This window comes from Pseudobacteriovorax antillogorgiicola (assembly GCF_900177345.1).
Taxonomy (GTDB): Bacteria; Bdellovibrionota_B; Oligoflexia; order Oligoflexales; family Oligoflexaceae; genus Pseudobacteriovorax; species Pseudobacteriovorax antillogorgiicola.
The window spans coordinates 1-57,671 of record NZ_FWZT01000032.1; the positions used below are offsets into that span (position 1 = coordinate 1).

The 57,671-nt window shown below is 47.1% G+C and carries 51 protein-coding genes (1 of these 51 running past the window's edge); 19 read left to right on the plus strand and 32 right to left on the minus strand.

Going from position 1 to position 57,671, the window contains the following annotated elements; all coding sequences use genetic code 11:
• Positions 1 to 80 precede the first annotated feature (80 nt).
• The gene (locus B9N89_RS28035; RefSeq protein ID WP_132325235.1) at positions 81 to 875 is read right to left on the minus strand and encodes a hypothetical protein; all 795 of its coding nucleotides are present in this window, start codon (positions 873 to 875) and stop codon (positions 81 to 83) included.
• 10 nt (positions 876 to 885) lie between these two features.
• Positions 886 to 2,169 carry a hypothetical protein gene (locus tag B9N89_RS28040; protein WP_132325238.1) on the minus strand — a complete coding sequence of 428 codons (1,284 nt, stop codon included), beginning with the start codon at positions 2,167 to 2,169 and terminating at the stop codon, positions 886 to 888.
• 214 nt (positions 2,170 to 2,383) lie between these two features.
• Between B9N89_RS28040 and B9N89_RS28045 the strand changes: the two genes are divergently transcribed.
• Positions 2,384 to 2,575, plus strand: a complete 192-nt coding sequence (locus B9N89_RS28045; RefSeq protein ID WP_132325241.1) for a hypothetical protein — start codon at positions 2,384 to 2,386, stop codon at positions 2,573 to 2,575.
• Between the two features lie 31 nt (positions 2,576 to 2,606).
• On the opposite strand, the gene B9N89_RS28050 is transcribed toward B9N89_RS28045, so the two are convergent.
• Positions 2,607 to 3,239: a 6-phosphogluconolactonase gene (locus B9N89_RS28050; RefSeq protein WP_132325244.1), complete on the minus strand. Its 633-nt coding sequence runs from the start codon at positions 3,237 to 3,239 to the stop codon at positions 2,607 to 2,609.
• A 14-nt stretch (positions 3,240 to 3,253) separates the two neighbouring features.
• On the opposite strand from B9N89_RS28050, the gene B9N89_RS28055 reads away from it, so the two are divergent.
• Positions 3,254 to 3,943 carry a PIG-L family deacetylase gene (locus B9N89_RS28055; RefSeq protein ID WP_132325247.1) on the plus strand — a complete coding sequence of 230 codons (690 nt, stop codon included), beginning with the start codon at positions 3,254 to 3,256 and terminating at the stop codon, positions 3,941 to 3,943.
• A gap of 2 nt (positions 3,944 to 3,945) precedes the next feature.
• On the opposite strand, the gene B9N89_RS28060 is transcribed toward B9N89_RS28055, so the two are convergent.
• The 5 genes from B9N89_RS28060 to B9N89_RS28080 form a co-directional block, all read right to left on the minus strand.
• A complete protein-coding gene (locus B9N89_RS28060) occupies positions 3,946 to 4,698 on the minus strand; it encodes a lipase family protein (RefSeq protein ID WP_132325250.1) in 753 nt (250 codons plus the stop codon).
• A complete protein-coding gene (locus B9N89_RS28065) occupies positions 4,685 to 4,999 on the minus strand; it encodes a hypothetical protein (protein ID WP_132325252.1) in 315 nt (104 codons plus the stop codon). Before B9N89_RS28065 ends, B9N89_RS28060 begins: the two co-directional genes overlap by 14 nt.
• Before the next feature lie 127 nt (positions 5,000 to 5,126).
• A complete protein-coding gene (locus tag B9N89_RS28070; RefSeq protein ID WP_132325255.1) occupies positions 5,127 to 6,278 on the minus strand; it encodes an MFS transporter in 1,152 nt (383 codons plus the stop codon).
• A gap of 1 nt (position 6,279) precedes the next feature.
• Complete coding sequence (locus tag B9N89_RS28075) at positions 6,280 to 7,461, minus strand: class I SAM-dependent rRNA methyltransferase (protein WP_132325258.1); 1,182 nt, start codon at positions 7,459 to 7,461, stop codon at positions 6,280 to 6,282.
• 4 nt (positions 7,462 to 7,465) lie between these two features.
• On the minus strand, positions 7,466 to 7,909 hold the full coding sequence (locus B9N89_RS28080; protein ID WP_159455700.1) for a hypothetical protein: 444 nt from the start codon (positions 7,907 to 7,909) through the stop codon (positions 7,466 to 7,468).
• Between the two features lie 204 nt (positions 7,910 to 8,113).
• On the opposite strand from B9N89_RS28080, the gene B9N89_RS28085 reads away from it, so the two are divergent.
• On the plus strand, positions 8,114 to 8,536 hold the full coding sequence (locus tag B9N89_RS28085) for an arsenate reductase ArsC (RefSeq protein WP_132325264.1): 423 nt from the start codon (positions 8,114 to 8,116) through the stop codon (positions 8,534 to 8,536).
• Between the two features lie 18 nt (positions 8,537 to 8,554).
• Complete coding sequence (locus B9N89_RS28090) at positions 8,555 to 9,529, plus strand: NAD-dependent epimerase/dehydratase family protein (protein WP_132325267.1); 975 nt, start codon at positions 8,555 to 8,557, stop codon at positions 9,527 to 9,529.
• A gap of 39 nt (positions 9,530 to 9,568) precedes the next feature.
• Here the strand turns inward: B9N89_RS28090 and B9N89_RS28095 are convergent, their stop codons facing one another.
• Together B9N89_RS28095 and B9N89_RS28100 are read right to left on the minus strand one after the other, a co-directional pair.
• Positions 9,569 to 12,040: an ATP-binding protein gene (locus B9N89_RS28095; RefSeq protein ID WP_132325269.1), complete on the minus strand. Its 2,472-nt coding sequence runs from the start codon at positions 12,038 to 12,040 to the stop codon at positions 9,569 to 9,571.
• Positions 12,041 to 12,296: 256 nt separating this feature from the next.
• A complete protein-coding gene (locus B9N89_RS28100) occupies positions 12,297 to 12,992 on the minus strand; it encodes a hypothetical protein (RefSeq protein WP_132325272.1) in 696 nt (231 codons plus the stop codon).
• A gap of 271 nt (positions 12,993 to 13,263) precedes the next feature.
• On the opposite strand from B9N89_RS28100, the gene B9N89_RS28105 reads away from it, so the two are divergent.
• The 3 genes from B9N89_RS28105 to B9N89_RS28115 all read left to right on the plus strand — a co-directional run bounded on the left by B9N89_RS28105 (position 13,264) and on the right by B9N89_RS28115 (position 16,114).
• On the plus strand, positions 13,264 to 14,565 hold the full coding sequence (locus tag B9N89_RS28105; protein ID WP_132325275.1) for an FAD-binding oxidoreductase: 1,302 nt from the start codon (positions 13,264 to 13,266) through the stop codon (positions 14,563 to 14,565).
• A gap of 123 nt (positions 14,566 to 14,688) precedes the next feature.
• Positions 14,689 to 15,585 carry a MaoC/PaaZ C-terminal domain-containing protein gene (locus B9N89_RS28110; protein WP_132325278.1) on the plus strand — a complete coding sequence of 299 codons (897 nt, stop codon included), beginning with the start codon at positions 14,689 to 14,691 and terminating at the stop codon, positions 15,583 to 15,585.
• Between the two features lie 109 nt (positions 15,586 to 15,694).
• Complete coding sequence (locus tag B9N89_RS28115; protein ID WP_132325280.1) at positions 15,695 to 16,114, plus strand: hypothetical protein; 420 nt, start codon at positions 15,695 to 15,697, stop codon at positions 16,112 to 16,114.
• Here B9N89_RS28115 and B9N89_RS28120 read toward each other — a convergent pair.
• The 9 genes from B9N89_RS28120 to cobA form a co-directional block, all read right to left on the minus strand.
• Positions 16,111 to 17,505: a hypothetical protein gene (locus B9N89_RS28120; protein ID WP_132325283.1), complete on the minus strand. Its 1,395-nt coding sequence runs from the start codon at positions 17,503 to 17,505 to the stop codon at positions 16,111 to 16,113. The two genes, B9N89_RS28115 and B9N89_RS28120, sit on opposite strands and share 4 nt — an antisense overlap.
• A gap of 224 nt (positions 17,506 to 17,729) precedes the next feature.
• Positions 17,730 to 18,674: a cysteine synthase A gene (gene cysK / locus B9N89_RS28125; RefSeq protein WP_132325286.1), complete on the minus strand. Its 945-nt coding sequence runs from the start codon at positions 18,672 to 18,674 to the stop codon at positions 17,730 to 17,732.
• Between the two features lie 17 nt (positions 18,675 to 18,691).
• Positions 18,692 to 19,561 carry a serine O-acetyltransferase EpsC gene (gene epsC, locus B9N89_RS28130; RefSeq protein WP_132325289.1) on the minus strand — a complete coding sequence of 290 codons (870 nt, stop codon included), beginning with the start codon at positions 19,559 to 19,561 and terminating at the stop codon, positions 18,692 to 18,694.
• Entirely contained in the window at positions 19,558 to 19,821 is a 264-nt protein-coding gene (locus B9N89_RS28135) for a DUF2061 domain-containing protein (protein WP_132325290.1), read from the minus strand. Before B9N89_RS28135 ends, epsC begins: the two co-directional genes overlap by 4 nt.
• Positions 19,818 to 21,335, minus strand: a complete 1,518-nt coding sequence (locus tag B9N89_RS28140) for a sulfate adenylyltransferase subunit 1 (RefSeq protein ID WP_132325292.1) — start codon at positions 21,333 to 21,335, stop codon at positions 19,818 to 19,820. The genes B9N89_RS28135 and B9N89_RS28140 overlap by 4 nt, the downstream gene beginning before the upstream one ends.
• On the minus strand, positions 21,335 to 22,231 hold the full coding sequence (gene cysD, locus B9N89_RS28145) for a sulfate adenylyltransferase subunit CysD (protein WP_132325294.1): 897 nt from the start codon (positions 22,229 to 22,231) through the stop codon (positions 21,335 to 21,337). Before cysD ends, B9N89_RS28140 begins: the two co-directional genes overlap by 1 nt.
• A complete protein-coding gene (locus B9N89_RS28150) occupies positions 22,218 to 22,940 on the minus strand; it encodes a phosphoadenylyl-sulfate reductase (protein WP_132325296.1) in 723 nt (240 codons plus the stop codon). The genes cysD and B9N89_RS28150 overlap by 14 nt, the downstream gene beginning before the upstream one ends.
• Entirely contained in the window at positions 22,937 to 24,613 is a 1,677-nt protein-coding gene (locus B9N89_RS28155) for an NADPH-dependent assimilatory sulfite reductase hemoprotein subunit (RefSeq protein ID WP_132325298.1), read from the minus strand. The genes B9N89_RS28150 and B9N89_RS28155 overlap by 4 nt, the downstream gene beginning before the upstream one ends.
• Positions 24,614 to 24,634: 21 nt before the next feature.
• Positions 24,635 to 25,432 (minus strand): uroporphyrinogen-III C-methyltransferase, encoded by a 798-nt coding sequence (gene cobA / locus B9N89_RS28160; protein ID WP_159455701.1) that lies wholly within the window; start codon positions 25,430 to 25,432, stop codon positions 24,635 to 24,637.
• 520 nt (positions 25,433 to 25,952) lie between these two features.
• Between cobA and B9N89_RS28165 the strand changes: the two genes are divergently transcribed.
• The 4 genes from B9N89_RS28165 to B9N89_RS28180 all read left to right on the plus strand — a co-directional run bounded on the left by B9N89_RS28165 (position 25,953) and on the right by B9N89_RS28180 (position 29,979).
• Positions 25,953 to 26,678, plus strand: coding sequence for a type II secretion system protein (locus B9N89_RS28165; protein WP_132325301.1), 726 nt, complete (start codon positions 25,953 to 25,955; stop codon positions 26,676 to 26,678).
• Positions 26,675 to 27,457 carry a hypothetical protein gene (locus B9N89_RS28170; protein WP_132325304.1) on the plus strand — a complete coding sequence of 261 codons (783 nt, stop codon included), beginning with the start codon at positions 26,675 to 26,677 and terminating at the stop codon, positions 27,455 to 27,457. Before B9N89_RS28165 ends, B9N89_RS28170 begins: the two co-directional genes overlap by 4 nt.
• Positions 27,457 to 28,677: a vWA domain-containing protein gene (locus B9N89_RS28175; RefSeq protein ID WP_132325306.1), complete on the plus strand. Its 1,221-nt coding sequence runs from the start codon at positions 27,457 to 27,459 to the stop codon at positions 28,675 to 28,677. The genes B9N89_RS28170 and B9N89_RS28175 overlap by 1 nt, the downstream gene beginning before the upstream one ends.
• Positions 28,678 to 28,749: 72 nt before the next feature.
• A complete protein-coding gene (locus B9N89_RS28180) occupies positions 28,750 to 29,979 on the plus strand; it encodes a tetratricopeptide repeat protein (protein ID WP_132325309.1) in 1,230 nt (409 codons plus the stop codon).
• 2 nt (positions 29,980 to 29,981) lie between these two features.
• Here B9N89_RS28180 and B9N89_RS28185 read toward each other — a convergent pair whose 3' ends face one another.
• Positions 29,982 to 31,463 carry a chemotaxis protein CheX gene (locus tag B9N89_RS28185; RefSeq protein WP_132325312.1) on the minus strand — a complete coding sequence of 494 codons (1,482 nt, stop codon included), beginning with the start codon at positions 31,461 to 31,463 and terminating at the stop codon, positions 29,982 to 29,984.
• 168 nt (positions 31,464 to 31,631) lie between these two features.
• On the opposite strand from B9N89_RS28185, the gene B9N89_RS28190 reads away from it, so the two are divergent.
• Together B9N89_RS28190 and B9N89_RS28195 are read left to right on the plus strand one after the other, a co-directional pair.
• The gene (locus B9N89_RS28190; RefSeq protein ID WP_132325315.1) at positions 31,632 to 32,207 is read left to right on the plus strand and encodes a hypothetical protein; all 576 of its coding nucleotides are present in this window, start codon (positions 31,632 to 31,634) and stop codon (positions 32,205 to 32,207) included.
• A 161-nt stretch (positions 32,208 to 32,368) separates the two neighbouring features.
• Positions 32,369 to 32,959: an OmpA family protein gene (locus B9N89_RS28195; protein ID WP_132325318.1), complete on the plus strand. Its 591-nt coding sequence runs from the start codon at positions 32,369 to 32,371 to the stop codon at positions 32,957 to 32,959.
• Between the two features lie 73 nt (positions 32,960 to 33,032).
• On the opposite strand, the gene B9N89_RS28200 is transcribed toward B9N89_RS28195, so the two are convergent.
• Both B9N89_RS28200 and B9N89_RS28205 read right to left on the minus strand, forming a co-directional pair.
• Positions 33,033 to 34,556 carry a methyl-accepting chemotaxis protein gene (locus B9N89_RS28200; RefSeq protein WP_132325321.1) on the minus strand — a complete coding sequence of 508 codons (1,524 nt, stop codon included), beginning with the start codon at positions 34,554 to 34,556 and terminating at the stop codon, positions 33,033 to 33,035.
• 113 nt (positions 34,557 to 34,669) lie between these two features.
• Positions 34,670 to 35,551: a hypothetical protein gene (locus B9N89_RS28205; protein ID WP_132325324.1), complete on the minus strand. Its 882-nt coding sequence runs from the start codon at positions 35,549 to 35,551 to the stop codon at positions 34,670 to 34,672.
• 135 nt (positions 35,552 to 35,686) lie between these two features.
• Between B9N89_RS28205 and B9N89_RS28210 the strand changes: the two genes are divergently transcribed.
• Genes B9N89_RS28210 through B9N89_RS28220 form a run of 3 tightly spaced genes read left to right on the plus strand, consistent with a single transcriptional unit; the run spans position 35,687 to position 39,574 of the window.
• Positions 35,687 to 37,060: a glutamine synthetase family protein gene (locus B9N89_RS28210; RefSeq protein WP_132325327.1), complete on the plus strand. Its 1,374-nt coding sequence runs from the start codon at positions 35,687 to 35,689 to the stop codon at positions 37,058 to 37,060.
• 14 nt (positions 37,061 to 37,074) lie between these two features.
• Positions 37,075 to 38,199 (plus strand): iron-containing alcohol dehydrogenase, encoded by a 1,125-nt coding sequence (locus tag B9N89_RS28215; RefSeq protein WP_132325330.1) that lies wholly within the window; start codon positions 37,075 to 37,077, stop codon positions 38,197 to 38,199.
• A gap of 10 nt (positions 38,200 to 38,209) precedes the next feature.
• Positions 38,210 to 39,574 (plus strand): aldehyde dehydrogenase family protein, encoded by a 1,365-nt coding sequence (locus tag B9N89_RS28220; protein WP_132325332.1) that lies wholly within the window; start codon positions 38,210 to 38,212, stop codon positions 39,572 to 39,574.
• On the opposite strand, the gene B9N89_RS28225 is transcribed toward B9N89_RS28220, so the two are convergent.
• Positions 39,571 to 40,215, minus strand: a complete 645-nt coding sequence (locus B9N89_RS28225; RefSeq protein WP_132325335.1) for a response regulator — start codon at positions 40,213 to 40,215, stop codon at positions 39,571 to 39,573. The two genes, B9N89_RS28220 and B9N89_RS28225, sit on opposite strands and share 4 nt — an antisense overlap.
• Positions 40,216 to 40,485: 270 nt before the next feature.
• Between B9N89_RS28225 and B9N89_RS28230 the strand changes: the two genes are divergently transcribed.
• Positions 40,486 to 44,340, plus strand: a complete 3,855-nt coding sequence (locus tag B9N89_RS28230) for a DNA topoisomerase 3 (RefSeq protein WP_132325338.1) — start codon at positions 40,486 to 40,488, stop codon at positions 44,338 to 44,340.
• 267 nt (positions 44,341 to 44,607) lie between these two features.
• On the opposite strand, the gene hisIE is transcribed toward B9N89_RS28230, so the two are convergent.
• From hisIE to B9N89_RS28275, 9 genes are all read right to left on the minus strand, one after another.
• Positions 44,608 to 45,219, minus strand: a complete 612-nt coding sequence (gene hisIE / locus B9N89_RS28235) for a bifunctional phosphoribosyl-AMP cyclohydrolase/phosphoribosyl-ATP diphosphatase HisIE (protein WP_132325341.1) — start codon at positions 45,217 to 45,219, stop codon at positions 44,608 to 44,610.
• Positions 45,216 to 45,983 (minus strand): imidazole glycerol phosphate synthase subunit HisF, encoded by a 768-nt coding sequence (gene hisF / locus B9N89_RS28240; RefSeq protein ID WP_132325344.1) that lies wholly within the window; start codon positions 45,981 to 45,983, stop codon positions 45,216 to 45,218. Before hisF ends, hisIE begins: the two co-directional genes overlap by 4 nt.
• The gene (gene hisA, locus B9N89_RS28245; RefSeq protein WP_132325347.1) at positions 45,977 to 46,705 is read right to left on the minus strand and encodes a 1-(5-phosphoribosyl)-5-[(5-phosphoribosylamino)methylideneamino]imidazole-4-carboxamide isomerase; all 729 of its coding nucleotides are present in this window, start codon (positions 46,703 to 46,705) and stop codon (positions 45,977 to 45,979) included. Before hisA ends, hisF begins: the two co-directional genes overlap by 7 nt.
• Positions 46,702 to 47,289, minus strand: coding sequence for an imidazole glycerol phosphate synthase subunit HisH (gene hisH / locus B9N89_RS28250; protein WP_132325350.1), 588 nt, complete (start codon positions 47,287 to 47,289; stop codon positions 46,702 to 46,704). The genes hisA and hisH overlap by 4 nt, the downstream gene beginning before the upstream one ends.
• On the minus strand, positions 47,286 to 48,362 hold the full coding sequence (hisB, locus tag B9N89_RS28255; RefSeq protein ID WP_132325353.1) for a bifunctional histidinol-phosphatase/imidazoleglycerol-phosphate dehydratase HisB: 1,077 nt from the start codon (positions 48,360 to 48,362) through the stop codon (positions 47,286 to 47,288). Before hisB ends, hisH begins: the two co-directional genes overlap by 4 nt.
• Complete coding sequence (hisD, locus tag B9N89_RS28260) at positions 48,359 to 49,675, minus strand: histidinol dehydrogenase (RefSeq protein ID WP_132325355.1); 1,317 nt, start codon at positions 49,673 to 49,675, stop codon at positions 48,359 to 48,361. Before hisD ends, hisB begins: the two co-directional genes overlap by 4 nt.
• A gap of 6 nt (positions 49,676 to 49,681) precedes the next feature.
• A complete protein-coding gene (gene hisG / locus B9N89_RS28265) occupies positions 49,682 to 50,566 on the minus strand; it encodes an ATP phosphoribosyltransferase (RefSeq protein ID WP_132325358.1) in 885 nt (294 codons plus the stop codon).
• On the minus strand, positions 50,563 to 50,886 hold the full coding sequence (locus tag B9N89_RS28270; RefSeq protein ID WP_132325361.1) for a YerC/YecD family TrpR-related protein: 324 nt from the start codon (positions 50,884 to 50,886) through the stop codon (positions 50,563 to 50,565). The genes hisG and B9N89_RS28270 overlap by 4 nt, the downstream gene beginning before the upstream one ends.
• A gap of 236 nt (positions 50,887 to 51,122) precedes the next feature.
• The gene (locus B9N89_RS28275) at positions 51,123 to 52,055 is read right to left on the minus strand and encodes a M14 family zinc carboxypeptidase (RefSeq protein ID WP_159455702.1); all 933 of its coding nucleotides are present in this window, start codon (positions 52,053 to 52,055) and stop codon (positions 51,123 to 51,125) included.
• A gap of 285 nt (positions 52,056 to 52,340) precedes the next feature.
• Between B9N89_RS28275 and B9N89_RS28280 the strand changes: the two genes are divergently transcribed.
• The gene (locus B9N89_RS28280) at positions 52,341 to 55,073 is read left to right on the plus strand and encodes a 7TM diverse intracellular signaling domain-containing protein (protein ID WP_132325366.1); all 2,733 of its coding nucleotides are present in this window, start codon (positions 52,341 to 52,343) and stop codon (positions 55,071 to 55,073) included.
• Positions 55,074 to 55,155: 82 nt separating this feature from the next.
• A protein-coding gene (locus B9N89_RS28285; RefSeq protein WP_132325369.1) for a S8 family serine peptidase crosses the window boundary here: on the plus strand, positions 55,156 to 57,671 show its 5' portion. The gene runs 634 nt beyond the window's last position; 2,516 of the gene's 3,150 nt are visible here — the first part of the coding sequence; it begins with the start codon at positions 55,156 to 55,158; its stop codon lies off the right edge, out of view.

The following is a 57,671-nucleotide window of genomic DNA, read 5'->3' on the forward strand; positions in this document are numbered from 1 at the left end:
GGGTGAAAAGGTCACGGGTCAGGAACTGACCTTAGGTGTGGAGTCTGGGGTTACCTGGATGTTGAAGCACGAAACTCCGCCTATACCGGAGCACGTTCGTTATGGCGTGTGAGGATTAGGAGGATGTAGTTCATATCAGTGTGGTTCATGAACTCTGTCAAGGCGGTTATACCATGATAGTCTGTCTTCAGGCTTATAGAAAGTTCCTGTGTCCGGCGCTCAGACCAAAAAAGATCGGGGTCGTTGGTGCGATAGGAGCTATAGGACAGCTGGCCTTGGAGCACGGGGTTATCGATCTCGATAAGGACTCCCATGATTCCTAGATAATCTCTTGTACTTCCAGACTCTTGCTTGGTTTTTGAGTGTCCGGCAAACAAGCTCGCGCTAAAATCCCAGTTTTGGTAGCTATAGAGTCCAGAGGCCCTGAGGCCCTCATAGTGGTCGTAGCGATTGATACCATATACTTCAGCAGGAGGTATGGTCCATGGGTGAGCTATGGATCGTTTTTCGCTTGCTGAATAGAAAAGTGTCTCATTGCGGAGACGACCTGCACTGACATGATAGTGGTCGCTTGGCTGGAATCTGAGGAATGCGTAGTCATTGACCAGCCCAACGTCTCCCGCAAGCGTATTTGTAGATATTTGGCTTTCAAAGACGAACTCTTTCGCAAACTGGGTACCTAAGCTTAATCCAGCATTGGTTAGTGCTGCAAAGCTCGCTTTGTTAGTGATGTCCCATTTATCTTTTTCATAGGGCCACTTGGTAGACGACCAAGCTACTCCCGTATTAAAGAATCCCTGATATCGTAGTGCTTCGTATCCATGACCAAGGTTTGAGAGGAATAAAAAAATGACAATAAAATAGATTCTTGTCATGGAGCATCCACTAATTGATAACGAAGTCACCAGGTAAGATGGGGTAATCCACAACAGAGAGTCGGACGCGTCCCACATAGAAACCATTTTTCTCACGAATGACGCGGATCGATCCGACCTCTCGAAGGTGAGTTCCTACAACCGCTTGCTCGGTCTCGCTACGATTCATTTCAACCCGGAAAATGGGATACTTTTTGTTGATTCCAAGCTTGTTGTTGTTGGCATAAATGTAGACCCAATTTCCCGCTGATATAAAGGCGATTTGAGGCAAAAATGACTTCTTAAAGTCTGGAGTTTGATACTCATCTAGGAAGCGTTCCAGCCGGGGTTGAAGTACAATGGAAGCCCATTTGCCTCGGCCTTCTCGGCGATAATGAGGGTAGGCTTGGATCGGATCACCAATGTATTCGTAGTAGACTCCAAGGTTGTGATGAGCCACGGCATTTTTCGATTCTTTGGCTAGAGCGTTTTCCCACTTAGTCGCAGCAAGTTTCCATCGATTTTGCTTGGCAAGATCGACTCCTTCATTGATGAGTAGGCCTGCTGGAGTGTTGCTTGGGAAATAGTAAAGAAACTCTTTATACTGCTGTCGTTCACAGACTTTATCAATAATTCTGTTGCGAAGGCTGGCGATAATCACATCTTGTACATCTTTTCGAGCTACAGCGGGCTTTGCAGAGAACACACTTAATGTCGAAGCGGTATCGGCAATGCCTTCCACAGCAACTTTTCCAGTAACGCGGTTATACAGGGCATATCGAATTTTGTATTCATAGTCAGCATAGCGAATATAGATACTTTTTCGACCTATCTTCCTCTTCGGAGCCATTTCAAATTGATTGGAGTAGCCAAGCTCAGGTTTTGCGGGTATTCCGTAATTTACAAACCAATCTTGATTTTTGCGATCCAAAAAACGAAAGGCTGTGCTTTTCTCGAGGCGCTTCTTCACTCGCTTCACGGAAAGATCTAAGGCAAGGATTCCATTTGATGTTCTGGCTTTGGCATCTTTTTCGATCGTTTTTTCAAAAAGCTCCTTAAGTTCCTTACTATTTGCCTTAGACATATTGATTGTTGTTTTAATGTCATCAACTTCAGAGAAGTTACGACATTGCTTGAGACTCTCAAAGAGCTTTTTAGAGAACTCAGGAGCGAAATCTTCGTCCATCACGACACCCAACTTTTTAAGCTCGGTAAAGCCTTCTCTAGGTGTTTTGTAACCTTCTAGCTGAACTTCGTAGAATTTATCAGCACATGAGCTTAGTAAAAGTAGGATGACTAAGTTTCGCCAGACCATAAAAGTTTCCACGCTGCGTTCAAGGATACCCCTATTTTAATCCAATCAGATTGCAACGGCAAACAGGCCGATCGCTGATCTGGGAAGAGTTCAGTGGAGCTTGACTTATTTCTGAAAGCTAGCACTAGACATGGTTGATTGGAGTCTTATAGTATTGCTAGAGACTCAAACAAGTGTAAGAGTCGTGATCTTTTTCGTGATTTAGGAGGTTACGATGATTGGAACTCGCTTGGTGAACAAGACCTACAGCACGAACTTTGGCCTCCGGCCTAGGATTCGCGCAAAATTAGGTTCACGAATGACGAACAGTGCCCCTTCCGGAGGTTTGCAGGTGAGGGCAACCCTCACGCGGCTTGGCTCAAAGTCCAGGCCTGCACCACTTAGAGGAACCCTTCGTGATTCTTAGATAAAAGAAATACCGAACCCTCGGGTTCGGGCTATTGTTGCTCTGCCTTAACTTGGTCTGAGCGATAGATAATGGTTAGGTCGGGATGCTCACGCAACCAAGTAGCTGGAAAACGACGATCATTGCGTAGCATGCCATCCAAGGCCTTTTGTTTGCTTTCGCCAACAACGAGCAGAAGCACACGTTCACTGGCCATGAAGCTTCCCACCCCATAGCTAACCCCCCGTGTGCCTTCAGGCAGTCGCAGATAGCGGCATGATTCAGATGAAAGCGTTACTTCGCCAAATCGAAACCCAGGGCTCATATGGGGTTCGTGAAAGGCAATGTGACCATTGATACCCAGGCCTAGGATAGTAGCACCGACTCCATCTAGTGGGCCCTGATCAATCCAATGAATCTGGTTTCGATAAGTAGGAAGATAGTCTTCAAGAAAGGAGCGAAATCGAATCTTAGGGGGAACGTCGAGAAGTTCGTCGATCTGCACGAAGGTAACATTTTGGAGCCAAGGAAACGACTCCTGCTCTATATGCTGATAGAGAGTCTTGGGTGTGTTGCCAGCAGGCACAAATATCTTCCGAATATCCATATCTTCAACGGTTTTTCTAAGCCATTGCAGGGATAGGTCGATAAAGGTTCTGTCGTCCGCACAAGATAATATCTTCATAGGTGGAATCTCTTATGTCTCGCCCGTCTCACCATGAGTATAACTTAATCGTAGCAGCCCATCCAGACGACGAGACACTATTTTTTTCATCGATTTTGATGCAGGAGGCTCGCGAGACTCGGGTTCTGTGTGTGACGGATGGTAATGCCGATGGTCAAGGGTCTGTTAGGAAGAAGCAGTTTACGTCAGCCATGGCAAGCTTTGGAATTCACCACGGTAAGTTCGGGACTTTACCCGATATCTATGAAAAAAGGCTCAGTTATGACGAGGTCTCTGAGATGTTAGAAGATCTACCGACGCCTACTAGAGTTTATACTCATGGTCCCGTTGGTGAGTATATGCACCCTCACCATCAGGATGTGTGTTATGCTGTGACACGATTCTTTAGAGGGGTCTGTCCAGTTTTTGGAGTTGCTTACAATTGTTTTCCGGATGAGCATCATCACCTGAGTCGGGCGCAATTTGAATTAAAAGCCAAGGTCATAGCTGAAACCTACGGCTCCGAAACGAATCGATTTCTGAATCTCATTCCGTGCACCGCAGTAGAAGGTTTCGTGGAGCTTTCATATTCAGAAGTGAGAGAAATTTATAAACTGCTCTCAGGACAGTCTCAATCAATGGACGAATCCCAACTAAAGCATTTCCTATGGCTTAAAAAATTCTTGATCCACCGAGCATCCTTATCGGGAGAGCGTCTATTCTGAACTCAGAATAAACTACTGCGTTTCGTGGATTCCGCTTCCGCTAATTGGCAAAGATAAGCCTCTGGAGTGTGGGTTCCGAAGCGCTCCTGAAGATCAGAAAAAAGCTGCCAGATATTGCCAGATTGGATACTATCTTTCAAACGCTCCCAGTATTGGCGCTCACTACTTAACTTTTCAAAGCTTTTCATGGTTTTCCATGATCCAGACTGTGGAATAAAGGTGACTTGTCCGGGTGATACATCATAGTTAAGAAACTCCACGAAGCCTTTGAGCCATCGCGTAAAGACGTTATCACCAGGAACAATCGCCGCAAACTCTGGTGCTAGCCACTGGGATGGTGGGAGGTGAGGCACCAGATCCAGTTGGGTGATAGCGGAATAGATCTTTTCTTGAAGATGAATTTCTAAGTCTCTTAGGTACTCGGCGTCCCCTAGACGAGGAGCAGCACTGGTATACAATCCCTTGATCGGCAGCTTGTTCTTAGCAATGTAGAGTGAAGTCAGCTGGGCCAGGCCACCGCCAAGGCTATGGCCAGTGACGAATATCTTCTTAACCTTATGACGACGGGATTCTATCCCGTTGACAAGAGCAGGGCGGAGGTTTTTGTAGTGCCGAAGAATACCGCTATGCACTTTGCCGCGAACTTCGTTGACGTTTGATGATCTCTGAAAAAATTCTGCATCTATAAGGTAGTCTTTGATCCATTTACTACCTCGAAAGGCGATCAGCATCGTATCGCCGCTAACAGCAATCATAGATTCCGCACCCCCCCACACTATCTGGAGTGATCATCTCGATATCTGAGAAGCCTAAGTCTTGAAATTGAGATTGAACTTCATCCGAGGAGTTGTTCTCCATGACATGTGCAGCCCAAAGGAACAGTATTGTGTTTTCTAGGCTAAAGCTTGATCTAGATTGGAACTTCAAGTTTGGCAAGCTATCAGCACAACGGACGTCTTTCAGTGACGATTGGTCCCAGACTATTTCATCACGGCCATAAAGATTGGTAGCTAAGGCTCCCGCGAGAAGAAGTGATCCCGCTAAAACTCGTTTCATATTTGATCCCCATCAAAATGTAAGCGAACGTTGGTGCCTAGTAAAAACAGCTTACAGAGAAATGTCTATTTACTATAGCTAAGTGCAACAATGACTATGATCATTGTTGTGTGGAACGTCTCTTGCTTCAAGTTGATTGAAATTTGATAGGATTGTTCCGGAAAAAGCTCAAACTCATGAACAAGGCGATCGTGATCATCAGTGGGGCGAGATAAAAGGCTCGTTCGATACCCACCCAGTCTGTCAACTGGCCTACACTGAGGTGAATGAGGGCTAAAGATGTTTGTATGGCAGTGAAGATCCAGATAGTCATAGACTTCCAGAGCTTGGGATAGATATGTGAAACTTGTGCCATAAAGAGAGGAAAAAATGGTCCTAATAAGCCAGCAAGAGGCATGAGCTTAGGATACCCATTGATAGCTAGAAGAATGAAGGTAATGCCTAGAACTAGGCTGCCTATCATTGCCATACGCTCCCACTGTGGACGAACTAACAAGAAACTAAGGAAGCGGCTCGATGAGATAGCAAGAAAGAAGTAGCTGGTCAGTTGTGAGGCATCTACAGTGGAATAGTTCTGTACTTGGATAAAATAAGTCGACATCCACATGGATGTTAGCACCTCACCACCTACATAGATGGCGAAAAGGGTGACCGGCACCAAACTATACCATTGGAAGGGTTCCTTTGGTTGATTTAAGTCATGATCTTCCGCTGGCTCATCGGGAACCACCCGAGTTATGATGCCAGCTAGAATTAGGTTTGCTAGTGACATGATACTGATCGCTGTCCACCAAGGGTATTGTGCTTCGTAGAACCAGGCGAAAGTCATAGGTCCAAGGAACGAACCGACGCCGTACATGACTTGCTGAATGGATAGCAAACGACCACGGAGGTGGCTAGGTGAGCCTTTGATTGTAAGAATATTACAGATGCTTCCCATCAGTGCGACACCAGCTCCCATAACTAAGCCGAGTGCTAAAAGTCGTACGAGATCGTGGACCCATGGGGCAATAAAGCCCGGGAGGGCACAAAAACCGCAGATAAAGAGAGTGACTTTTTTCTCTGAATGTCGCTTTAGTGCCCGGCCCATCATCAGGGTCGACACCACGGCTGCAAAGTTGCCGATTGTCAGAAAGAGTCCACCATAGCTATAGGAGAGGTTAAGACGTTCGCAGAGAATGGGAAGTAAGGGCCCTCGGATGTTATCTAAGAACGATACGGAAACAAGGGTCGCAATTCCTGCAAATACATAGCCTGGGTGAATCGTAGTCCGACTCATCTTACACCTTTCTCAATAATAACCCTTTTAGGTATAGTGATTCTGGAAATGATAGGCGAGTAGGGTGATCTTCAGATTGACTCAAATGCTTAACAATCTGGGCATCGCAGCCCGCATCAATGGTGGCTCCAAAAACAACTTTTTGGAACAAGTCACGAGAGATCAATCCCGAGCAAGAAAAGCTTGCTAGAAGGCCCCCTGGGCGGAGCAATTGGAAAGCTAAAAGGTTCAAGTCCTTGTAGCCGCGACAAGCACCCTGAATATTACGGTGGCTTGCTGCAAATTTAGGTGGATCGAGTATTATGAAGTCGAATTGCTCACCAGCATCTCTTAATTCGCGAAGATATTTAAAGACATCCTTGTGGATGGTATGGTGAGGTATCGACAAACCATTTTTTTCGAAGCTTTCTTGGGCCAATTCCAAAGCTGGCTCGCTTTCGTCGATGCTTGTTACCTCGTGAGCACCACCCAGAGCTGCTGCCACGGAGAAGCCCCCTGTATAGCTAAAGCAGTTTAGCACCCGAGACCCTTCGCTATAGTGTTTGATAATTGCGCGATTGTCTCGTTGATCGATGTAGAAGCCGGTCTTATGTCCCTCCCAAAGATCCACAAGGAGTTTCATGCCATTCTCTAAGACAGTAACCCCCTCCTTGGGCAGCTCGCCGAGGATTACCTCCTTGCGAAGTTCCAAGCCTTCTTTCTTTCGAACCGCCTCATCGGAACGTTCGACGATGCCTTGTGGGTTTAGTAGTTCCAGAATTAACGCGATAATGGTATCTCGATGCTTTTCCATCCCAGCTGTGAGGATTTGAAACGAAACCCATTGGTCAAACTGATCTATGACTAGTCCGGGTAAATAGTCAGCATCATGGGCCACCAAGCGAATGCAGTTGGTCTCTTGGCGATCAATGTGCTTGCGCCTCTCGATGCTTGACTTGATCTGCTCTCTTAGGAAATCTGCATTCAGTGAAACTCCATCTTGCCATGAATAGATGCGAACTCTGATCTGAGAGTGGGGATTATAGTATCCCCGCCCTAGAAACTGGCCTTTGGCACTATGGACGCTCACATCATCACCACTCGCAAGGCTCTTGGGGGCGGTTTGCAGAGCGCCACTGAATACCCAGGGGTGATGATTGATCAGTGATTTTTCTTTACCCGGTTTTAAATGTACCTTGGCCATGTCGTCACCTAATATTTAAGGTCCAATGATAGAGGTCATCTTCCAGCACTTTTTCAGCCACATGAAGATCGCTCATTGACAGTGAGTCTTCAATACGCCGATACCGTTCTTTAAAAAATACTTCTCGAACTCCCGATTGCCATATGGCTCGTAAGCATTCGGGGCAGGGGCTTAGGGTACAAACCATAATCCGGCCTGCTGTAGCATGGCCGAGGCGTGCGCAGTCAAACAACAGCTTTCGCTCGGCATGAAGCATATAAGTATATTTGTGAGGCCTTGTATTCGGTAACCCTGTGCCACAGTGACCATCGATGAAGCCATTCCAATTACTGAGTATGGTTTGATAGCTCTCATCGAGAAGCACAGCACCAACTTTGGTTTCAGCATCCGGCGAAAACTGAGCGGCTTGCTCGGCCTGGGAAAGGGCGTCTCTGACCAATTGTATCAATCTTGTCTCCTTAACCGAGTCAGATGGGACGCGGATACTAACAGAATCCCACCGTCATTCCTAGACCTTTTTTTAGTGTAAGTCCCTGAAAATACAAGGCTACAATTCAAGGGGAGGAGCACCTGTCGGAATATTACCTTGCTTAGCGATCCCTACAGGCCTTAAATACCATGAAATTTCTATGATTTTCACGAGGACAACAGGATGGCATCGATTCTCTTTCTATGTACGGGTAACTCATGCCGTAGCCAAATGGCTGAGGGTTGGGCAAAGTTTCTTTGGCAGGGGCAGCACGACGTTTACTCGGCTGGTTTGAAAGCCCATGGTTTGAATCCATACGCCGTTAGGGTTATGAAGGAAGCTGGTGTGGATATCTCCCAACAAAAATCTCAAGTGATTGATGATGTGCCTTGGCAGAGTATGGATTATGTGACAACAGTTTGCGGGCACGCAGATGAGCACTGTCCGAGTTTACCGGTGAAAGCCAAGAAGATTCACCATCCCTTTGACGATCCACCAAGATTGGCTCAAGATCTAACCGATGAAGAAGAGATTCTTTTTGTCTATAGGCGAGTTCGCGATGAAATTCGCGACTTTCTAGATGGCTGGGAAGGAATGAAGCAGTAGCGTCATAGGGGAGCGAGGATGAGAGCATTTGTAACTGGTGGTACCGGATTCATCGGACTTCACGTGGTCAAGGAGCTGATTGCGGATCGTTGGGATGTGACGGTTCTCTACCGAAAGACCTCGGATCTTTCGCGCCTCGATAACCTCGATGTTCAGTTGGTTGAGGGTGATATTGTCGACCAGGATCAAATGGCTAGGATTCTGAGCCAGGGTTTTGATGCGGTTTTTCATGTTGCGGGTGACGTGAGTTTGTGGAGGATGAAAAATGATCTGCAGAACCAGATCAATATTCACGGCACTCGAACCTTGGCAAGACAAAGTTTGAAACACGAAGTAGGGCGGTTTGTTCATACTTCTAGTGTGGCAGTTTGGGGCCTACCCGATGGAACTATCAATGAGCGATCGGAAAAAAAAGGACCTACAGCTCCGATTAATTATATGAAATCCAAATTCTATGGAGAGCAGGAAGTCTTGGCCTGTGTGCAAGAAGGCTTGGATGCGGTGATCCTAAATCCGTGTCATGTGATGGGTCCCTACGATGAGCAAAACTGGTCTCAGCTTTTTACTATGATTCATCGCGGGCAATTGCCTGGTGTGCCTCCAGGGCTCGGAACGTTTTGTCATGTAAAAGATGTTGCAAAGGCTCATCTGCAAGCTCTCTACAAAGGTACTCAAGGAGAATGTTACCTGCTCGGCGGCAGCCAGGCGTCCTATCTTGATGTGGGCCGCGAGGTAGCAGAGCTGCTTCAAGTCCCGGCCCCCAAACAGCTACCGGCTTGGCTCCTAGCAATGTCAGGGCAGTATGCTGAGTTGGTATCTTGGTTCACGGGGCGTGAACCGGCCATGACCCCTGAAAAGGCTGCTTTGCTATCCCACGATGTTAAGGTTGACTGTACCAAAGCAATCAATCATTTGGACTATGAAATCACACCTGTGTCTCGTATTCTAGAAGAGAGCTTCCACTGGTTGAAGCATGCCGGCTATCTCAGCTAGGTTTGTCAATATTTTTTTGAAACTGCCGTTACCCCTCAATCAGGCAACCTTATCTAGGAGCTGTCGTTCTAACCCTGGAACAATAATTTCAAACCGACACCCGGAACCGGGAACCGAAGTCACTTTGATTGTCCCACCGAGATCTTCGATTTGCGACTTCACAACATCCATGCCGATGCCCCGGCCGGATACTTCAGTGATCTGTTCGGTTGTGGATAGAAATGCAACGAATATGAGGTTTATCTTATCTTCTAAGCTCGATTGTTTCGCCTCTTCAGGAGTCCAATGGCCTGAAGATATTGCTTTTTCCACCAGCCGATCCACAACAATTCCTCGCCCGTTATCTTCGATTACCAGGTGGAGCTTCCCCTTGCGTCGATGGCAGGCGAATTGAATCGTCCCGTCTCGTTGCTTTCCGACAGCAAGTCGTTCTTCACAAGTTTCGATGCCATGGTCAACGCAATTGCGAAGGATGTGTGTGATTGCGCTGTCAAATCTCTGAGCCTCATGAAAGGATAGCTCAGAGCTATCATCTTCAAAACTCAAGCGAATGGATTTATTCTCCTGCTGAGCTAGCTCAAGGATCATACAGTGGTACTTCGCGAACACTTCCGATGGTGGGTATAGCTTCAAGTTGGCGATCGCTGACAGCCATTGGTTGCTAGCATCTCGCTGGGCAAGGCGAATCAAATCATCGATTTTTCGCTGATCCACCCGAACATAGGAGGAATTTTTCTGTAAACCAAGAATCTCATTGATATCGTTGGTCTCCACCTCCCATTGGTTTTTAATAACATTCCATAGGTTTTTAGCATCTGGCGACACAAGTGTTGGTTGACCACCTTGAATCTGGCTTTCTAGTTCGTGTATCCGATGGGAGATAGAACTGAATTCGAACGTTGCAGTATTGCCTTTAAGAGTATGAAGGGTTTGCACGAGAGGCTGAAATCGTTCGCTTCGGCCATCGAGTATCCATTGATCGATACAGAAAAAATGCTTGTTTGTTTCTTGAAAAAAATCTTTGAAACTTTCAAGGTTTGATGCAGCCATGGAGATACGCTTGATACGCTCGGTCTGTGCTTCTTGCTTCTGCTGTGCTTCCAGTGACTCTGTTTGGTCTGAAATCACAGCGATGACTCCATCTAGTTGACCATCAGCCTGGAAGTGTTCTTTGTATGCGACGGCAATCTTTCGGGTCCTATCATCAACTACAAAGTCGAAAGAGCTAGGCAGCAGGGCCATGGTACCCTGAAATGATGCTACCAGGCCAGAATCCTCCTTCAGGCATTCAAGGACGAATTCCACAGTATCGGCTTTGGTATCGCAGTAATAGTTTAAGAAATCAGCGATTGAATGGAAATCCTCTGAACCTGGCAGGATCTTCTCTAAGGCCTGTGATCGTTCCTTAGCGATTTTCCCTTCTTTGTCGAAAAAAAATAGACCTTCAGATATCGTTTCCAGGAGGCTTCTTGTATTGGCATCGCTTTTTTGGATTGCTTGAATCATCACATCAAATGAAGCTGCTAGCTCGCCAATTTCATCCTTGCTCTGCACATCAATCCGTTTATCGTAGTGACCCTGAGCGATTTCCTGGCTGACTTGAACCATTTTAGTCAGTGGCTTCAGTAAAAGTGCTACGGCTATGATGAAGATAGGCAAGAAAATAAGTGCTATAAGCCACGACAACGAATTGATACGATCTTGAGTTTGCGCGAGGTCTTTTACAATCCGAGTCATGTCTGCGTAAACGACGAGGTGAGCCTTGTCGTTAAAAACTTCATGGGGGAGGGGAACTTCCCTCAGATTATAGATTCCGCGATGCTCGCCATGGTAGTAGCCGTCATCGCGAAGCTGATAATCTTGATCCGAAGGGGGGGTGAGAAGGAAGTTGCCAACAGAGAGCTGCGAATAGTAGCCAGTGCTTTGCTGAAACTCAACAAGAACCGGGAGCAGGCTGCCAACAAATCCGTGGATAGTAGCGATATCACCGCTATCGTCCTCAGCAGGAATTGCGACAACGAATAAGGGTTCACCGGAAGGGGATGTGACAAAACCAGTCTCGATAGCTTCACTATTCATAGCACGGTCGATAATAGCCTGGACTTTGTTATCGCTCTCACTGAACACGACGCTGTCAAGGGATACTCGGTAGTCAAACAGTCGATGGCCTTCAAAGTCGAACGATATAATTTGATTGACACCGAATGCCACGCTGATCTGATTGCCAACTCCCAGAACAGTCCGTTCCCAAAGCTCCTTATCGACGGATTGAGAGGTGAAAGCTTTGAGGTTAGCGGGAATGAGCCACGGCCTTAGCCAAGAATTCAGGCCTTCTAAATGATTATCGAGTATCCTCGAAAACAAACCGGCCTGCTCACTTGCGGACTGGTTTTCGAATGATTCGATCGTGGCTCGTTCCACTTCCCGAGCAATGAATGGGTTCATTCCAAGAAGTAATAATGCGAGACTGGCTACGATTATGGTCAGTCTGAATTTAATTGAAGAAAGCATTCAACTATCTCCTCCGCGCCGTCGTCTCTAGTTGAATGACATGGCCCTGGGGGCCTTCTCTACTATTCTAGCGTGCAGTTGGGCACTTACGGGTGAGCCTGTCATCAGCATAATGCCTCGGCGGTCTTGTACTTTAAGTTCGGTACTTAGCCCCTCAACCATTGAGCTTTTGATTCTTATTTATGGGTAGGGATATTGGGGGGGGAGCGGGGTAACCATTTCAAAGGTTTGAGCCGCTCCTCCAAAGAGGTCGATTCTAGAGGTCGATGCCGTAGTTCACACCAACTGTTACAGAAGGCAGCACAGGAACAGAATTTAGTGCATCCTTCTGAGCTTCATCGAAACGCTTTGACAACGCATCTTTGTACAGACGCGGGCCATATTCGGCCTCGATTGAACTGTGAAAGCCATGTTTTAAGCTTAGCTCCGCCTTGATGTCGATAACCTTATTGATTGGGATCAGATAACCTAGACTGCCCTGAAAGAAATGAATATCTCCCTTTAAGCCCAGCTCGTAGTTTTCCTTGCTTGGACCCAGATTTCGAACAGGTCGTCCGTGGGAAATTAATGATAGGGTGTCTGCTGGCGGAAGGTGCCCATCCCCTCGAATCATCGCATAGCCGAAATCGAAGTATAGCTGACGGGATATTTTTGGGATTTTGGAACCTAGGGAAATTTCGAAATGAAACCCCTCCTCGTAGGCATTGTCAAAAATAATAGCTTGCTCGACATTGATCCTATTGGCTTCAAGAAGTGCCTCAGAACCACCCATAATGTAGCCGGGGGCCAGGGCTCCGACCTTTATCTTTATCTCCACTGGGGTGGGTAGAATTCCAAAACGAGCCTCGACTCCGTTGGAAAAAGGGTACTCACTGTACACGCCAATTTTGAAGGGCGTGGCACTTGCCGAAAAGCTCATTAAGAGCAACAAGATAGCAAAAATCTTTGTCATAAGTCTCTCTATCATAGTCAGTTTGTCCTGGGTGGGGGGACTATATTCAGCTGAAGTATGTATGTCAATAAAAATATGGACAGTTTGGCTATCTATCTAAGATTTGTAAAAGAACCGTTCCCAAGTGCAAAAGCAAATTGATTCCAGGGCTTTGTATGGTACTCATGCCCACCTGTAGAGTGGCGCAACAGGCGAATTTCCTGCCATTTCGAGTCATAAGTCTTGTTAGAGGTGCCGATCAGGGGCCAACGGTGATCTTGCGGAGAACGGTGTGAGTCAGTTTTTATCTTGGGGTCGTTACTTTCCCCATAAACCTAGTCAAATTAGGCCTATAGCCTGGCGTGATGAGTTCACTTGGCTTGGAGTAGAGCCTCATTGCCTTGCCTACGGCCTGGGTCGCAGCTATGGGGATTCATGCCTCAATCATCATGGGGTCTTGATCCCAACCCGAGGGCTCAATCGCTTGATCGCTTGGGATGATGAGACGAACATTCTTCGCTGTGAAGCGGGAGTGTCTCTGGGGGAGGTCTTGGAGTTTGCGGTACCCCGGGGAAGTTTCCTGCCGGTATCACCTGGAACTAAGTTTGTTACTGTGGGGGGAGCAATCGCCAACGATATCCATGGTAAAAACCATCACAGCGCTGGCACCTTTGGGCGTTATGTGAAGGCATTTGGGCTTCTACGATCCAACGGGGAGGAACTCGTTTGTAGTCCTGCAAGCAATGCAGATCTTTATCGGGCGACGATTGGCGGTCTTGGCTTAACTGGCTTGATCACTTGGGCAGATATACAACTTAAATACGCTTCGCCGGTGATGGCGGTCGAGAATGTTCCTTTTGAGGGGCTGGATGAGTTCTTCAACCTGTGCGAAAGTTCAGAGCACTATGAATACACAGTCGCTTGGATGGATTGCATCGATGCCTGGAACCGTTGGGGACGAGGCATCTTTATGCGAGCCAACCACAGCCCAGATGAACTTCCGAACCAATCCCGTAAGCCCTCGCTATCAGTGCCTTTTAGCCTTCCTAGCTTTGTCTTAAATCGTTATTCCTGCAAGGCGTTTAACGAAGCCTACTATTATGCCAATAGTTTGAAACAGGGAACAAGCCTCAAGCCTTATGAGCCGTACTTTTATCCCTTAGACATGGTTCACCACTGGAACCGTATCTACGGCAGTCGCGGATTCTTTCAGTATCAATTGGTGGTACCTCTTTCTGAAAAAGAGGCCTTTGCTGAAATCTTCAATGTGATTGCAAAGTCGGGCCTAGCATCCTTCCTAGTGGTTCTTAAAAAGTTTGGCAATCTTAGCTCCCCAGGGATGATGTCATTTCCGATGGAAGGATACACGCTAACTCTAGATTTTTCCCACCGGCCAGGCTCGACCAAAGCCACCTTAAAGAGGTTGACAGACATAGTTAACGAAGCCCATGGCAGACTGTACCCGGCGAAAGACAGTGTAATGACGCCAGAGGACTTTGAGCGCTACTATCCCCAATGGCGTCAGTTTTCAGAGTACAAGGACCCGAAGTTTTCTTCCAGCTTTTGGAGAAGGGTGGCTCCAACGAGCCAATAAGCTTTCTGGACCAGCATCTTGTTCGCAGAGTCCTGAATTCTATCGGGGGAAGCTCCAGTTGAAAAAATCTGGAAGCACAGCTAGAGTCTCAAAATTCACTCTACAAGATTTTGGGATCATACAATGAATCACCTGGCCGTTGAAATCCAATCGCTTCCGAATCCGCTACCATTTTATTACAAGGCAGTATTCTCTTCAAAGAGGTTTCGCGAAGGGGACGCCTTTCCAGAATTAGCCTGTCAATGGAAAGACTTTAAATTTGATTTAAAACGTCTCAACAAGTATCGGCAAATTTGCCAGATCGACGATAATGGCTATGTACCCATACTCTACCCTCACTCGTTTCTTGGGCCTTTGCACTTGCAGATCATGACCCACGACACCTTTCCACTCAAGCTTCTCGGCTCAGTTCATCATCGCAACCACATTGTTCAATATCGCCCGTTGAAGGTTGAAACAAACTACGGGGCCAAACTAAGGCTCGGGGAGCATCGGCGACGGCCTCAAGGAATGGAGTTTGATTTAATTACTGATATTGAGGATGACCGTGGCGTGGCCTGGTCAAGTGTTAGCACTTTCTTGGTAAGAAAAAAGTTTTCGTCGGAAGACCCTGGGTCTCCTCTCGCGGAGATGATCAAGAATCTTGAACACGCGGGGGTCGAAGCACTGCGCTTCACTGTACCGTCTCATGCCGGTAAATCTTTTGGCCTGATTACTAAAGATATCAACCCCATTCACATGTCAGCAGTGATGGCTAAGGTCTTTGGCTTTAAGCGGGACTTGGCTCACGGTATGTGGGCCTTGGCACGGGGAACAGCGCCTTTGATGCTCCATATCAATGCGAGCGAGCCGATTCGTTTTGATGTGGCATTCAAGGGTCCGGTTTACATGAAAGATCAAGTCCGAGTGCTTACAGCGGGCCAGGACAAGGGGCACTTTGAATTTTACAGTGGGAAGAATGATCGGCCAAGTATTGTGGGGCAGATAAAAAATGTTTCCGAAAGAGAATCAGTATCTTAAGAACAGCTAAGCACCTTCTTAAATGGCTCTCATGGTCCCCTTACAAGATTATCATGGATTTCCTGAGACTTTCGTTGCAACCCTAGGGAACGTTCACTTAGGAGATACCATGAGGAAATCAGATTTTGAGAGTATTGTAAAGTCGCAGCCTGGATTGACTGCAAAAGGTTTCATGTCTCCCCTCTCCCCTGACTACGGTCGTGCCCGTCAGGACTTTATGAATTCAGCCCACTATCTCCAACATACTATCGATGCGATGAGTGTCTTGGTGCGGTTTAAACCTACTGTTCTCATGACCAAGTGGCAAAAGGAAAACTGTACGCCTCTCAACTTGAGAGGTCTCATTGAATGGCACTGCGGTCGTACCGTTAGCATCGGCGCTATTATTGTGGCCGCTCTGGCTCTTGGCTTTCGAGTTGAGTATAGCCCGCAAGGTGAGGCCTGCTTTAATATATTCGCGCGTCAGCTGGAAGGCGAATTACGAGACTTCCGGGTGCGGGAGTTAATCAAGCAAGCTGTTGGGCATTAGTTTTTCACGGTCCCAGGATTGGCAATAAATCTTATCAAGACTTCTGTCGCGCTATCGAGCGTGGCTGGAACGAAAATCACGTTATTCTCGCGCCGCCAATCGTGGGTCTTTTGGCCATCATAATAGACTTCCCATATCCCAGCATTGGGGTTGGTCACTGAGTTTATCGCAAACTGAGTGCGATTCTGCGTGAACGTGTAGAAAAAGCGAATTTCCAGTGGTCCATCCGTTTCGCAGTCGACCATGACGCTGCGTTTGCTAATGGCTAGGCCATTCCCAGAACGACATCGGGATGGATCAAAGTCAGTGCGAAGACTACCCGCATCCGGTTCTCTTGAAAGCGTGAGCCCTTCAGTGATATCGATCTCGTCTTTATATTGAACAATGATCTCCCGTCCGGCAAGAAAACTGTCTGCTGCAATCGTTAGGGTTCTATCTACGACCGAGTGACTTAGCAACTCTTGGCTTTGGGCATCTTTGACGATAACTTGGCTTGGAGAGCTTGGTGCGCTGGCTAAGGAGTAGGCAAGTTGATCACCCTCGTTTAGGATGTAGTTGATCTGAACCTTTGTTCCATCCCCAGGTGGTGGAACAAACTCTAGGATTCCTGTCTCCTGGCTAAATTGAAATAGATCCGGTGCAGCTGGAGCATCGTTGTAAAAAACTTGAATCGATTTTTGGAGAGTACTGGAGCCTAAATTCTGGCGCGAGACCATCGGTTCGTCTCGCCGATACTGAACAGTCAAAGTTGCGTTGACACTTGGAGGCGACACCAGGCTCAAGGTTTGGCCGGATACCGCATAAAGGTCCTGGCTCAGTGCCTGACTATTTAACGAAACTCTCAAAGTATCTGTGGCTGGAGGAGCCATAAGAATATAGTCTGTAATCGAATGATCATATCTCGCGACCACTGAGTTGCCGGCTGCAACACTCCCCGCTTCGAACATCACCCGTTGATTGGTGATTGTATAGCCTGTGACCGGGGAGTCGTTCAATAGAATGGTTAGGGTTCCCGCACGGGCGGGCTTTGTTAGGTCAACAAAAAGGCCAGTACCGTTAGCAAGAACGGTGAGGTTCTCCTCGATGGATTCGTTACTTGTGAAAGTTTCATTGAATGCCTTACGGTCCACCTGAGAGAAACTGATCTCTTGCTGAGCAAGATTTGAGATCAGTGTAAAGCTCTGCTCTTTGATGGTGTTTTCAATGGTGAAGCTCTCTTCGGTTGTGGTTTGACCCCCAACTCGAAAAAGAAATTCAAATGCAGAACGTGCCGATAGATCGGCGTCGCTTGCTTGGCCTACGGTTCGTCGGTCGAGATCAGCTCTCTGAGCGTCCTTACAGCCGAGCACGAAGCTCAGCGCAACGAGCGCTGTCACAATATGGTATTTCATAATCCCCTCTATTAGCCCAACTTTATATCGGCTAGGGGTAGTCGAAACCTAAGAAATAGATATTAAGATAGCGAAACTAGTATCTTGTAGAGGCGAATAGGAGGCTTCAGACAGGAGGCTCTAGCGCAAAAACACTAGTGCTTAACCAGATTTAGTTCAGGGTTTGGTTATTTCAGAGCGAAAAACTGCTGAGGGCTCTTGAGAACCCTCATAGTTCCCAATGGTTAAGCGTCTTCGAACAACCAAGTTGAGAGATAGCGCTCACCGCTACTTGGTAATATGGCAACGATTTCTTTGCCTTGATTTTCCACCCTTGAAGCAATTGCCACTGCGGCAGCGATGGCTGCCCCAGACGAGATGCCTCCCAGAATCCCTTCTTCCTTAGCAAGGCGTCGTGCCCACTGACCAGCTTCCTCGTTGCTGACTTGGATCACCTCGTCAATCAGTTCCGTGGCAAGGATATCGGGGATGAATCCTGCACCAATACCTTGGATTTTGTGAGGGCCTGGGTCTCCTCCTGATAATACGGGAGAGTCCTTTGGCTCAACAGCAATGGCATTTATTCCAGGTTTTAATTCCTTCAGGACACTTGCGACACCTGTAATAGTTCCTCCAGTACCAACTCCTGAGATAATATAGTCGACGTTACCATCGGTATCATCCCAAATCTCCAGAGCCGTCGTTCGCCGATGAATATCTGGGTTCGAGGGGTTCTTGAACTGCTGAGGCATATAGTAACTTGGGTTCTGTTCTTTTATCTCAGTCGCCTTGCTAATCGCACCGTTCATTCCTTTCTCCCCTGGGGTCAATACCAGCTCTGCACCAAGAGCTTTGAGCAGTTTTCGTCGCTCGATAGACATGGTGTCTGGCATAGTTAGAATGAGCTTATATCCTTTTGCTGCTGCAACAAATGCTAAACCGATCCCAGTGTTGCCACTGGTCGGTTCGACTATGGTAGCACCTGGTTTTAAAGTGCCATCAGATTCTGCTTGCTCCACCATATTCAAAGCAATACGATCTTTAACACTTGAGAGAGGGTTGAAAAACTCACACTTGACAATGATGTTTCCGGGCAGGTCCTTGTCTAATACATTGAGCCGAACGAGAGGTGTGTTGCCTACAGTTTCTAGGATACTCTTTGCAATTTTGGGTCGATGTAAACGGTTCATTTTTTTCTCCTATAAATTTAAATTCCATCGCCATTAGTAAAGAAATTTTGCTGATAGCGTGACTGTTGAATGCGACTGTATGCAGGCAGACTCTGGGTGAGCCACACGTTACCACCAATAATAGAGTGGTGACCAATTGTGATTGCGCCTAAGATCGTAGCGCCAGCGTAAACGGTGATATGACTTTCCAATGTCGGATGCCTAACTTGGCCTTTGATAATTGTGCCATCGGGATTTTTAGGAAAGCTTTTTGCACCTAGGGTCACTCCTTGGTAAAGAGTGCAGTGATCACCGATTACGGCCGTTTCTCCAATGACAACCCCAGTTCCATGGTCAATAAAGCAGGAGGAACCAATTTCGGCTCCAGGGTGAATGTCGATCCCGGTTTTTTGATGAGACAACGTGTTAATGAAGCGTGGGACTAAAGGCAGCTTTTCCTTAAAGAGCATATGGGCGAGTCGATGATGGCTTAGAGCGCGAATACTGGGGTAAGACATAGCAATTTCCAAAGGATCAGTGCTTGCGGGGTCGCGGTCCATGGCGGCTTGTATATCAAGACTAAGCTCTTCTTGTAAGGACGGTAGATAGTCGAGAAACTTTGCCATGAGTTGATCAGTGGCGGCTTCCGTCCATTTCTTTGGATAGAGTTTTTCGATTTGATTGGCTGCTCCGTGGAGCTTTTCTAGTAGATCACTAAGCTCAGAAACAACATTCTCACTCTGATCGAGCGGCGACAACAACAAGGATTCAAAGTGCTCCAAAAGATCGATGCATGCTGACTTTATGTCTCTTAAATGAAAACCAGAGCGAAGCGAGGACTCTTTGAGCTGCTTGGCAATCAATTCGAGGGTCTGGCGATTTTTAATCAAATAGTCTTGTTTGGTCATGCTAGATTCCTTTTTTCAGGTGAGACGTATGACTCCTGATCAGTTGGCATGGGATAAACCCGACCCCAGTGAACTGAGTTCCAAAGTCTTTCGTGCCCGTAATATAGAACCATTTTTGCGATAGCTTCAAGACCTCCCACTGCAAGTGCGGCATGAAGGTCTTGGGTAAATATATAGACCAATAGGCCTGTAGCAAGGGTTGCAATGATGCGCCAGGAGCAAGTTTTGAGCAGCGACCTTTTGAGTGTTTCTTGACTCATGACAGTGAACCTCCTGATAGAAGCAGTCGTCTCAACCGTTGTAGGTCATTTTCAGACCATTCGCGCCAGAGAACACCTTCGGAATAATCTAATAGCTCACGGCGATTGGTGACTACAGGAATGTTGCTTTTAGAAATCTGTTTCAGCCACCACAAATCAATTTCTGGAGACCCTGGCAGAGGACTGTTATCTATTAACAGCGTATTGGATTCCTGAATGAGACTTTTGAACAACTCAGAGTTTTGGCTATCGATAAAGTGCCATACAAGCTCGCGCTGGGACTTTGGGAGTTCTATAGGAAATTCAAAGCGTCCAGCGGCAACCGTGGCATATGTTTGCTCATCTACCAGCAAGAAACTACCGAGGAGACGGGATGATTCGTAAGAACTAGCTCCAATTGTCGCTTGGCTTTCAATCACACATTGGCCAATATCATTTAGGCTTAGTCCTCTGGTTGCCTGAGTTTGGAGTGTGCTGAGATTCAACTTACTAAGAAGTTTGCTCAACCTAACCTTGAAGTAGCGACTGCGGTGTTTGAGCAGGTAGGTGCGACCTTCCTGGGCTTCATGGGCTGCAAACCAAACCAATGAGCTTTGCCAAGCGTAACTCTCTTGAATGGGGTTGTCTACATGGCTGATAATGGAGCCAGCTTGGATATCTAGGTTCTCTTCTAGCTCCACTAGAATCGATTGTCCTTCGCGAGCTTCTCCCTGTCGCTGATTCCCGCGATAGATAGCCTTGATGCGGCTGCGGCCATCTTCGGGGAAGACTTCAATAAAATCACCCTCCCGCAGAGTCCCATCAGTAACTTTGCCAGCGAAGCCACGAAAGTCCTGATGGGGGCGGATGACGTATTGAACGGCGAGATGTCCGTGGCTATCACGACTTGGGCTGACATCGAGAGTTTCCAGATGTTCCAGCAGCGAAGGGCCACGATACCAGGGCATTGCTGTCGATTGCTTGGTAATGTTATCACCCTTTAAGGCACTCATGGGAAGCGCGAGACTTTCTGCAAATCCTAATTTTTGTGCCATGGCTAAAACTTGCTGCTCAATCTCAAGGTAGCGGTCTTCATCATAGGCGATACTATCCATCTTGTTGATGGCGAAGATCACGAGCGGAATTTTGAGAAGGTGGCTGATAGCAGTGTGGCGTTTGGTTTGCTCAGTAGGGCCCTGGCGGGCATCGACAAGTATGATCGCCAAATCAGCTGTGGACGCTCCTGTTGCCATGTTTCTTGTGTACTGCTCGTGACCGGGTGTATCGGCAAGGATAAATTTACGGCGAGGGCTAGCAAAATACTTGTAGGCCACATCGATGGTGATACCCTGTTCTCGCTCAGATTTGAGTCCGTCGGTAAGAGCAGCAAAGTTGAGGTCGCCTTGACCCTGAGTCGAGAGCTGATGCATTTGATCAGTCATGATTGATTGGCAATCGTGAAGGAGGCGTCCTATCAGTGTAGATTTGCCGTCATCAACACTACCAGCTGTGGATATTCGTAGAAGATTCTTCATTAGAAATAACCCTCCCGTTTCTTTTTTTCCATGGATGCTTCACCATCATAGTCGATGATGCGGGTGACTCTCTCAGAAGTTTGCGCCTCCACAGTTTCACGGATGATATCATCAAGTGTTCGTGCTGTTGAGGGCACTGCTCCAGTACAAGGTGCGCAACCCAGGGTTCTATAGCGGCTTGGAACGGGCACTGCATCCGGGTGATTGCCTAAACGGCCTACTGCAGGGATCAATTGACCCTGTTTTGAAATCATTGGTCGTGAAGCAGAGAAATAAAGTGGCACTATAGGAATGTTTTCCCGTTTAATATACAGCCAGATATCAAGTTCGGTCCAGTTAGAAAGAGGAAAGACTCTTAGACTTTCTCCGGGGTGAATCAGAGTATTAAAGCTATCCCATAGTTCTGGACGCTGATTTTTGGGGTCCCACTGTCCATGTTGATCGCGAAACGAGAAGAATCGCTCTTTCGCTCTCGACTTCTCTTCATCACGGCGGGCTCCACCTAGAGCAGCGTCGACCTCGTAGAGTTTAAGGGCGTCAAGCAAAGCCTTAGTCTTGAGCAGGCCACAGCAACGAAGGGTTCCTAATTTGCTGGGATGGGCCTCGTCTTTTATAGCTTCTTCATTGCGATAGACTTTGAGGTCCACATCATAATGATCTTTTATCCGATCACGAAATGCGATCATTTCTGGGAATTTGTAACCCGTATCAATATGAAGCAAGGAGAATGGAATGCGACCTGGTGCAAATGCTTTACTAGCAAGGTGAAGCAGTGCAGAAGAGTCTTTTCCCACTGAATACAGCATGATCGGTCTTTCGAACTGACTGGCGACTTCACGGATCACGTAGATCGCTTCGTCTTCCAGATCGTTAAGATGTTTTTCATTCAGGTGCATCTTCCTGCCTCCTATGGTTATGCAGACCACATTCCTTTTTTCTGCTTTTCTCCCACCACCAACGTCCAGATCGAAAGTCTTCTCCGGGACTAATGGCACGGGAGCACGGCTGGCAACCAATGCTGGGGTATCCTTGTTTATGAAGTCTGTTAAATGGTACTTGGTGGGAGTCGATGTAATCCCAAAGATCTTGCCAGCGCCAATTTTTGAGCGGATTGATTCGAACTCGGTTGTAACCATCGTCTTCGAAAAACGCAAGTGTTGAGCGATATGAAGACTGCTCTGCCCTTAAACCGGCAAACCAAGCATGTTGCTGATCAAGAGCTCTAGCAAGAGGCCTCACCTTACGTACATGGCAGCAAGCTGTTCGAGCCTCAACAGACTGGTAGAAACCGTTGATTCCGTAACCCGCTACATAACGGCTAAGTTCGTCAGGCTCAGGATGAATGCTTCGAAAGCGGTTGCCATAGCGTTTTTCAGCGTCTTCTATAAGCTGATACGTTTCTATGGGGAGTCGCCCCGTATCGATATAAAAAATATCGATACTGTAGTCCTTCAGCATGTGAAGCAAAACCATATCCTCTAGCCCAAAACTTGATGCAAAAGACAAGCGATCCCCGAATCGTTTGATCCCATGATCAATGATGTCCTGGCTAGACCATCGGTGGGCTTCTTGGTTTAATTTATCGAGATTTAAGGATCGTATCATTCTAAGCCCTCCTCGATTGGTTTAAGGTTAGCCAAGCCGACACGATCCACAAAATCACCAAAATCTTCGGTGGGCTCTCCCTGCTTAGACCACTGGGAAAAGGCAAAATCAAGATACCTATATATATCGTCGAGCTTGAGTTTATCGCCTATTTTCTTGGCTAGCCGTGTTCCCTCTTGGCTGCCACCTAAAAATAAAGCGTATTTGCCAGGTAATTGACCCACGAGGCCGATCTCAGCAGCATAGGGACGAGCACAACCGTTTGGGCAACCTGTGATACGAACGGTTGGTGCTCGTCGCCCTTGCCGATGTTTGTCAAATAGCTCTTGGATGCTAGAGAAGGTTGCTTCGCCAACTCTCTCACTTTCGGCTAGTGCCTTCACGCAGGTTGGCAGAGCAACACATGTCACGGCTCGATCAAAGATTCGGTTTGGGGAAAAAGGGCTAATGCCATTCTGATCCAAAATCGTTTCCACTTCGATTTGCTTTTCGGGATCGATTCCCTCCAGAATCAGATCTTGTTCAGCTGTGATTTGCACTTGTGTAACGTAGTGATCGATTATCTGGCGAAGAGCCGATTTCAGCTTGCGGTTTGGCTGATCTATAATGCGACCAGAAAGTAGATGCAAGCCCAAAGCTTTTTTGCCATTGGCTTGATCAAACCAACCCAAAGGCGATCTAGTCTTCCAGGGAGCAAGGGGGCGATCTTCAAAGTCGACACCGGCGCGACTGCTTACCTCATGGCGAAACCAATCGACTCCTCGATGAGCAATGGTGTATTTGAGCCGAGCTTGGGAACGGTCCTCACGATTGCCGAAATCCCTTTGGGTCGTGACAATGGCTTCACTAATAGGGATAAGTTCTTTTTTAGGAATCCAGCCTAGATGATCAGCGAGCCTGGGAAAAGTCGCTTCGTTATTATGGGATGTGCCCATGCCGCCGCCAGCAAATATATGGTAGCCATCGATCACTCCACCATCGTTGAAAGTAGCGACGATGGCGAAGTCGTGAGTATAGATGTCGACACTGTTGTCACCTTCCGCACTTACAGCAATTTTAAACTTTCGGGGCAAATATCGGTCGCCATAGATCGTTTCTTGTTCATCGACGCGCACCGACTCACCATCGAGAAAGATATCGAAGTACGCCTGACTTCTAACTTCGAAGTGTTGCGAGATGAGTTCGGCCACATGATCAAGCTGCGCAAGCTTCGGGTCTCCCCAAGGGTTGACTGCCTGAGTTACATTGCGAACAACATCGCCACAGGCACCTGTGGTAGTTTGAAGTGATTGGTGAATCTTCTTGATGGAGTCTTCCACTTGAGATTTTAGAACACCATGTAATTGAATACTTTGTCTGGTGGTAAGCCTAATTCCGCCGCTGGAATATGCGCTTGCTAGATCGTCCCATACCCTCCAGCTTTCGGGGCTGAGACGCCCTCCCGGGATTCGGCCCCGAATCATCAAAGTAAAGGGTTTAGGGCCAAGCTTGCGCTCTGCTGGTGCGCGGCGATCTCGGTCTTTCTGCTGATACATGCCATGAAATTTAAGCAATTGCTCAGAATCATTGGTAAAGCGCTTGGCTTCGGGATCCTTAAGTTCTTCTTTGATTTTGCCTCGCAAGCCATGTGAACTTTGCTTGAGGCGTTCAATTTTGGTTAACTCTTGGCTCATTGTAGTCTCCTATGGGTGTCGTTAAGCTTTCATGCGTTGATCGGGGCTAATGAATGGAGTTAGAGTGATCGCTCCCTCAACCTGCTGGCTGGCTTGCCATTGAAGGAATAGATCAACTGTTGGTCCGATATAAATAATTCCAGGGCCGTCGATTGCCTTGGGCATACCATACGATATGACATCCTCTAATGTTCTCACTTGCGCGTGGGGTTGCATCTTAGAATCTGACTCCACCATGGCCATAGGAGTCGTCCGAGATAGTCCGTGCTCAATCAGTTTTTCTGCAATAAGAGAAGTTTTTCGAGAGCCCATAAAGATGACTAGGGTTCCTTCGAACTGTGCCAGCTGCTGCCAGTCTTTTGAGTCTTGGCCCAAGGTATGGCCCTCGATAACCATGACCTTTCGCACCATCTCCCGATGGGTGAGGGGCAGAGCTATGGAGCTGGCAACACCGTTTAAAGAGCTAAGACCAGGGACGATCTCACATGGAATTTGAGCTTTGAGGCAGGCTGTGAGTTCTTCGCCCCCACGACCAAAAATGAATGGATCGCCACCTTTGAGTCGAACCACATGCTGGCCTTTTTTAGCCCAGCGAACTAAGAGGTCCTCGATCTCCCGTTGAGGAACTGTGTGGTGAGAGCAGCGCTTACCAACATGGAATCGAGGGATTCCAGTTGGGATGACGGAAAGAAAATCTTCGCTTAATAAAGCGTCGTAGAAAACAACATCAGCTTGTTGAAGAGTGCGATAAGCCCTCATCGTAAGTAAATCGGGATGACCTGGGCCTGCCCCAACGAGGCTCACCTTGCCATAAGTCATAGCATGCTCCTTAAATCGCATGTCTTGACATGCGAAGTCCTGATGCTTGTCAAGACCACGGCAGTTAAACGCTAATAATATGGCGTAAAGAACTCTGGGTCTGAGTCGCGATCAATAATATTAAGTTGTTGAAATAAAGGGAAAAAAAGTTGCGGTTAGCAACAACAAGAAAGGCAACAGAGGCAGGGTAGCAAAGAAGCGAAGCTAAAAGGCTGTTCGGTCAAAGTCGATTTATAATGCTGTCTTCTCATAAGGTCACCTATTGATACAAGGATGAACTGACACTACACTTTTCCACTATCCTGCCCTAGAAGTCAATGGCAAAACAGCGTCATGCTCTTGGAACCCACACAAAAGGCAGTGTTTCAAAGAACACCTTACCTTCGGTAAGAAAGGGTAAAGCCTTGAGTTGTTTATTTAAGGCTGGGTAATGACGAGTCATTTCCCGTGCCAATTAAGGCTTTTCTGGGGGCCACCGATATTCAGGCTGAGGACAAATGACCACATTTTAGAGGGCACCATGGGTATCCGGTCTGGGTTTTCCATCGTCGAGCTGTTGGTCGCTATCGCCTTCGCAATCGCGACCACCTATTTTGCTATTGATAACATTCTCGTCGTTCGGGACTTGGCCCGCTTAACAGAAAATAAAGTTGTGGTGTCCGAGATCGAGGAAAGCCTGCGATCCACCTTGTCTTCTCGGAAGAAATTTACGGCAACGATCAATCGTAACCCAAGACTAAAAACCTGCATGATTGAAGATGCTAAACTTTGCTCAGCCACTCCCATGAGTCTTGAACTTTGGGCTTCGAACCAGCATCAGATTCCATTGCGATATTTTATCGATGGTAAAACCTGTGACAATGATCGCTGTCCGTTAGAAGTGGAGCTGCTGGCGAGAGGGCTCTGTGCAGATGCAGGCCGCTGTGATAAGGCAGCGACAATATTGGTTGATTACGCCATTTTTGCAGATGGCGCCGTTCTACGCCGAGGTAGTATAAAGCGAAATATTTCGACGCCTCCAAGCTCTGATACAAATCAAGTTTGTCCCACCGGGGCAGATGATCAAAAAAACCTAGCTAGTGACGTGCGGGGTGGACGATTGCGCTGCGTTCCAGCGCCGCAATTACAGAGATCAATTACAGGTGTGATGCCAGGCGACTGCCTATTGGGAAAACAGCTCTTAGTAGGCTTTTCTAGCGAAGGCGACCCACTTTGTCAGGATATAAAGTTCCGGGGGAACCCATGAAGCTGCCCAGAAGTGATGGGTTTACACTCGTAGAATCAGTGATCGCTGGTGCGGTACTCCTGGTGATCCTCGGTGGTGTGATGATGAAAGTCACATCAATCACAGATCATATTCGGAAGACCGAGCAAATACTAGCACTGGATAGCCTCGAATCATGGCTTGCGCCTCTTCTCACAGATCTGGAAAGCCTACGCTATTCAGCCAGTCTTCTTAAAGATAAGCAACTTCAGGCTTGCCTAGAAGGAAAACTTCCCTGCCGCAGCGACCGAGACTTCCCCCTGCCTGTGTTTCTGAAAGGGCAGAAGAACCCAATCAGTGGCGCCGGGAGTCGCTATGATGCCAATGGCAATTTATGTTTCGATGATAAATGTGAGGCCTATCAAGTAAACACTGTGGTGCAAACCAATTGTTCGGTGGGGGCTGTGTGTGAAAGCCCTTCGTTCTTAACGATTCGTTACGATATAGTTGACTCAAAGTCGAACAAGACGATTCGCAAGTTTTTCCTTGAAGCCAATCGTTTTAGAAACAAGCGCTTTCCCAACTTGTACACCACTTGTGTGGAAAATCAGGTCTTAAGGGGCTTGGGCATCAATGGGGAGCCTCTTTGTGTAGCTCTATCTGATATAAAATTGAAGAACTCTGCTGGTGACATCGATACCGGACAAATTCAAGTCAAGGCAAAGGACTGTGCTGAAGCTAATAGTGATGACAGAGATCAGTTTTACGTGCGCGGGATGAATCGTCAGGGTGATCTTCTTTGTGCGAAGAGGTTTTGGTAATGTTAAAAGATGAGTCTGGTATCAGCACAGTAATGATGGTAATGATTGGTGCTCTTGTGATGAGTACTGTGGGGTCTACAATCATTCTTTTAGATAAGAGGAAAACCTATCTTGAGATTGTTCGAATGCAAACCCGCCTTGAGCTGACAGAAAGACAAGTGAAAGAAACAGCCACAAGCCTTGGGGCACTGCGCGTCAGTGGCAATAAAATGGGTGCGGGACACCCTCTCTATCAGTGCATTGAAGCACAGAGCTGTATTCATATGAATTTCTTTCAGCCCTACACGCTATATGATGCAGGTGGGCGGAGAGTTAGTGGTAGGCGGACGCTAGCAGGAGAACCCTGTGACGGCGAATGCCCTCTGGATATTGAAACGAGGTTTCGCATTTCCTGTGGTGGTGGGCAAAGCCGTTGCAACCAACCAGCGGAAGTAGAGACTCAATATTCCCTAAGAAAAGATAGCAAAGTCTATTTTGGGAACCGGAAGTTCCAAGAGATCGAAGGCACAGTCAGTGCAGCGACCTTCGTCTGCCCTGAAGATGAATATGTCACGAGTATCAGCGAGGATGGCCAGATTTCTTGCTCAGGTGCTCTTGACGAAAGGTTTGTGAGTATATGTCCTCCAGGTTCCGCTGCTTACGGGATGGACGCGCGAGGCTTATTTAAATGCGCTCCCGTGGTTGATTATTGCCAAGAGCCGATTGCCTTTGCTTATGTCATAGATACATCTGGCTCTATGCGTCGCGGAAAACTGGATGCGGCCAAAACCTCGTCAAAATCCCTACTTGGGAATTTGGAAACCGGTGACCGGGCTTCTCTCACTCGCTATAGTAGTTCAGCGGAGAGTGTTCAAAGCCTCACAAAAAATACCAACGATGTAATTTCCAGCTTGAATCAACTCAAGGCGAGAGGCTTCACTAATATGACAGAAGGTCTTCGGCTTGGTGCGCAAAGCTTGCAAGGAATCGCCAAAGATCATCCTGTCATGGTGTTTCTGAGCGATGGTTATCATAATCGTGGTGATGTTGACCCGATCGTCGAGGCACAGAAAGTGAAGGATTCCGGTGTTCGGATCTTTACGGTAGGTTATGGCAAGAAACCAGATGAGGATCGGCTCCAGAAGATCGCAACTGCCCCAGCAGATTACTTTCGCGCAGAAAATGCGTCACAGCTGCAAAAGGTGCTAGCCAATATCTCAACGATCATGTGCCGAGAATGAACCTAGGATTGTAGTTGCTCAGAAAAGCCACTAGAATAGTGGGAGGTGCGTTCCATTTCAGTAGGTTGACTTATGCCGATTGGTGCCTGTATCCATGTTAATCAGAGCCTTGGAAATGCATTGGACCACTACCGTCGGTACTTGCAGCTTCCCTACCAGTGGCAACCGTTCAAAGCTGGAGAGAAATATTCGGTAGAAGGTGGCGACTTCTTTGTCTTACATAATAGCATTCCTGAAGAGCTCAAGACTATTGATGTGCTTCACCATCTTCATAGCCACCCTTGCTATTGTGCAATTCCAATCATATTTGTTTCGGAAGATTTATCCCCTAGTGCCTCGACACTTTATGATGAAGCCGAATTTGTTTGGCAAATTAAGCCCTTTGACTCCGGGGAATTTTTTCAAACACTCCATGATATTCAAGACTATATTAAGAAAAATCAAAAACTTCTCCAGTATCGAACCAAGCTTCAGGTAGCGATTCATAAGAAAGAGTTTTCTTTGGCAATGAAGGTCTATCAAGCTATCCAGAAGCGTTACCCTTACCCATATCGCTCGCATCTGCTTGCGGGCGAAATTATGTACGGTTTAAAGCAGTATGATGAGGCTATTGCAGAGGTTAAACAAGCACAAGAGCTGATTCCAAACTCGATGGAAGCTGATTCTTTGCTAGCTAGGATTTATCTGGAGCGTGGAGATGAAGCTCACTATCAAGATGTAATGAATCGTATGACACAGAAGGCAGAAATACACCTCAAAAATATGATTCACTGGGGTCATGTTTATGTGGAAAAGGGTGAAACTCTGAAGTCCTTATCTGTTTATGAAAGAGCATTAGAGGAAGATCCAAACAATGTTGATGCTCAGCATGGCTACTTAGCGGCTAACTTGATCAGCGGCAAGACTGAAGTGGCTAAAGAGATAATCGAAGGTTCGTCTCAGGCCCTGCAATTAGCAAGACTTTGCAATATGAAGGGTATCTCTATGGCTAACAAGGGCCAATACCGTTCGGCTCAGAAGTTATATCGAAACGCTATGAACTTTCTTCCTGATAAGGCAGCGGAGCATAAACTTTGGTTTAATCTAGGTCTATGTTTAAAGAAGAAGGGCGAACTAGTGGACGCCAGAGAAATGTTTGAAAAATGTCAGGCTACAGCTCCTAAGGATTTTAAAAAGGTGCATGATCAGATTGAAGATATCGATCGAAAGCTGAGAGAGCAACGAGAGGCGGAAGAGCAAGAGAAGTCAAAAACTATCGCTGATTCCTTCACCTTAGATTACGAAACGATTATCGTCAAATAGCCCTAAGCGCTTGATTCGATACTCTCTTGCCCGTGAAAGCTAGGGAGTGCTTGGAAATAGGGCCAAATATTATGAAACTGATCACCATACGATGAATCTGCCCCAAAAAAGGCTCGGCAGCTCTCCTCCCCAATGATCAGGTCTTGTCTGAAGTAGAGGCCAGGAGTTTTGATCACATAGTCCAGCCCATGACCAGAGAATTCGCCGTGATAGATCCTTTGAAAAGTATAGTTTTCACCTTTGACGAGCTTTAGAAATTCGCCACCCACCTGATTGATAATTTCGCCCCAGTAGTCGTTGACCATCGTGTCATCGACATCCCCAGGCTCCATGCCCATGGTTTGTTTCATAATGAACTCGGAAAGAGATCTGGGTATCTCAAGGCCGATCGTGATAGTTCCCTGCCAGCTCGCCGCGTGAAAGAGGTGGAGTGAATCTTCGTGATAGAGAATATTTTGGTGTTTCAGAACGGGTCCAAAGGTGATTTCCTGGCCCAAATTTGCAGGAATGATTTTTTTAATGGCACTATCAAAGCCGTTCACTAGTCTGACATCGAGTGAGCTTTTCCCACTAGAGCTGGACTCTTCTTCGATTTCACGAATTGAGGTTTGGTAGGTATTGTAGCAGAACGATAGCGAAAACTTCATATCTTGGAAGGTGAAGGGCAAATGGTAATATCGACCATTGGAGGTGGATGCATTTAAAAATTCTTCACCCATCGTAACCACTTGCATGGATGATTTGAGTTGCCAGCCGAATTCACTCAATGAGTTACGGACGGCTCCGAGGATTTGATTCGATAGCTCAGCAGACAGATCTGAAATCATTTCTGTCGTCACATCGCTTTCATCACAGTAGAGCATTTTCTGAGCGAATGTCACCATCAACTTTTTTTCGGTTCCGATGGTTATCGAGCCTAGGAAACCGTCGCCATAGAATGCAGACACCATCGCAATCTCTTCTGGCACCTCCTTAGCCTTAGTTTCAACTATTGGCTTTGCTTCCATGGAGCATTGGGTGTTCTTAGTGATGACATCGCCGACACTGGTCACAATACTTTTGATATAGCGAATATCAAGTTTTTGTCCTGGGGGGGTTAGTAAGTTCCGAACACAATTGTACATGAAGGATTCCGTAAAATCAGAAGTTGCTTTACCAATTAGGTTTTCTGGAATCTTACTAGACGCCAAAACTTCGGCTGTGATGAGCTTGTCATAATTATTGTCATCAAGGATAAAGAAAGGCTTTCGCTTAGCCTTGGCATAACACTGGGACAGAAGGTTGATCTCACTTTTCTCTAGAGGAGTTTCGTTGAACATAATAGCAATTCCACCAGACTCTAGTTGGCCTGCAACATCGTTGATGTTGGTGGCCATGAGAAGGTTTAGCTGGATGTTCTGCGTCATTTTAAAACGCTCAACAACCCGCTCCGCAAAGCCCTTGGTTTTTTCTGATGGGCGAAGGACGAACATTATCTGGGCCATGGAACTTCCTTGAGCTGCAAGATTTCTTTCTATTTTAACATCTTTAAGATGGAAATCGAAAACGCCCCATAGAAAACAAGGCTTTCATTGTTCAAGGTTGTGCTTGAATCTTGCAAATTGTCTCGATCTAACCTATATAGACTCGCTAACAAAATGAGGCGGCCGCATATGATCGGTGACTCGCGTCGCTTGAGACGAGACAATCTAATTCAACTCATGGGTAGTTTAGAGCAAGAAGGAACCAGCTGCCGAGACTGCTCTGGGGTGTGCTGTACCTTTGTTGGTAACTCCATGCAAATCACACCTTTAGAGGCCTGGGACTTGCACCTCTATCTTGTTATGGAAAAACGCTGGACCGTGGGTTTGGAGGAACGTCTCCTCGAAACAATTAAAAATTTCCGATTAGATCAGCCAGTGCCCAGCAACGGTCTTCGAAATTTTGCTCGACGTCGCTACACATGCCCATTCTTTAAAGATCAAGCCCTTGGCTGTTCGATCGCTCCAGAGTGGAAACCCTACGGCTGCCTTGGTTTTAACGCCAGATCTGGTGGTGTCAAAGATGGTGAAAACTGTTCATCACGTTTAGACGCCTTAGAGGCTCGGGAGCACTTAGACCCAAACGAGGCTAATGATAACAATGTGTTGCGAGAAAAGTATCAGTGGTCATGGCAAAAGCTCAGTATTCCCGAAGCCTTAATGGCAATCTCCCAAGAGATTCCCTTCAATCAGTCCCCTCATAATTAACGATATCGTAAATTCCCACGCTACAAGCACTGATAATAACGGCTTAAAGTCGTTTTCAGGTGCAATTATGGCATATAATATGTATAGTTGACTAAGTCAGATTAAACTGGCTTTGACGACGATATGAAACCTGTGTTGAATGATTTGATTGGAGTAGATTGATGTCAAACCTGAATAATGCATTAAAATCAGGACTTTGCCTGGCTATTTTAGGCTTGGGCTCAGTTGCCTGCCAAACCAGCCAAGAAGAAGGCAAGCTTGAGTCCTCAGATGAGTTTCTGGCATCCTTGGATTCCCAAGAGGAAGAGCCAGCAGGCTTTGAGGTGGATGAGCCAGCGAGTACTACGGATCAAGCCGTGGAAGATTTTGCGATCGAAGAGAACTATGAAAGCTTTGATCCAGCAGATATTCGAATCAAGTTTGAATTTGATAGCGCTGCCCTAACTGCAGACAATACCGCAGCTTTGGATAAGATTGTTGCAGGCTTGAAAAAAGATCCATTGGCAAAGATCTTTGTTCGTGGTCACGCTGACAAACAGGGACCAGAGGATTACAACGAACATCTTTCAGAAAAGCGGGCGAAGGTGATTTTTGATTACCTAACCAGCCATGGGATCGATGAGCAGCGCTTGATTCGTGTCCACCTTGGAGAGTCGGAGCCACTTGTAGATGGCAACAATGTTGCTGCTTTCCGCAAGAATCGCCGTGGTGACTTTCACCTCGACTATAGCGATGGCGCTTTTTCCCGCTAATGCTCTACACGCTAGGGCTAATTAATTTCTTATGATTTGGTCGAGCCGGTCTCTTGAAAGGGGTCGGCTTTTTTCATGCTGCTTGTTCGTCTCCAGGAGACGGTGTTGGAGCCTCTTCTTGGCCAAATACCTGTTTATGAAGGATCGTCCCCACATTTTTAATACCGCGCTCGCTATTTTCGACCTGTCTCGTCACATCATAATAATTATTGATCATCTCGTTCATGGTATCGAATCGGCGAATGATGTCTGAGATTTTCTGTGACATCTGACTTTGTTGATCTGTTTGCTGCTCGATCTGGCCATTGACTCGATGTACTATCTGAACCATTTCAGTTGACTGCTGGAATAAGTCCGCAAACACCTTATTAAGCTCTGTGATTGCTTTCTTCTCAGTTTCAAGACTGCTTCTAGCGGTAGAAATCAATGTAGTACAAGACGTAGAAACGTCTTCAAGACGCCCCGCAATGGCTTCCGAAATTTCACCGCTCAATGAAGCTAGGGTTCCCACCTCTTCAGCTACTACAGAAAATCCCTTGCCATGCTCACCTGCCTTGGCTGCCTCAATTGAAGCATTCACCGACAACAGGTTGGTTTTGAATACAATTTGATCGATCATGGCAATTTTTTTCGAAATGTCGCCAACTGCCGAACTGAGCTGAGTAAGCTTGCTGAAATCATTAGAAAGCTGCTGATTGGAGTTGCCTAAGTCTTGCAGTCGACTGCGACCCAAGTTTGCAAAGTTCTCCAGAGATTCAGAGGCACGATGGATTACACGCGAAAGCTCTTTCAGTTCACGGCTACCATCTTCAAGAGTTGATCCCAAACTGATGGCCTCTTTAGCATCGGATTGGTTGGAGGTGGAGTACTCCCGAAGATTGGCTCCGGTCTTCTGAATCTCGGTGGCTAGATCATGGAAGTTTTGAGATTCCTCTTGAAGGATTCCCATGGAACTGACTAGATTTTTGGAGATGATGTGGGCAGTGAAACGCAGCGCAACACCAACAAGAAGAGCACCCCCTACTAACAGGCTAGCAAATAAAATAATCGTATTACGATTGCGCTTGGCAAAATCTTCTCTTGCGGCACCGACACGCTTCTCGCCCAACTTTCCGATTTCACCAAGCAGATCGTTGTACTTTTCCTGCCAGGGCAGAAACTCTTCAAAGTATATCTTGATAGCTTCCTGCTGGTCCATAAATAGGGTTTCTAGGATTTTGGTGTCCAGTGGGCGAAGGTAGTCCTGGTCGATTTTGAGTAGCTCTGTGATGCGTTGTTTAAGTTGCTCGTCACTTGTGTTTTCTTGCAATTTGGTAAGGTTTTCGAGGTTGAGGTCATATGCCTCGATCTTTCTTTCAGAGTAGTAGCCAAGTCGATCAGGGTCGAGGAGCATAGCTTTCGTGGCATCATCTTGGATCAGCGATGTGGGGAGTAAATGTTCTACATTTGACTTGAAAACTAGAGCCTCCTGAAGTTCTTTGCCGTTGTTACTGAGGTCTCTTGATACAACGATGGTGAGGGCCACAGTGATAACGGCTATCGGAACCATATTCAGATTAATCTTCTTCTTCAGATCCATACTTTTGAGTTTCACCATTTCCCGTTCCAACCTATTTCAAAGTCGCCTTATAAGCGGCGTATCGGCAATGGGTTTCGTATCTCATGGGGAAACTTTGGAATCTCATTAAAATTACAAAGAAGTATGAGTTCTCAAGCTTCTGTTAATGCGTCCTTGGTAGCTTCAGCAATGAGTTTAGCTATCCGCTCCACTTTGATTGAGTCTACGTTGAAATCTGGCAATGAAAAATCCATGGGGTTATCGACGGAAGCTACATAGTGCTTAGGCAAGTCTAGGGCAATGGCTGGGCACCGAGTCAGGTGGACATTCATTAGAAATGCAGAGTCGGCACAATAGGGGTCATTTTCTACAAAATCGATAGATGCTCGATTGAGGCTGTCAATGATGGCTTTTTTAAGCCGCGGATGGGCGATTTCCCTAGCATCCTCATCCTGGGTAATCACATCGAAAAGGCGAAGATTATCTGGCGTGCGTGGCGCATCAGTAAACTGCTGACAGTAAGCCCTGAGCCCCTCGAATGAAACAGGTTTGGTTTCAATTTTACCATCGTTCATTGGCGAAAAACTTGCCATCGTATGCATGTCAATAACAAAGCCATGGCGATCATTGATCACTTGATGCAGCTCTTCTAGTTTCTCTAAACTTCGCTTGTGCATCCCTAAGAGGCGATCATTGAGCTGCTCTTGCAAGGTGGGAGGCAGGCACGGGCGTAAACAGTGGCTTAAAATTCGCCCCCCGTCCACAATGGCCCTTGGGTACTGCCACTCAAGAACCATACTCGATATTCCGCGCTGTGCTAGCTGATGCCCAAGCTGATGAGCTAGCTGATCGGCACCCTTATCACGTTCAATTTCCACGTATTGCTCAAATAAGTCCCAATGACTCTTGATCAATGGGTGATTCACAATCTCGGGAAACTGATCAAAAAACTCCTTGCCATCGGCGCTGTGGGGCGACACAACAAGAACGCTGTATTCTTCTGGGTTCGAACCATAACTAGTGCATTGGTACATGGGTCTTCCTACGAGTGGTCTATTCTACGGCTTTCTTATATAACACAATTGAAATTTTGTTCCTTTTACAAATTCAATGTTAAGCTACCTAAGTCTTGATGCTTATGAAACTGCTACCGACGCGAATCTATTGAAATGAGGTCTAGTGTGTCTGAGCCGATCGATCCCAAGCTTTTAGAAAAGATAGAAAACACCCACCACAAAAAGGTCAAAGTAGCCATTGTCGATATGGATGGAGTGCTTCGAGGAAAGTACATCCATAAGGAAAAATTTCTGTCGGCGATGAAGAGTGGCTTTGGGTTTTGTAACGTGGTCTTCGGCTGGGATGCCGCCGATGTCTGCTATGATAATGTTTCCTATGCGGGCTGGCATACAGGCTACCCAGACGCAGATGTTCGACTTGATCCAAAAACCTTCCGCACCATTCCTTGGGAAGATCACGTGCCCTTTTTTCTGGGGGAGTTCGTCGACGATCAAGATCAACCTTTAGGGGTATGCCCTAGACAGCTATTGAAGAAGGTCTGTGCCCGGGCCGAGACTATGGGCTTCAAGCCTCGGTTTGGGGTCGAGTACGAGTGGTTTAACTTTGACGAGACTCCCGATAGCCTGCACAGCAAGGACTTTAGGGGGATGAAGCCACTGACACCTGGAATGTTCGGTTACTCAGCACTACGGTCCAGCTATGCCAGCCCCTATTTTCACGATCTTATGGATCTTCTTGAAGAGTTCGACGTTCCTCTTGAGGGGCTTCATACGGAGACGGGGCCTGGAGTCTATGAAGCTGCAATCATGAACTGTGATGCCGCAACCCAGGGTGATCGCGCCATACTCTTCAAGACAGCTGTGAAAGAGATTGCTTACCGACATAATATTTTACCCACGTTCATGGCTCGTTGGAATACCGAACTACCAGGCAGTAGCGGTCATATTCATCAGAGTCTCTGGGACGACGATCGCAATCTTTTCTTTGATGCGAATGACGATGCACGGATGAGCCCCTTATTTAAGCACTATCTCGCTGGCCAAATAAAGCTTCTACCCGAAATTTTGCCGATGTTTGCACCGACTATGAACAGCTACAAACGGTTGGTGGAAGGGTTCTGGGCACCGACGCGGGCCAACTGGGGAATCGACAATCGTACGGTTGCCTTTCGTGTGATACCAGGCAGTGCAAAAAGTTGCCGGGTAGAAGCTCGGGTAGGGGGAGCGGATATGAACCCATACTTGTCAATCGCTGCAAGCTTGGCTGCCGGGCTGTATGGTATTGAGCATAAGCTCGAACTCGATAGCGACCCCATTCGTGGCAATGGGTACAACAGCGAGGCCGGGACGGCCTTGGCTAGCAATTTGGAGCAGGCAGCTCAGCTCATGGGACGCTCAGAAATTGCTAGTGAACTGTTCGGTGCACCGTTTGTTGAGCATTTTGTGAATACCCGGCTTTGGGAGTGGCGCCAAGCCCAGCAGGCTGTTACTGACTGGGAGCTGAAACGTTACTTTGAAATCATTTAGAGCGGATTCAATCGATGATTACACAATTTAATTTTCCGACTACGGTCCGCTTCGGTTCTGGGGCTATTGCTGAGCTACCAGCTTCATTGCTCGATCGTTTTCAAAGACCACTGATCGTTACAGATAGAGTGATTGCAAAACTACCTTTTCTTGTGGACACCTGCGCTCAATTGAAAGAGAGAGGATTTTCTGTTGAGGTGTATTCAGATATGGGTGGCAACCCCGTTGAGTCAGATGTCACGGGTGGTGTCGACGCCTTCAAAAAGTACCAGGCGGATTGCATTGTGATGATTGGTGGGGGAGCAACCATGGATGTAGGGAAGGCTATTGCCTTGATGGCCAATCATCCAGGTGCGCTTTTCGACTACGAAGATGGGAAGCCTGACGCACGCCCTTCAAATGAAGCATTTCCCTTCATGGTAGCAGTGCCTACAACTGCTGGAACAGGTAGCGAAGTGGGCCGAAGTTCGGTCATTTCAGATAATGTATCCAAGGCTAAAAAAATCATTTTTTCCCCAAAAATGTTGCCGGACTTAGTGATTGCCGATCCTGCACTTACTCTGGGACTTCCGCCGGGTGTAACCGCTGCTACGGGCATTGATGCCCTGACTCACCTCTTGGAGGCATATCTCGCTCAAGGTTTTCACCCTATGTGCGATGGGATTGCTTTAGAAGGCATTCGTCTGGTGAGCAAGAGCCTTAGTAAAGCTTTTCATAACCCTTCGGATATTAATGCCAGGCAGGATATGCTAGCTGCATCAATGATGGGAGCAGTTGCCTTTCAAAAAGGTCTTGGGTTGAATCACTCCTGCGCTCACGCCTTATCAACTGTTTTCGATACCCATCACGGTCTCGCGAATGCAATGATGCTTGAGGCGTGCATGAGCTTTAATCAAACTGCTGTGCCAGAGAAGTTTGAAACTTTAGCTCAGGTGGTATCTAGGGCATCTGGAGATGATTTTATTCAATGGCTGAAGGAGCTAAAGGACGATCTTCAGATTCCTGCGGGATTGGCGAAGCTAGATATTCAAGTCAACGATCGCCTACTAGATGTGGCTGAGGCTGATATTTGCCACCCACTGGGGCCAAGACCTGTGAGCCGTCAAGATTTTAAACAGCTTTTTGAAGCATCCATGTAAGGATATTCCGATGTTAAGTGTAATTAATCCCGCAACGGAAGAATTAATAAAACAGCTGGTAACTGATACCCAAGAATCCATTGGCAGTAAGTACCAGCTTTGTCGCCAGGCTCAAATTTCCTGGGGGCAGGTGGCCATTGAAGAGCGAAAAGAGATTATCGAGAAATTTAGGGTTCTACTTCAAGACAACGCTGATGCTTGCGCACGGGACACAAGTCTTGAAACTGGAAGGCCAGTTCATCAGGTTCGCAATGAAATCAAGGCGACTGATGCACGGTTGATTTATTTTAATGAGACCATTGAAGAAGTCATCAAGACCCAAGAGGTGTATCGTGATGAAACTGTGCGGGAGATGGTTTCCTGGGAACCGCTCGGAGTTATAGCTAATATTTCGGCATGGAACTATCCATATTTTGTTGGTACCAATGTATTTGTGCCAGCACTTTTAGCTGGCAATGGAGTGCTTTATAAACCGTCTGAATACGCTTCACTTACAGGCCAGAGGCTTGTGGAGTTGATGTTGCAAGCGGGGCTTCCTGAAAATGTTATGACTCCTGTTATCGGTGATGGTCAGGTGGGTGCTATGCTCATGGAGCAAAAGATCGATGGAGTCTTTTTCACCGGTTCCCACGACACAGGGCGGAAGATCAATGAGGAAGTGGCATCTCGTCTGGTCAAGGTGGGATTCGAACTGGGTGGTAAGGACCCATGCTATGTTACCGAAGACGTTGATGTTTCTCAGGCAGCTGCAGCTGTGGCAGATGGAGCTTTCTATAACTGCGGGCAAAGTTGCTGTGCAGTTGAACGGGTTTATGTCCATGAAAAAATCTATGATGGTTTCGTAGCTGCATTTATCGAGGCGGTCGAAGGGTTTAAGGTGGGTAAACCTGAAGACCCGAGTACCTACCTCGGGCCCCTAACCCGCAAGGAGCAGATCGAGGTTCTTAACAATCAGATCGCGGATGCGGTGAAACAGGGGGCGACTCTTCAAGTTGGTGGCAACCCAACGGAGGGCGTAGGCTATTATTTTGAGCCAACGGTATTAACTGAGGCTAACCATCAAATGAAGCTCATGGTAGAGGAAAGCTTCGGGCCGATCATCGGAATTCAGAAGGTGAGTTCCGACCAAGAGGCAGTGGAGTTAATGAATGATACTGACTATGGTTTGACAGCATCGGTTTATTGCAGAAATTTGGATCGTGCCCGAAATATCATGTTTCACGTCCACGCAGGAACTGTATATACAAACTGCTGTGATCGGGTGAGTCCTTACACACCGTGGTCTGGCCGGGGCCATTCAGGACTAGGCTCAACTCTGGGGCGGATGGGGCTGGAAACTTTCCTTCAACCAAAGGCTTGGCATATCAAACCTTAGCTAATTTTCAGCATCTTTGATTTTGATGTGTAAGAGGAGTACTCCACATCGGAGGCGTCAAGGGTTTGGATCTTCGCCACCAGGTCCTTGATACGCTCCAAGGCTTGCAACGTGCGGTTGAACTTTGTCTCATCAAACTTAGAAAAGTCAGAGCCCAAATTGCCATAGGCAATGGCTAAGGGGTTATTGATTTCGTGATTGTAGGTAACAATCATCGCATTAATCGCTTCGATCTTTTGGGACTTGGCAGACTCTTCTGCAAGGACTTTGAGTTTGAGCTGGGTGTTGATCCGCTGCAAGGCTATTTTGAATGAAATCTGCTTAAGTATGTAGTCGTTCGCCCCTTTTTCAAATGAGCTTATGATCGTATCTGGGTCTTCTTCTGCAGTAACCATGATGATTGGTAGCTGAATCGAGGTAAAGGTTTTGCGAACTTCATCAAGAACTTCGTGACCATCGATTCCGGGCATATTAAGATCAAGCAAAACCAGGTCGATCTTCGAAGAGTCAATTATTTTTAGCGCGTCGCTACCGCTGGACGCTTCGATCACCTCATACTCTTTTTTTAGGAGTCGGGCCTTCATCATGCCACGCTGGATCTCGTTGTCGTCTACCACCAGTATTACTGGATTTTCTGCCATGCTGATCCCTTACAAGTTTTTCGCTGCCGAGTTTAAACCCGCGTATCCTAACAATCGGGTATCTTGGCTGAACTCTGACTTACCATTCCGTAAGATGTATTCATGACATCGGTTCGTCAGTTCACGACTTGAGATCTTGATTTAATGCACTGTAATTAATGGATTTAATGTTTTGGTAAAGACCTTCAAGGTAGCGCAAGCTCCTTGTAAAATGTCCGTAGACCACGTAGCTGTCGGTTTGTTACCTTGGGGGACATAGGAGGGAGTAGATTGACTGTCGTTGTTGTAGCAGAAAAGCCTTCGGTGGCTCGCGATATTGCAAAGGTCTTGGGTGCCGATCAGAAAAGAGATGGATATTGGGAAGGTTCAAACTACCAGGTTACTTGGGCGCTAGGACACCTTGTCCGTGTTGCGGAGCCCCACGAGATTGACCCTCGATGGAAGGAGTGGCGTCGCGATACCCTACCGATGATTCCTGAGCGTTGGCCACTCCTCGGTAATCCAAAAACTAAAAGTCAATTGGAGGTGGTAACGCGCTTACTTGGCAGCAGTGAGCGCGTGGTGTGTGCCACAGATGCTGGGCGCGAAGGAGAGCTGATCTTTCGCTATATTATCGAGAAGGCGTCTTGTCGAAAGCCAATGCAGCGCCTTTGGATTTCTTCACTCACTCCTGAAGCGATTCGCACAGGATTCGAGAGGCTACGTCCCGTCAAAGACTACGACTCACTGGCAGATGCAGCACGGGGACGGAGCCGCGCTGATTGGCTAGTGGGGATGAACCTGTCACGGGCCTACTCCTTGTGTTTTGGCGATAGCTTCTCAGTGGGCCGTGTTCAAACACCGACCCTGTCGATTTTAGCGCAGCGTGAGCTAGACATTCAAAATTTTGTCCCAGAGGATTACCGAGAAATTCAAGGGGTGTTTCGGGGCCACGGACAGAGGGAAGAGTTCACTGCGATGCTCTTCGATCTCAAAAGCAAAAAAGCCAAGCGCTTCAAGGATGATGATAAAATTCTTAAAGCTGTTCTGGAAGAGTTAAAGGGTGATCGCTATCAAGTTGAAAAGGTCGAAGAAAAGACGATTCAGCTAGAACCCCCCTTGCTTTTTGATTTGACTGAACTGCAAAGACACTGCAATCGGCTTTATGGGTTTCAATCTCAGAAAACTTTGGATATCGCTCAGTCACTATACGAGAATCTAAAGCTCATTAGCTATCCAAGAACAGACTCTAGATATCTATCGAGAGATATGACTAGCGGGCTGCCCCGGATTGTGCAATCGATCCGTGAGCCTTATGATGATCAGATTCAGGAAGACACGGGAAATAGACCACTTGGGTCACGCTATATCAATGACGGTCGCGTTACTGATCACCATGCGATTATCCCTACCGGAGTCCTTTCATCCCGCATGAGTCAAGACCAGGCTAACGTGTTTGATGCCATCTGTAGACGCTTTCTTATGGCTTGGCAAAAACCGTATCGCTATGCCAGTACCAACGTCTTGGTGAAGGGCCATGAGCATCAAGATAATGTATTTCAAGCTCGGGGAAAAAAGCAGCTGGAGCGCGGCTGGAAATCCCTGGAAACGGGGAAGGGGAACGACAAAGATCGTTTCCTGCCATCGTATCTACAAGCAGACCTGGCGGTTGATCTTGCATCGTTGCAAGAACTCAAGAAGCAAACTCAAGCACCACCAAGGCTTACCGATGCTAGTTTGCTCACAGCTATGGAAACAGCTGGTCGTCAGTTGAATGATAAGGAGCTTTCCGCCGCTATGAAAGAGCGGGGCTTGGGAACACCGGCTACCCGTAGCTCGATCATTGAAACTTTGATTCAGCGCCAATATTTGGTGCGCGAGGGTAAGCAGTTTCACGTCAGCAGAAAGGGCTTGCGGTTGATCGAGCTGGTTCATGATGATGTCAAAAGCCCAAAAATGACAGGAGAATGGGAATTTACCCTGCGGCAAGTTCAAGACGGTAAAATATCTTTGAAGCAGTTTTCCCAGGATATCCAGTCTTTTGTTAGCAAGGCAGTTGCAAAAGTGCTTGAACAGGCGCCGGCTCGCCCCTCGACGCAGATTCCAGCTATGGCTGGGGCATCTTCAGACTTAAAAATTGGACAAGAAGTGATTCGACATAAAACCCCCGCCGCAGAGCTTCGCCCTCTGCTTAAAAAGATTTTCGGCTTTGAACGCTTTCGGCCATATCAAGAGGATGTTTGCAGAGACATCGTTAGAGGTCGAGATGCTCTACTCGTGATGCCAACGGGGGCGGGAAAGTCACTTTGCTATCAGCTTCCAGGAATGGCGCTTGGCGGAACCACTGTGGTGATTAGCCCTTTGATTGCATTAATGGACGATCAGGTGGAGAAGTTACAAGCAACTGGCTTGAGGGCAGAAGCCATTCACTCTGGTAAAGGACGTCAAAGGTCTAGGGAAATCTGCCGGGAGTATCTGGAAGGTCAGCTTGATTTCCTTTACATTGCTCCAGAGCGGTTAGGTGTCCCTGGTTTTGTACCACTTTTGGGAAAACGAAAGCCCACATTGGTAGCTATCGATGAGGCTCACTGTATCTCTCAATGGGGCCATGACTTTCGCCCTGACTATCGCATGTTGAAAGAGCGACTTGAACCTTTGAGGCCTTCTGTGATCGTTGCGATGACCGCGACAGCAACACCTCGTGTTCAGAAAGATATTGTCGATCAGCTTGGTCTTGTGGAAGCTAGTATTCATAGTCATGGCTTTCGCAGGACCAATATCGCCATTGAAAGTGTTGAAGTCAGTCGACCGCAGCGGGTCGAGGTGATCAGGAAGCTCTTGAGTAAGGAGCAGCATAGGCCAGCGATTGTTTATGCCCCCACGCGCAAGCAGGCCGAGGAGTGTGCTGCAAAGCTAGGGCAAGGAGCGCAGATCTATCATGCTGGAATGTCTGCCGAGCGACGCGCCCAGGTGCAACGAGACTTCCTTGAAAACAAAGTTGATGTCATGGTCGCGACAATTGCTTTTGGAATGGGAATAGATAAGCCCGATGTTCGGATGGTGATCCATATGGCGTTTCCTGGAAGCATGGAGGGCTACTACCAAGAAATCGGTCGTGCGGGGCGGGATGGGAACCTGTCCCGAGCTGTGATGTTCTTCTCATTTGGCGACTTTAAGACTCACGAGTTTTTTCACAAGAAAAATTATCCCGAACGGATTGATTTGAAGGCTGTCCTAAAACAAATCCCTGATGCAGGTATCGAGCGAACAATGCTAAGACCTCCGGTTGAAAAAGACGATATTGAAACCTATCTAGAAAAACTTTGGGTCCATGGGGCTATAGAGTTTAAGGGGAATGATGAGGTTTTTACAACAGGTAAGGCTTGGGAGCTGGCCTATGAAGCTCAGCGGCAGCATCGCTTTGGTCAACTCAAGGAAGTCTCTCAGTATGCTCAAAACCAAGGTCAGTGTCGCATGTTGCAACTTATGGAGCACTTTGGAGACCCCGATGCTAATGGTGTGGTATGTGGCATCTGCGATGTGTGTGCTCCTGATAATACCAATGTGAAAAGTTTGCGGCTGCTCGATGAGACTGAGAAACAGCACTTGAAAACGATTATGAGCGCGCTGAGTTCGGATCGCTATTTAGCGGTAGGCACGCTCCAACGGAATCATATGGATCCTCTCAAGGTGAGTCGCAGTCGACTTGAGGAGTACATTGACCTTCTAGTGCGAGAAGATTTCGTAGGCACGGAAACTAAAGTTTTTCAAAAAGATGGTAAAGATATCTCTTACCGCGTCCTTTTTCGATTAAGAATTATGAACCAATTGCACCTGAACACCATGCAAATTGCCGATATTCAAGATTTGAAGCGTTCTGGTGCTAGCCGGAAACCTAGCAAGAGAGTCAGTAGGAAGGCAGCGGTCACAGGCTATGACGATGCTGTCTATCAGAAGCTCAAGGACTGGCGTCTTAAAGAATCTAAACTCAAAAAAATGCCCGCATTTCGTGTTCTAAGCGATCGGACACTTCAGGAAATTGCCTTGAATTTGCCTAAGACTGAGGAAGATCTACTCGGAATATCGGGGGTAGGGCCGAGTAAATACGAGAAATTTGGGAAGAAAATTCTGGATCTTCTCCATTAAAATAAATCTCGTTGATCCTGCTTTTCATGTTTTGATGGTCTGCCTGACATAAGTACAAACAAAAGACTTAGAATGAAGACGATCAGAGGAACATGAATCATAAGTCCTTTCATAGTATTTTCCACCTTTCCCTAGAGTGTGCCCTACATTATTGATAAACACTATGGCAGGATGAGGCAAATAAATTTTACATAAAGACATGTGACGTATCTATAAAGGCTTAAAGCCATATCAGATCGGAACTTTAGCCGATCTGATTTTTTGCTATTAGGAGGGAGATTGATTAGAATGGCGATCGTAAAGGACCTGACAAACCTCTTCTATGGTACAATTTTTTGCCTTTAATAGCACCATTAGATGAAACAGCAAGTCAGCAGACTCTCCTAGAAACTCCTGCTTGTCATCATCTTTCGCAGCGAGCGCGACTTCTACCCCCTCTTCACCGACCTTTTGAGCCATCTTATGGAGGCCCTTATCGATCAGTCGACTCACATATGACCCTTCGGGCCGCTGCTCAAATCGCTGTTCGATAACGTTTGATAGCTCTTTAAGGAAGCTGACGTCGGTGGCAACATCACCAAAGCAGGTTTTAGTTCCTAGGTGACATGTGGGGCCGATCGGCCTAGCTTTAATAAGAAACGTATCTTGATCGCAGTCGAGACTAATCTCCTCTAACTCCAGAAAATGACCCGATGTCTCACCCTTCGTCCACAGCCGAGACTTGCTTCGACTGAAAAATGTAACCCTACGAGTTTCGATAGTTTGTGCCAATGCCTCTTGATTCATATAGCCAAGCATGAGGACATCCTTGCTATTCGCATCTTGGACAACAGCGGGCACTAACCCGTCAACTTTTTGCCAATTGACTTGATTGATCATAGCCGAACCTCCAGGCCCTGAGATTTCAAATATCGTTTCAGATCTGGAACTGTGATCTCTCCACGGTGAAAGACTCCAGCTGCCAGAGCAGCATCGACTTTGGCATCGATAAAAGCATTTTTGAAGTCTTCCAGACTGCCAGCACCACCTGAGGCAATCAGCGGAACTTGGCAGAAATCGCGGGCAATGCGGAGCTGCTTAAGATCGTAACCAACTTTGGTGCCATCGGCTCCCATGCAGTTGAGGACGATTTCTCCAGCTCCCCGTTCCTGAACCTCGACTAGCCAGTCCATTGTCTTTTTACCAGCACTTTGAGCCGTTGATTCGCTACCGGTATACTTCCAAATGTAGTAATCATCATCTTGAAGGGCAGAGTCGACGCCAATGACCACACATTGAGAGCCAAATTCTTTTGCAAGTTCATTGATTAGGTCAGGTCGTTCGATTGCTGGTGAGTTGATCGAGACTTTATCGGCACCGGCGTGCAAAACTCGCCTCGCATCGTCTACAGAGCGAATGCCCCCAGCTACGCAGAAAGGGATATCGATGACCTGTGCAGTGTCTTCGATCCACTTGGTCGAGACGGTTCGTTTTTCAGCACTGGCAGTGATGTCATAGAATACCAGCTCGTCAGCCCCTTGGTCTCGGTAGCGCTGAGCAAGGTCGAGGATCTCGCCAAGAATCACATGGTTCTTAAACTTAACCCCTTTTACAACTTGACCATCCCGTACATCCAAGCAGGGAACGATTCGTTTGCTTAACATATCAAAGCCTCCCTCAAGTCTAAGGTGCCTTCGTAAATAGCCTTGCCGATGATGGCGCCACCCACATTGTCAGCCTTCAGTGCCTTAACCTGATCCACAGACTTCAAACCGCCAGAAGCTAAAAACTTTACGGTAGGGAAGCGCAGGGAAAGCTCTTTGTAGAGTTCGAAATTTGGTCCTGTAAGTGTTCCATCGCGACTGATGTCTGTGCAAAGCACTTGTGATAAGCCGAGTGACAGGTACTCGTTCAGAACTTCATCTGCAGTCAGGTTTGATACTTCTTGCCAACCGTGGGTGGCGACCATTGGGGTTCCGGCATCGTTAAGCGAGACGTCTAAGCCTAAGGTGATACGTTCACCCCCAAAAGTTTCTAAGATTCTTTTTGTTGCGGCCATATCCTTCACAGCTAGGCTGCCGATGATGACACGATCCACACCAGCGTCTAATAGTTCTGATACATCACCGGCACTTCGGACTCCGCCGCCAACCTGGAGTTTGAGCTTAGTTTCCTCAGCAATTGTGCGGATAATTTTCGTTTGCTGGGGAGCACCTTGCTTCGCTCCATCTAAGTCCACAACATGAAGATAGGTGGCTCCCATGGCTTGAAACTCTTTAGCCATCTGCACAGGGTTATCGTTATAGATTGTTTTTTGGTCGAAGAGGCCCTTAGTTAAACGAACAACTTGGCCATTAATCATGTCGATAGCAGGATAAATTTTCATAAGGCAATAAAGTTCCTAAGCATAGTTTGGCCAATGGCAGCAGATTTTTCAGGATGAAATTGGGCACCAAAGAAATTATCTTTCTCAACAAGGGCTGGAATTTCCACACCGTAATGGGTCGCTGCTTTTGTGTACTGATTAATCGGGCCTTGAAATGAATGGACGAAGTAAACAAAAGAGCCTTCTTCCACATTTTTTAGCAAGGCACTATCTGATTTGAAACTTAAGCGGTTCCAGCCCATGTGGGGTAGCGTCAGTCCTTCGTTCCTGGGAATTGCCGTCACCCGGCCAGGGATCATACCCAGGCAGGCTGTTTGACCCTCATCCGAACCCTCGAAAAGCAACTGCATTCCCAGGCAGATTCCTAACGTTGGCTGAGTCAATCGCGGTAGCATCTCACTAAGCTCCGCTTTGATAATTTTGTCCATAGAAGCTCGTGCTGCTCCCACGCCGGGTAGAAGAACTTTTTCTGCCTTAAGTATGATGTCTGGGTCCTGAGTGATGATCCAGGGGCAATCCAGTCGGTCTATGGCATTACTAACAGAGGAAAGGTTTGATCCTCCGGTGTTGACAATGGCTATCATAGCATTCCCTTTGTAGATGGAAGTTCACCCGATTGGTCGTTTTTCACAGCTTGGCGAAGCGTCCTAGCGAGACCTTTGAAAAGTCCTTCAACTTTGTGGTGATCGTTGCCGCCTTCAATGCTCATGTGAAGGTTTGCTCCTAGAGACTCAGCAAACGATCTGAAGAAGTGAGGCACCATTTCTGTGGCCAGTTCGCCAACCATATCCCTTTTGAACTCTCCCTTAAAAATAAAGTAAGGGCGACCACCAAGGTCGAGACTTACCTTTGCTTCAGACTCATCCATGGGCAATACAAAGCCGTAGCGCTGGATGCCAATCTTGTCGCCAAGAGCTTTGCGGAAACACTGTCCCAGTGCTAAGCCGATATCTTCTACCGTATGGTGGTCATCGATATGAAGGTCACCTTCACAGGCAACCTTGAGTGAAAAGCCACCGTGCTTGGGCAACTGTTCTAGCATGTGATCGAAAAAACCAATTCCTGTGGCGAAGTGATTCAGACCTGTGCGATCGAGATCGATTTCAATGTTGATTGCAGTTTCCTTCGTCTTGCGGCTGACAGTGGCTTGACGCCTAAGAGACGTTAGCTCGTGAGCGATATCATCCCACGATGCACCTTGCGTGGCATCAGGTTCATTAACACGAATGCCACGAATTCCCATGCGTTCCGCTAAGAGTAGATCGGAGTCCCGATCGCCGATGACAGCGGAGCGATCTCGATCCCAATGAGGATCTTGCAAATAAGGCAGAACCAAATCAAGATTGGGCTTACGGCAGCCGCACTGATCTGACGGCAGATGTGGGCAAATCAAAGTAGTCTCGAATTGAATCCCTTGGCTTTGTAGTAGCTTCATCAAGAACTGATGTGGAACATCAAAGTCTTCTTGAGGAAAACTCTCTGTCCCCAAACCGTCTTGATTGCTGATCATGACTAGAGTATAGCCGTGACTTTGGAGCTTTAATAAACTAGGGATGACTCCCGTAAGTAATTCGATCTTATCGATGCGATCAACTTGTTCATCCTCCGGCTCTTTGCAAATGGTACCATCTCGGTCGATGAATAATAGCTTTTTCATGATGACAAACCTTTTCCCTTGAGCTGCTGGAGGCGAATGCTGACAGCGTTTTTATGAGCATCTAAACCTTCCAGTTCAGCAAGGTGTTCGACTGTTGGCCCTAAAGAGCACAAGCCTTCTGCACTCAAGTTTTGAAAGGTAACCTGCTTTAAGAACGAGTCTAAGCTCAAGCCACTGACAGCTTTTGCATAGCCATAGGTTGGAAGCACATGATTGGTGCCGCTGGCATAGTCTCCCACAGATTCAGGGGACCAAGGACCCAGAAACACGGAGCCAGCATTGTGAATTTTGCTCGTCCATGACTCAGGATCAGTCACTTGGATAATCAAGTGCTCGGGACCATAGCGATTGGAGATTGCTAAGGCTTCGCTCAGGTTGTCAGTTGTGATGATCCTGCTTTTCTCAAGGGCAATAGCTGCAATATCTTTGCGGGATAACTGTGATAATTGGGTCATAACAGCCTCAACCACTTGCTCAGCTATGTGCTTCGAATTCGTTACAAGGATCGACTGGGAGTCGACACCATGCTCTGCCTGAGACAGAAGGTCGGAAGCGATGAAGTCGGGGCTAGCATTCTCATCGGCAATAACCATAACTTCAGAAGGGCCAGCAGGCATATCATACATGGCACCCGCAGGGTCTTTGGCAACCTGCAATTTGGCTTCAGTAACCCATGTGTTTCCTGGACCAAAGATTTTAGAGACTGAAGGTATGGATCCAGTACCGAATGCCATGGCTGCAATAGCCTGGGCCCCACCAGCCTTGTAGACTTGATCGATTCCAGTGAGCTTGGCTGCAACAAGAATATGAGGGTCGATGCTGCCATCTTTTCTGGGAGGTGTGCATAGCACTTTGAGAGGGCACCCAGCTATGGTCGCAGGAACACCAAGCATGACCACTGTCGATGGTAAGGGGGCGGTACCGCCAGGAACGTATAGCCCAACGCGCTCAATGGGCCGAGCTTCGCGGCGACAGGTAACACCAGGCATCGTTTCAATAGAAATCGACGACGGCTTTTGGACTTCGTGAAACTTACTCACATTTTCGATTGCTGTAAGGATTGCTTCACGACTTCGCGCTGATATACTCGACTCAGCGTCTTCGAATTCTGCTGGGCTCACGGCTAGATGATCTAAGGTGACTCCATCAAATGTCTCCGTAAGAGCCTTGACGGCTTCATCTCCATTTTGCCGAACTTGAGAGATGATCTGAGCAACCTTTTCTGAAACACTGGCGGATTGATCCAAGGCTGGCCTCGAAAGAACGAAAGCCTGCTCTTCGCTATTTAAATCTGACCAATTGAAAATCTTCATAGTGACCTACTCAATAATCTTTTCGATAGGGAGAACCAAGATAGAACTTGCACCGGCTCGTTTAAGCTGTTCCATGGTTTCCCATACCACATCCTCTTGGGCAACCGCGTGAATGGCTACTTTACTGGAATCGGTACTCAGGGGAACCACCGTGGGTGTTTCCATTCCAGGTAAGTATTGAGCAATTTCGTCGATGGAAGACTTGGGCGCATTCATCATGATGTAATTTGCGTTTTGTGCAAGCAGGGTGCCGTCGATTCTTTGTAGCAATCGTGTAAGAAAGTCTTCTTGTTCTGACTCTAAAGTTTGATTAGATCGTACTAATACCGCTTCGCTCTCTAAAATGGTGATCACTTCTTTGAGGCCATTGGAATCAAGAGTCGCACCAGTGGAAACCAGATCACAGATGGCATCGGCAACACCAATGGAAGGTGTGACTTCAACAGAGCCACTGATTTCTACAGCCTCCGCAGCGATGCTTTTCGATTCAAGATAGCGCTCTAATATGTTCGGATATGATGTGGCGATGCGTTTGCCGCTGAAACTTTCCAACCCTTCAAACGGCACCGATTTTGGCCATGCTAGTGAAAGGCGACAGCTGCCAAAGCCCAAGCTGCGAATCACCTTCACAGGGTTGTCTGGGCTCTTGCTACAACCAATCTTTTCTTCAAGTTCGTTAAGCCCTACGATCCCGATATCGCAGACACCATCGCGGACATAATGTGGAATATCGTCGTCACGGACCAACATAAGCTCGACAGGATGATTTTTTGCCCTCGAAATCAGGGTTCTCTTGCGATTATCAAACTGAAGGCCGCAGCGATTTAATAGGGATAGGCATTTTTCACTTAATCGTCCACTTTTTTGGATAGCGATTCGCAAGTTCTTCATGAGATTCCGTCTTTCTTTTTCTGTTTGTCCAATAAAATTCGATAGCCTTTTGCGCCGTATGTCATTGATCGTGCGACTCTGGTGATCGTTGTGGTGCTTACACCGGTTTGCTCATTGATGGTCCGATAGGAGTCGCCTTTCTCAAGCTGTTTGGCAACCCGCCAGCGATCTGCCATGGAGCGTAGTTCTGCGGGCGTGCATAGATCGTCAAAGAATGCCTGAAACTCTTCTGGCCCGTCTAACAGACTCAAGCTCTGATAAAGCTCCTCAAGAAAGCGACCGTTCCAATGATCGTCTGTTTTTCCAGATTGGCTTGCCATTCATTGATCTCCTGATCTACTGTTTTACCACGTTAATACAGTGGTGTGTTAACACATTAATCGGTCATTGGCAAGAAAGCTTTGATAGTAATTGGCGAAATACCAGACAACTTACTGTAAACTATGCTTTTAAATTTTTGCAGATCGGTAAGGTAGGGTTGCCTGGGTGAGGCTCGTGAGGCGGCTAGGAGGAAGGAGGAGTCTCTGGGCCCTGAGACTCTCAGTCGTCTGTTAGGTCAGTTATTGCTCTCCTCTTGGGAATCGTTTACAGCATCCATCCGTGGTCGCTTTTTGGAAGCCCTCATGGCAACTGTCCCTGCGATGTCCTGGAGGAAGTCTAACTGGTCCATCTTCTCTAATAGTTTTGAATCTTTGAGTTCTACCGTGAGAACCGGGACATTCTTATCCTTCCACATGTAGCGGCCCAGAGATCCTGGGAACGTTCCTAACGAAACCCATGGAATCCACTTGTAGTTCGGGAAACGAATCTTCGGTCCGTCAAAGTCTAAGACGCCATAAGGAGTGTGGATCGCAACAATGAAGTCTGGTCGAAAGTCTTCAATGTGCTTGATCGTGCATTTGGTTTCAGGTTCGCTGCCCGCGCTAGGGCCAGGATTGCGTCTTGGGTCTTTGCCTTTTTTCTGGACCCAGTATTTGTGAGCCAGTTCATCCCAGTCCTTCGAGGGAAAGTTGCGGTTAATATCGACACCATTGGCATTCATTCGAGTTTTCGCCTCCCAACCATCAGGATTCAGAATGGGAACGATCCGCCACTGGTTCCTAGCTGTTAGGTCGACAAGCCTCTCCATCCACCGTCGAGCAACGCTGCCCCCTTCGGCCTCGTCGCCGTGCATTAAGCCGAGAACCAGCACTTTTTTCTGGCGGGTGGAGGGTTGGACCTTTGAGTCGTAATGGTAGATCGGATCGCCTGCCACGCTCTTACAGGTGGGTAAGACTTGAACTTCATCACAGGCTTTGGCGATTCGTGCCTTATCAAATTCTCCTGGCAATTTTGCAAGAGACTCGCGACAGATCTTTGGGATTTCGCCTATTTCCGCCTTTTGGGGTTCCTGCGGGTAAAACGGAACTCCCCAGGGAGGAATTGCGTCAGCCACAGCTTGCAATGGCAAGGCGGCTAGGCAGAAAGCGAAAAGATGTTTTGACCACATAGGTTCCTCATTCATTTATCAAGGTAAAAAGACCATCCCATTGTCTAGTATAAGCAGTTTATATCATTGGATCTATACAAGATAAAGGGAATATCAGAGGCTTTCGCGCTTTTCGAAGCCTTGTCAAATCCCGTGATAACTGCCTTTGGCTAGCAGAAATCAGCTCATCGTTGGTCGGGTCAGGAGAGCTAATTTGCCGGAAACAGCCAGGTTCTTTTTGAGATCTTAACTATCTTAAAAAGCGACCGCTAGGTCATCTGTTGCGAACCTTCTTAGAGGCATGTCTTGAAAGGCCTAGCTATCCTTATCTGGCTGCTCTGGTACCGACCCGCATTTGGGGTGGATGCTATCGACTTCAGCAGGATCGACGACCAAAAGTCTGTGGATCATGCACTCTATTTGGCTGATCAGGATGGGATAGTGACCGTTGAAAGCTTGGTTTCGAGCTCGGAGTCAGCATTTAAAGACTCAGGTGGCAAAAACTTATCCTTTGGCTGGACCAAGGCGGTATATTGGGTAAAACTTCCTGTGACGAATACCGGAAATGAGAGTATCCAGAAACTTTTGGAAATATCATGGCCTCTGCTAGATTCCATTAAAATATTTATCTACGATGGTCGGGAGTTGGTAGAACAGTTTAATCTTGGCGACAAGTTGCCTTTTAATAGTCGACTCATTCATGCAACAAGCTTTGTCGTGCCCATCATCGTTCCCTCGGGAAGCCAACATGATATTTACCTTCAAGTGTCCTCGACTTCTTCTGTCCAGATTCCAATGACCCTCTGGGACCCAATTTATTACTATGAGGTTGCTTCACGATTCATCGCAGCCCAGGCCTTTTATTACGGGGCTATGGTGGTTATGATGGGGTATAACTTCTTTATTTTCCTTGCTTCAAGAAAGCTTGCTTACTTTATCTACGTATGTTTCGTAGCATCTTATGTGATATTACAGTCATCCCTGAAAGGGATTTCGTTTCAATACGTTTGGCCAAACAATACGTCACTCTCAGATTACGCTATTAGCTTTGGTGGAAGTGTTGCCGTTCTCTTTGTTTTATTATTCGCTTATGTGTTTCTAAGGATTGATCAAAGCTCCTTTGATAAATTAAGGAAAGTACTCAAGTTTGAGATTGGTATTGGTTTGGTGTTTATTACTTTCTGCGCTGTTGCGCCTTACAGCCTTGCCATTAAACCTCTTGCGGGATTTACGGTTGTTGCGATTCTTACGGCACTCGTAGCCGGTGTCATTCAGTTCTCTAACGGGCTAAAGCAGGCTCGCTACTATATATTAGCCTGGCTTGCCTTGATCACCGGAACTACCACGTTTTTGCTAAAGCAGTTTGGTGTTTTACCCCTGAACTTTTTTACTGAGTATGCGATGCAAATTGGATCGTTTTTGGAAGTCCTTCTTCTATCTTTTGCTCTGGCGGACCAATTGAATGTGATGCGAGAGAAGCTTCAAGTCGCCAATCGTGGCTTGGAAAAACTGGTGGCAAGTATTCAAACTCAAGTAGATCAAAAAACCCAGGAGATTCGAACCATATTGAATACCATCCAACAAGGGATATTTATGATCATGCCCGGAGAAAATTGCATTCACGGTGATTACTCTGCTCACAGCGAAGTTATCCTGGGGGCCCGAGATCTTTCTGGCAAAGATGTGTTTGAAATTTTTTTAAGTCATACAGAATTAGCAGAGGAAGAGCTGGATCAGATTCGCACAGTTTTGAGCCTGACAATTGGCGAACCTCAATTAGCTTTTGAAATGAACTCTCATCTTCTACCAAACGAAGTTATTTATCACCAACGAGATCTTACTTTATCTTTGGAATTAGACTGGCAGCCAGTCGTAGATGATGATGACGATCAGATAGAAAAGATCTTAGTGTCTATTCGTGATATCACTGACCTAAAAAGACTGAAGGATGAGAGCCACAAAAACGAACAGGAACTTATGATTGTTTCTGAGATCCTAGACGTTAAACGAGAGAAGTTTCTTTCCTTTTGGCGCTACCTATCGGAAGTGCTCGACGATTTGGAAATCTTCGAACATCGCGATGATATCACCCAAGGTGACTTGGATCACCTTAGACGATCAATGCATACGGTAAAAGGAAATGCTCGCCAGCTCTGTCTTGTGCATCTGTCTCATGCTATCCATGAATTCGAAGAGAGCCTAAACGACGATGTTCGCACAGTAGGGCGAAATATTAAGCCTGCTGCGGATCGTTTGATGGCGGTATGTACAGTCTATCGAAAGGTTGCATGTGACAAGCTTGCTATTATTGGTGACGATAATCGAACTCAGAAAATCCCCTACCAAATAGCTCGGATTTGGCTACTTGAAATTGACCGTTGGGGGCTTCACGAATCAGGGAACTTGAAGTCTTTACTGAAGGACGTCAAACAAAAATCCTTGGAAGCTGCTTATTCAACATTTGCAGAGTATATCAGAGATTTGGCAAAGGGTACCGAAAAGCTAGCAGCTGATCTTGGCAAAGTTGCACCTTCATTTCTTATCAATGGTGATGCCTACTTTTTAAGTGATGAAGGACAACGCTTCTTAGATCGAGTTATGATCCACTTGATACGTAACTCTTTGGATCATGGTATCGAATCACCACAAGAACGGATTAGTAGAGGTAAAGTGGAAGGTGGGACAATTTCTGTTAAGATCTCGCCGAGTGACCGTGGTTACGAAATTGTCTATCGTGATGATGGACGAGGTCTTAACATTCCAACTCTACGAAATATCTGCGAGACGACTCCTGGCAGTTTACTAGCTCTATGCTCCGTGATCTTCCGTCCCGGACTAACCACAGCTAGTACGGTCACCTTGGTTTCGGGGCGGGGTGTAGGCCTTGATGCCGTGAAACTGGAAACAGAGTCTTTTGGGGGGCGTATTGAGATCGAGCTTGATCACCACGACCTCTCCAAGGAATTCGTAAGCTTTCAGTTTCGATTGTACCTACCGACTCACTTAATTAAAGAGAATCAGAACTTAGTTGCTGCATGACGATCTCTTGCCTAGACAAGGTGCAAATGATTCTGCTAGATTTTCTCGGAACATTCCTTTAATCGAGTCTTCCGGAGAGTCTATGAAAACATCGCTCCCTATCGTATTAGGTTTGCTCGGTGTCCTGACAATGACAGGCTGTAGCAATTCTAAGAAAAACAAAGATGATGCCCAGGCAACTATAGAAAGTAAGGAGGGCCAAGATCTAAATTCCGTTTCAGGACGGCCTGCTGAGGTCGAGCAGTTCTTGGCAACGGTGCAATTTAGTGAGCCTGCTTTGCTTACGAGTAGCCGATACACGAATGGCAAACATGTCGTGGATGAAGCCCTAAAAGAGCGTATTCTTAATGAACATCAGCAATTCAAAGAGATGTTGGAATATCTATCACCGGCAATCAAAATCATTCATGAATACAAGATGGTTCTTAATGGGATGACAGTCTTGGTTCCTGGTAAGTATCAGGATCGTTTCTATCAAATGACGAGTTCAATGAACGCCCAATCGTTTAAGCCTCAGCTTATCGAACGAGCAGATATCCAGGAAGAAGCAGCCTTTCGTAATTCCTGGGGTGAGGTGACATCGGCATCATTTATCAATGCGAGTGCTTTTCAAAGCCAGTTTAACGCACGAGGAGAGGGTATCAAGGTCGGTATTATCGATACCGGTATTGACTATACCCACAAGATGTTTGGCGGGCTTGGTGATGCGACAGCTTATCAGAACAATGATCCCAAGCTTATCGAAGATCAGTCATTCCCAACTGCCAAGGTAGCCGGCGGCTATGATTTCGTGGGTGAATCCTATAATTCAGGGGGGCTCACTTGGGACCAACGACTCCCACAACCTGATCCCGATCCATTGGATATCGGTGGCCATGGAACTCATGTTGCCGGAACAGTGGCGGGGCTGGGTGATGGGGTTAATACTTACGATGGGGTAGCTCCAAAGGCCTCACTCTATGCGTTGAAAGTTTTTGGGACATCTGGCTCGACCAGTGATTCGGTGGTGATTGCAGCCCTTGAGTATGCTGCTGATCCGAACGGCGATTTAGATCCTGCGGACAAGCTCGATGTGGTGAATTTATCGTTAGGAGGAGCCTTTGGCTCACCAAATAGCCTTTACGATATTGCTATGCGTAATCTAACCATTGGCCGTATCATGCCTGTGATCTCTGCTGGTAACTCGGGAGATCGACCCTATATTGTGGGGTCTCCGTCCACCACTGCTGAGTCCATATCCGTGGCAGCATCTGTAGATGCAATGGATCATAACTGGCGAAGTCCGGCATTAAAAGCAGGCTTTTCCGGTGGTGATGAGTCTGTGATGGGCTACGCACCGAGTGCTATTACCATTCCAGCTGATGGTTTTTCGGAAGCAAAGGCGTTGGTGGATCTTGGTCTAGGAACTTCGGCTCCTGATGATGATACAAAGGCAGATCTTTTGGGTAAATTTGCATTGATTTCAAGAGGAGAGACCAGTTTCTGTAGCAAAGGCCTCATAGCACAGGATGGAGGCGCCGCTGGCTTTGTTGTCTATAACAATGCAGCAGGAGATCCCATCACGATGGGTGGCGACTGCATGTTGCAAATTCCGGGTGTGATGATTTCCTTGGCAGATGGAGATGCTATTAAAGAAGCTATGAACGGCGGCGATGTGATGGTTACCTTAGATGCCGGCGTTTTTGAAGAAGCTCCAGAGAATATTGATAAGATTGCAGGTTTCTCTTCAAGGGGGCCTCGCTCGATAGATTCTTTGCTAAAGCCAGAAATTACTGCGCCAGGTGTTGAAATTGTTTCAGCAGCTGTAGGCAGTGGCTTTCGTGGAGTTCGATTTGGTGGCACATCCATGGCGGCACCACATGTCGCTGGTGCAGCAGCATTGTTACGACAGGCATTTCCAAATGCTAGTGTAGCAGAGCTAAAAAGTCGTATGATGAATACGTCTTTGACCATGAAGCAAGACGAAACAAATCTCTATCCTTTATCTCGACAGGGTGCTGGTCGTATCGATATCCTTCGTGCTGCGCAAACTCCTGCTACTGTTTCACCTTCGGCCTTATCCTTAGGGCAAGTGAGTGCCGGAGCGGAACGAGCCATTCGGGTTCAATTTAGGGTTGAAAATAGCTCGGACGAATCCCAAACTTTCCAGGTTCTAGCACAGTCTCTGTCCCCAGAGCTAAGAATGAGCTTCCCGTCTATGGTATCTGTGGGCGCAGGAGAAGCTACCATGGTGCGTGGTGATGTACATATCGAATCTCCATACAATGCTGTGCCTGTGACGGAGATTGACGGCTTTGTGAATCTTGTTCAGAATAGCTCGGTCGTGTTGAAAATTCCTGTTCACGGGGTTCGTGTGAAGGCTGCAGACATTCGGGCAGATAGGCTAACTGTGGCTTCGTCCAGTGTCGACTACGTTGACGCCCCCGCGCACACCAAGGTTTCTAACGATGGCAATGCGCCTGGTGAAGCTCTTATTTTCAATCTTCTTGCACAAGACGAACGTGCTGCAAGGAATCTAAAGTCATCAGATCGTACTTTCTGTGACCTTCAGAGTGTGGGGTACCGTGTGGTGGACGACTGGACATCACCATTGGGGGG

Bases quoted from the DNA above. Each gene is read 5' to 3' on its own strand.
- B9N89_RS28185 (WP_132325312.1), bottom strand. From the start codon at position 31,463: ATGGCCCAGATAATGTTCGTCCTTCGCCCATCAGAAAAAACCAAGGGC.
- B9N89_RS28175 (WP_132325306.1), top strand. From the start codon at position 27,457: ATGTTAAAAGATGAGTCTGGTATCAGCACAGTAATGATGGTAATGATT.
- cobA (WP_159455701.1), bottom strand. From the start codon at position 25,432: ATGACTTATGGCAAGGTGAGCCTCGTTGGGGCAGGCCCAGGTCATCCC.
- B9N89_RS28110 (WP_132325278.1), top strand. From the start codon at position 14,689: ATGAATCACCTGGCCGTTGAAATCCAATCGCTTCCGAATCCGCTACCA.
- B9N89_RS28170 (WP_132325304.1), top strand. From the start codon at position 26,675: ATGAAGCTGCCCAGAAGTGATGGGTTTACACTCGTAGAATCAGTGATC.
- B9N89_RS28200 (WP_132325321.1), bottom strand. From the start codon at position 34,556: ATGGTGAAACTCAAAAGTATGGATCTGAAGAAGAAGATTAATCTGAAT.
- B9N89_RS28075 (WP_132325258.1), bottom strand. From the start codon at position 7,461: ATGGCCAAGGTACATTTAAAACCGGGTAAAGAAAAATCACTGATCAAT.
- B9N89_RS28190 (WP_132325315.1), top strand. From the start codon at position 31,632: ATGATCGGTGACTCGCGTCGCTTGAGACGAGACAATCTAATTCAACTC.
- B9N89_RS28210 (WP_132325327.1), top strand. From the start codon at position 35,687: ATGAGGTCTAGTGTGTCTGAGCCGATCGATCCCAAGCTTTTAGAAAAG.
- B9N89_RS28205 (WP_132325324.1), bottom strand. From the start codon at position 35,551: ATGTACCAATGCACTAGTTATGGTTCGAACCCAGAAGAATACAGCGTT.
- B9N89_RS28140 (WP_132325292.1), bottom strand. From the start codon at position 21,335: ATGAAGAATCTTCTACGAATATCCACAGCTGGTAGTGTTGATGACGGC.
- hisH (WP_132325350.1), bottom strand. From the start codon at position 47,289: ATGATAGCCATTGTCAACACCGGAGGATCAAACCTTTCCTCTGTTAGT.
- B9N89_RS28150 (WP_132325296.1), bottom strand. From the start codon at position 22,940: ATGATACGATCCTTAAATCTCGATAAATTAAACCAAGAAGCCCACCGA.
- B9N89_RS28045 (WP_132325241.1), top strand. From the start codon at position 2,384: ATGATTGGAACTCGCTTGGTGAACAAGACCTACAGCACGAACTTTGGC.
- B9N89_RS28135 (WP_132325290.1), bottom strand. From the start codon at position 19,821: ATGAGTCAAGAAACACTCAAAAGGTCGCTGCTCAAAACTTGCTCCTGG.
- B9N89_RS28180 (WP_132325309.1), top strand. From the start codon at position 28,750: ATGCCGATTGGTGCCTGTATCCATGTTAATCAGAGCCTTGGAAATGCA.
- hisB (WP_132325353.1), bottom strand. From the start codon at position 48,362: ATGAAAAAGCTATTATTCATCGACCGAGATGGTACCATTTGCAAAGAG.
- hisF (WP_132325344.1), bottom strand. From the start codon at position 45,983: ATGTTAAGCAAACGAATCGTTCCCTGCTTGGATGTACGGGATGGTCAA.
- B9N89_RS28070 (WP_132325255.1), bottom strand. From the start codon at position 6,278: ATGAGTCGGACTACGATTCACCCAGGCTATGTATTTGCAGGAATTGCG.
- B9N89_RS28220 (WP_132325332.1), top strand. From the start codon at position 38,210: ATGTTAAGTGTAATTAATCCCGCAACGGAAGAATTAATAAAACAGCTG.
- B9N89_RS28055 (WP_132325247.1), top strand. From the start codon at position 3,254: ATGTCTCGCCCGTCTCACCATGAGTATAACTTAATCGTAGCAGCCCAT.
- B9N89_RS28060 (WP_132325250.1), bottom strand. From the start codon at position 4,698: ATGATTGCTGTTAGCGGCGATACGATGCTGATCGCCTTTCGAGGTAGT.
- hisIE (WP_132325341.1), bottom strand. From the start codon at position 45,219: ATGATCAATCAAGTCAATTGGCAAAAAGTTGACGGGTTAGTGCCCGCT.
- hisD (WP_132325355.1), bottom strand. From the start codon at position 49,675: ATGAAGATTTTCAATTGGTCAGATTTAAATAGCGAAGAGCAGGCTTTC.
- B9N89_RS28100 (WP_132325272.1), bottom strand. From the start codon at position 12,992: ATGACAAAGATTTTTGCTATCTTGTTGCTCTTAATGAGCTTTTCGGCA.
- B9N89_RS28090 (WP_132325267.1), top strand. From the start codon at position 8,555: ATGAGAGCATTTGTAACTGGTGGTACCGGATTCATCGGACTTCACGTG.
- B9N89_RS28270 (WP_132325361.1), bottom strand. From the start codon at position 50,886: ATGGCAAGCCAATCTGGAAAAACAGACGATCATTGGAACGGTCGCTTT.
- B9N89_RS28085 (WP_132325264.1), top strand. From the start codon at position 8,114: ATGGCATCGATTCTCTTTCTATGTACGGGTAACTCATGCCGTAGCCAA.
- hisA (WP_132325347.1), bottom strand. From the start codon at position 46,705: ATGAAAATTTATCCTGCTATCGACATGATTAATGGCCAAGTTGTTCGT.
- B9N89_RS28120 (WP_132325283.1), bottom strand. From the start codon at position 17,505: ATGAAATACCATATTGTGACAGCGCTCGTTGCGCTGAGCTTCGTGCTC.
- B9N89_RS28155 (WP_132325298.1), bottom strand. From the start codon at position 24,613: ATGAGCCAAGAGTTAACCAAAATTGAACGCCTCAAGCAAAGTTCACAT.
- B9N89_RS28065 (WP_132325252.1), bottom strand. From the start codon at position 4,999: ATGAAACGAGTTTTAGCGGGATCACTTCTTCTCGCGGGAGCCTTAGCT.
- B9N89_RS28115 (WP_132325280.1), top strand. From the start codon at position 15,695: ATGAGGAAATCAGATTTTGAGAGTATTGTAAAGTCGCAGCCTGGATTG.
- B9N89_RS28275 (WP_159455702.1), bottom strand. From the start codon at position 52,055: ATGTGGTCAAAACATCTTTTCGCTTTCTGCCTAGCCGCCTTGCCATTG.
- B9N89_RS28225 (WP_132325335.1), bottom strand. From the start codon at position 40,215: ATGGCAGAAAATCCAGTAATACTGGTGGTAGACGACAACGAGATCCAG.
- B9N89_RS28050 (WP_132325244.1), bottom strand. From the start codon at position 3,239: ATGAAGATATTATCTTGTGCGGACGACAGAACCTTTATCGACCTATCC.
- hisG (WP_132325358.1), bottom strand. From the start codon at position 50,566: ATGAAGAACTTGCGAATCGCTATCCAAAAAAGTGGACGATTAAGTGAA.
- B9N89_RS28035 (WP_132325235.1), bottom strand. From the start codon at position 875: ATGACAAGAATCTATTTTATTGTCATTTTTTTATTCCTCTCAAACCTT.
- B9N89_RS28195 (WP_132325318.1), top strand. From the start codon at position 32,369: ATGTCAAACCTGAATAATGCATTAAAATCAGGACTTTGCCTGGCTATT.
- epsC (WP_132325289.1), bottom strand. From the start codon at position 19,561: ATGACCAAACAAGACTATTTGATTAAAAATCGCCAGACCCTCGAATTG.
- B9N89_RS28095 (WP_132325269.1), bottom strand. From the start codon at position 12,040: ATGCTTTCTTCAATTAAATTCAGACTGACCATAATCGTAGCCAGTCTC.
- B9N89_RS28215 (WP_132325330.1), top strand. From the start codon at position 37,075: ATGATTACACAATTTAATTTTCCGACTACGGTCCGCTTCGGTTCTGGG.
- B9N89_RS28040 (WP_132325238.1), bottom strand. From the start codon at position 2,169: ATGGTCTGGCGAAACTTAGTCATCCTACTTTTACTAAGCTCATGTGCT.
- cysK (WP_132325286.1), bottom strand. From the start codon at position 18,674: ATGAACCGTTTACATCGACCCAAAATTGCAAAGAGTATCCTAGAAACT.
- B9N89_RS28165 (WP_132325301.1), top strand. From the start codon at position 25,953: ATGGGTATCCGGTCTGGGTTTTCCATCGTCGAGCTGTTGGTCGCTATC.
- cysD (WP_132325294.1), bottom strand. From the start codon at position 22,231: ATGCACCTGAATGAAAAACATCTTAACGATCTGGAAGACGAAGCGATC.